This is a genomic window from Affinundibacterium flavidum (assembly GCF_014284175.1).
Taxonomy (GTDB): Bacteria; Pseudomonadota; Gammaproteobacteria; order Burkholderiales; family Burkholderiaceae_D; genus Undibacterium; species Undibacterium flavidum.
Genome location: NZ_JACOGA010000022.1, coordinates 1 through 57,671, shown reverse-complemented (window position 1 = coordinate 57,671; position 57,671 = coordinate 1). Strand labels below are relative to the sequence as shown.

General features: G+C 46.5%; 43 protein-coding genes and 2 tRNA genes (1 of these 45 running past the window's edge). 37 read left to right on the top strand and 8 right to left on the bottom strand.

Translation table 11 applies throughout. The features are described 5' to 3' along the window. The 6 genes from H8K55_RS19250 to H8K55_RS19225 all read left to right on the top strand — a co-directional run. Positions 1 to 211, top strand: the 3' portion of a protein-coding gene (locus H8K55_RS19250) for an HPr family phosphocarrier protein (RefSeq protein WP_186922380.1). 59 nt of this gene lie to the left of the window's left edge; the window shows 211 of its 270 coding nt (coding positions 60-270); its start codon lies beyond the left edge, outside the window; it ends in the stop codon at positions 209 to 211. Between the two features lie 54 nt (positions 212 to 265). Further along, positions 266 to 2,035, top strand: coding sequence for a phosphoenolpyruvate--protein phosphotransferase (ptsP, locus tag H8K55_RS19245; protein ID WP_186943692.1), 1,770 nt, complete (start codon positions 266 to 268; stop codon positions 2,033 to 2,035). A 336-nt stretch (positions 2,036 to 2,371) separates the two neighbouring features. Continuing rightward, a complete protein-coding gene (locus H8K55_RS19240) occupies positions 2,372 to 4,111 on the top strand; it encodes a methyl-accepting chemotaxis protein (protein WP_230408723.1) in 1,740 nt (579 codons plus the stop codon). Between the two features lie 124 nt (positions 4,112 to 4,235). After that, entirely contained in the window at positions 4,236 to 4,559 is a 324-nt protein-coding gene (locus H8K55_RS19235; RefSeq protein WP_186943707.1) for an energy transducer TonB, read from the top strand. 64 nt (positions 4,560 to 4,623) lie between these two features. Continuing rightward, the gene (locus H8K55_RS19230; RefSeq protein WP_186943691.1) at positions 4,624 to 4,968 is read left to right on the top strand and encodes an energy transducer TonB; all 345 of its coding nucleotides are present in this window, start codon (positions 4,624 to 4,626) and stop codon (positions 4,966 to 4,968) included. Positions 4,969 to 5,098: 130 nt separating this feature from the next. Beyond that, entirely contained in the window at positions 5,099 to 5,929 is an 831-nt protein-coding gene (locus tag H8K55_RS19225) for a branched-chain amino acid aminotransferase (RefSeq protein ID WP_186943690.1), read from the top strand. A 118-nt stretch (positions 5,930 to 6,047) separates the two neighbouring features. Here the strand turns inward: H8K55_RS19225 and H8K55_RS19220 are convergent, their stop codons facing one another. Further along, positions 6,048 to 7,703, bottom strand: coding sequence for an MFS transporter (locus H8K55_RS19220; RefSeq protein WP_230408722.1), 1,656 nt, complete (start codon positions 7,701 to 7,703; stop codon positions 6,048 to 6,050). 305 nt (positions 7,704 to 8,008) lie between these two features. Between H8K55_RS19220 and glpD the strand changes: the two genes are divergently transcribed. The 5 genes from glpD to H8K55_RS19195 all read left to right on the top strand — a co-directional run bounded on the left by glpD (position 8,009) and on the right by H8K55_RS19195 (position 12,681). Beyond that, positions 8,009 to 9,592 carry a glycerol-3-phosphate dehydrogenase gene (glpD, locus tag H8K55_RS19215; protein WP_186943689.1) on the top strand — a complete coding sequence of 528 codons (1,584 nt, stop codon included), beginning with the start codon at positions 8,009 to 8,011 and terminating at the stop codon, positions 9,590 to 9,592. A 159-nt stretch (positions 9,593 to 9,751) separates the two neighbouring features. Next, entirely contained in the window at positions 9,752 to 10,537 is a 786-nt protein-coding gene (locus H8K55_RS19210; protein WP_186943688.1) for a DUF1700 domain-containing protein, read from the top strand. A gap of 73 nt (positions 10,538 to 10,610) precedes the next feature. Continuing rightward, entirely contained in the window at positions 10,611 to 10,826 is a 216-nt protein-coding gene (locus tag H8K55_RS19205) for a hypothetical protein (RefSeq protein ID WP_186943687.1), read from the top strand. A gap of 321 nt (positions 10,827 to 11,147) precedes the next feature. Then, on the top strand, positions 11,148 to 12,254 hold the full coding sequence (locus tag H8K55_RS19200) for a substrate-binding domain-containing protein (protein WP_186943686.1): 1,107 nt from the start codon (positions 11,148 to 11,150) through the stop codon (positions 12,252 to 12,254). A 61-nt stretch (positions 12,255 to 12,315) separates the two neighbouring features. Beyond that, positions 12,316 to 12,681 (top strand): hypothetical protein, encoded by a 366-nt coding sequence (locus tag H8K55_RS19195; RefSeq protein WP_186943685.1) that lies wholly within the window; start codon positions 12,316 to 12,318, stop codon positions 12,679 to 12,681. 49 nt (positions 12,682 to 12,730) lie between these two features. Here the strand turns inward: H8K55_RS19195 and H8K55_RS19190 are convergent, their stop codons facing one another. After that, positions 12,731 to 13,645 carry a 1-aminocyclopropane-1-carboxylate deaminase/D-cysteine desulfhydrase gene (locus H8K55_RS19190; RefSeq protein WP_186943684.1) on the bottom strand — a complete coding sequence of 305 codons (915 nt, stop codon included), beginning with the start codon at positions 13,643 to 13,645 and terminating at the stop codon, positions 12,731 to 12,733. A 123-nt stretch (positions 13,646 to 13,768) separates the two neighbouring features. Between H8K55_RS19190 and H8K55_RS19185 the strand changes: the two genes are divergently transcribed. The 8 genes from H8K55_RS19185 to H8K55_RS19150 all read left to right on the top strand — a co-directional run bounded on the left by H8K55_RS19185 (position 13,769) and on the right by H8K55_RS19150 (position 22,713). Next, positions 13,769 to 14,422 carry a GGDEF domain-containing protein gene (locus H8K55_RS19185; protein ID WP_186943683.1) on the top strand — a complete coding sequence of 218 codons (654 nt, stop codon included), beginning with the start codon at positions 13,769 to 13,771 and terminating at the stop codon, positions 14,420 to 14,422. A gap of 166 nt (positions 14,423 to 14,588) precedes the next feature. Further along, positions 14,589 to 16,559 carry a CocE/NonD family hydrolase gene (locus H8K55_RS19180; protein WP_186943682.1) on the top strand — a complete coding sequence of 657 codons (1,971 nt, stop codon included), beginning with the start codon at positions 14,589 to 14,591 and terminating at the stop codon, positions 16,557 to 16,559. Positions 16,560 to 16,716: 157 nt separating this feature from the next. After that, entirely contained in the window at positions 16,717 to 18,441 is a 1,725-nt protein-coding gene (locus tag H8K55_RS22220) for an HD-GYP domain-containing protein (protein ID WP_186943681.1), read from the top strand. A gap of 49 nt (positions 18,442 to 18,490) precedes the next feature. Next, positions 18,491 to 19,786: a bifunctional diguanylate cyclase/phosphodiesterase gene (locus H8K55_RS19170; protein ID WP_186943680.1), complete on the top strand. Its 1,296-nt coding sequence runs from the start codon at positions 18,491 to 18,493 to the stop codon at positions 19,784 to 19,786. 36 nt (positions 19,787 to 19,822) lie between these two features. Then, positions 19,823 to 20,740: a methylglyoxal synthase gene (locus H8K55_RS19165; RefSeq protein WP_186943679.1), complete on the top strand. Its 918-nt coding sequence runs from the start codon at positions 19,823 to 19,825 to the stop codon at positions 20,738 to 20,740. A 264-nt stretch (positions 20,741 to 21,004) separates the two neighbouring features. After that, positions 21,005 to 21,469 carry a phage regulatory CII family protein gene (locus tag H8K55_RS19160; RefSeq protein WP_230408721.1) on the top strand — a complete coding sequence of 155 codons (465 nt, stop codon included), beginning with the start codon at positions 21,005 to 21,007 and terminating at the stop codon, positions 21,467 to 21,469. Positions 21,470 to 21,538: 69 nt separating this feature from the next. Next, positions 21,539 to 22,132, top strand: a complete 594-nt coding sequence (locus H8K55_RS19155) for a chromate transporter (protein ID WP_230408720.1) — start codon at positions 21,539 to 21,541, stop codon at positions 22,130 to 22,132. Next, positions 22,132 to 22,713: a chromate transporter gene (locus tag H8K55_RS19150; protein WP_186943676.1), complete on the top strand. Its 582-nt coding sequence runs from the start codon at positions 22,132 to 22,134 to the stop codon at positions 22,711 to 22,713. The genes H8K55_RS19155 and H8K55_RS19150 overlap by 1 nt, the downstream gene beginning before the upstream one ends. 1 nt (position 22,714) lies before the next feature. On the opposite strand, the gene H8K55_RS19145 is transcribed toward H8K55_RS19150, so the two are convergent. Both H8K55_RS19145 and H8K55_RS19140 read right to left on the bottom strand, forming a co-directional pair. Next, positions 22,715 to 24,067 (bottom strand): ATP-binding protein, encoded by a 1,353-nt coding sequence (locus H8K55_RS19145; protein ID WP_186943675.1) that lies wholly within the window; start codon positions 24,065 to 24,067, stop codon positions 22,715 to 22,717. Positions 24,068 to 24,070: 3 nt separating this feature from the next. Next, on the bottom strand, positions 24,071 to 24,793 hold the full coding sequence (locus H8K55_RS19140; RefSeq protein WP_186943674.1) for a response regulator: 723 nt from the start codon (positions 24,791 to 24,793) through the stop codon (positions 24,071 to 24,073). A 323-nt stretch (positions 24,794 to 25,116) separates the two neighbouring features. Here H8K55_RS19140 and H8K55_RS19135 point away from each other — a divergent pair, with 323 nt between their 5' ends. Together H8K55_RS19135 and H8K55_RS19130 are read left to right on the top strand one after the other, a co-directional pair. Continuing rightward, on the top strand, positions 25,117 to 25,743 hold the full coding sequence (locus tag H8K55_RS19135; RefSeq protein WP_186943673.1) for a Spy/CpxP family protein refolding chaperone: 627 nt from the start codon (positions 25,117 to 25,119) through the stop codon (positions 25,741 to 25,743). 147 nt (positions 25,744 to 25,890) lie between these two features. Then, positions 25,891 to 26,967 carry a M29 family metallopeptidase gene (locus H8K55_RS19130; protein WP_222612545.1) on the top strand — a complete coding sequence of 359 codons (1,077 nt, stop codon included), beginning with the start codon at positions 25,891 to 25,893 and terminating at the stop codon, positions 26,965 to 26,967. A gap of 22 nt (positions 26,968 to 26,989) precedes the next feature. Here the strand turns inward: H8K55_RS19130 and H8K55_RS19125 are convergent, their stop codons facing one another. Next, positions 26,990 to 27,202 carry a SlyX family protein gene (locus tag H8K55_RS19125; RefSeq protein ID WP_186943672.1) on the bottom strand — a complete coding sequence of 71 codons (213 nt, stop codon included), beginning with the start codon at positions 27,200 to 27,202 and terminating at the stop codon, positions 26,990 to 26,992. A 157-nt stretch (positions 27,203 to 27,359) separates the two neighbouring features. Here H8K55_RS19125 and H8K55_RS19120 point away from each other — a divergent pair, with 157 nt between their 5' ends. The 5 genes from H8K55_RS19120 to H8K55_RS19100 all read left to right on the top strand — a co-directional run bounded on the left by H8K55_RS19120 (position 27,360) and on the right by H8K55_RS19100 (position 31,356). Next, positions 27,360 to 27,764, top strand: a complete 405-nt coding sequence (locus H8K55_RS19120; RefSeq protein WP_186943671.1) for a GtrA family protein — start codon at positions 27,360 to 27,362, stop codon at positions 27,762 to 27,764. A 289-nt stretch (positions 27,765 to 28,053) separates the two neighbouring features. Then, positions 28,054 to 28,827, top strand: coding sequence for a hypothetical protein (locus tag H8K55_RS19115; RefSeq protein WP_186943670.1), 774 nt, complete (start codon positions 28,054 to 28,056; stop codon positions 28,825 to 28,827). Between the two features lie 142 nt (positions 28,828 to 28,969). Then, positions 28,970 to 31,021, top strand: a complete 2,052-nt coding sequence (locus H8K55_RS19110) for a tetratricopeptide repeat-containing diguanylate cyclase (RefSeq protein ID WP_186943669.1) — start codon at positions 28,970 to 28,972, stop codon at positions 31,019 to 31,021. A 146-nt stretch (positions 31,022 to 31,167) separates the two neighbouring features. Then, positions 31,168 to 31,243, top strand: a tRNA-Val gene (locus H8K55_RS19105). Between the two features lie 36 nt (positions 31,244 to 31,279). After that, positions 31,280 to 31,356: transfer RNA gene (locus H8K55_RS19100), tRNA-Asp, on the top strand. 220 nt (positions 31,357 to 31,576) lie between these two features. Here the strand turns inward: H8K55_RS19100 and H8K55_RS19095 are convergent. Next, complete coding sequence (locus tag H8K55_RS19095) at positions 31,577 to 32,485, bottom strand: recombination-associated protein RdgC (protein WP_186943668.1); 909 nt, start codon at positions 32,483 to 32,485, stop codon at positions 31,577 to 31,579. Between the two features lie 277 nt (positions 32,486 to 32,762). Here H8K55_RS19095 and argS point away from each other — a divergent pair, with 277 nt between their 5' ends. The 5 genes from argS to H8K55_RS19070 all read left to right on the top strand — a co-directional run bounded on the left by argS (position 32,763) and on the right by H8K55_RS19070 (position 37,815). Then, positions 32,763 to 34,475 carry an arginine--tRNA ligase gene (argS, locus tag H8K55_RS19090; RefSeq protein ID WP_186943667.1) on the top strand — a complete coding sequence of 571 codons (1,713 nt, stop codon included), beginning with the start codon at positions 32,763 to 32,765 and terminating at the stop codon, positions 34,473 to 34,475. A 59-nt stretch (positions 34,476 to 34,534) separates the two neighbouring features. Continuing rightward, positions 34,535 to 35,167: an SPOR domain-containing protein gene (locus H8K55_RS19085; protein WP_186943666.1), complete on the top strand. Its 633-nt coding sequence runs from the start codon at positions 34,535 to 34,537 to the stop codon at positions 35,165 to 35,167. An 80-nt stretch (positions 35,168 to 35,247) separates the two neighbouring features. Next, positions 35,248 to 35,964, top strand: a complete 717-nt coding sequence (locus H8K55_RS19080) for a thiol:disulfide interchange protein DsbA/DsbL (protein ID WP_186943665.1) — start codon at positions 35,248 to 35,250, stop codon at positions 35,962 to 35,964. A gap of 193 nt (positions 35,965 to 36,157) precedes the next feature. Continuing rightward, the gene (locus H8K55_RS19075; RefSeq protein ID WP_186943664.1) at positions 36,158 to 36,985 is read left to right on the top strand and encodes an SDR family oxidoreductase; all 828 of its coding nucleotides are present in this window, start codon (positions 36,158 to 36,160) and stop codon (positions 36,983 to 36,985) included. Positions 36,986 to 36,987: 2 nt separating this feature from the next. Then, positions 36,988 to 37,815 carry a helical backbone metal receptor gene (locus H8K55_RS19070; RefSeq protein ID WP_186943704.1) on the top strand — a complete coding sequence of 276 codons (828 nt, stop codon included), beginning with the start codon at positions 36,988 to 36,990 and terminating at the stop codon, positions 37,813 to 37,815. Between the two features lie 116 nt (positions 37,816 to 37,931). On the opposite strand, the gene H8K55_RS19065 is transcribed toward H8K55_RS19070, so the two are convergent. Further along, positions 37,932 to 40,493: a TonB-dependent receptor plug domain-containing protein gene (locus H8K55_RS19065; protein ID WP_186943703.1), complete on the bottom strand. Its 2,562-nt coding sequence runs from the start codon at positions 40,491 to 40,493 to the stop codon at positions 37,932 to 37,934. Between the two features lie 405 nt (positions 40,494 to 40,898). Between H8K55_RS19065 and H8K55_RS19060 the strand changes: the two genes are divergently transcribed. Further along, positions 40,899 to 46,010, top strand: a complete 5,112-nt coding sequence (locus H8K55_RS19060) for an alpha-2-macroglobulin family protein (RefSeq protein ID WP_186943663.1) — start codon at positions 40,899 to 40,901, stop codon at positions 46,008 to 46,010. 90 nt (positions 46,011 to 46,100) lie between these two features. On the opposite strand, the gene H8K55_RS19055 is transcribed toward H8K55_RS19060, so the two are convergent. Continuing rightward, on the bottom strand, positions 46,101 to 47,288 hold the full coding sequence (locus tag H8K55_RS19055) for a DJ-1/PfpI family protein (RefSeq protein ID WP_186943662.1): 1,188 nt from the start codon (positions 47,286 to 47,288) through the stop codon (positions 46,101 to 46,103). 534 nt (positions 47,289 to 47,822) lie between these two features. Between H8K55_RS19055 and H8K55_RS19050 the strand changes: the two genes are divergently transcribed. From H8K55_RS19050 to H8K55_RS19030, 5 genes are all read left to right on the top strand, one after another. Continuing rightward, positions 47,823 to 49,124 carry an efflux RND transporter periplasmic adaptor subunit gene (locus tag H8K55_RS19050; RefSeq protein ID WP_230408718.1) on the top strand — a complete coding sequence of 434 codons (1,302 nt, stop codon included), beginning with the start codon at positions 47,823 to 47,825 and terminating at the stop codon, positions 49,122 to 49,124. Positions 49,125 to 49,157: 33 nt separating this feature from the next. Next, positions 49,158 to 49,838, top strand: a complete 681-nt coding sequence (locus H8K55_RS19045) for an ABC transporter ATP-binding protein (protein ID WP_186943661.1) — start codon at positions 49,158 to 49,160, stop codon at positions 49,836 to 49,838. Between the two features lie 238 nt (positions 49,839 to 50,076). Beyond that, positions 50,077 to 52,464 (top strand): FtsX-like permease family protein, encoded by a 2,388-nt coding sequence (locus H8K55_RS19040; protein ID WP_186943660.1) that lies wholly within the window; start codon positions 50,077 to 50,079, stop codon positions 52,462 to 52,464. A gap of 98 nt (positions 52,465 to 52,562) precedes the next feature. Further along, complete coding sequence (locus tag H8K55_RS19035) at positions 52,563 to 54,938, top strand: ABC transporter permease (RefSeq protein ID WP_186943659.1); 2,376 nt, start codon at positions 52,563 to 52,565, stop codon at positions 54,936 to 54,938. 99 nt (positions 54,939 to 55,037) lie between these two features. Next, on the top strand, positions 55,038 to 57,416 hold the full coding sequence (locus H8K55_RS19030; RefSeq protein WP_186943658.1) for an ABC transporter permease: 2,379 nt from the start codon (positions 55,038 to 55,040) through the stop codon (positions 57,414 to 57,416). The last annotated feature ends 255 nt before the right edge of the window (positions 57,417 to 57,671 follow it).

Sequence of the window (57,671 nt, the reverse complement as noted above, 5' to 3'; positions counted from 1 at the left end):
AAAGCTGACACAGTTAGGTGGTAAATTTAAATGTGAAGTTTGGTTGACGCGAAATAACCGTCGGGTTAACGGAAAATCTATCATGGGCGTGATGATGCTGGCGGCCGGAAAAGGCACTAAAGTCTTGCTGGAAACGAACGGTGAAGATGAGCAAGCCTGTTTTGACGCGATTGCGGCCTTGATCAACGACCGTTTCGGCGAAGGCGAATAATTCTGATTTTGTCGCGCGTTTTTTCTCTTACCTACTAACACTTAGCGAGGCCACGTGGCGTCCTTTACTCTGCAAGGTATTCCTGTTTCACGCGGTATTACGATAGGCCGTGCTCATCTGTTGCGACCCGCAGCAATGGACGTTAAGCATTATCTGATCGCACAAGAACAGGTGGAAGCTGAAGTTGAACGCCTGCGACAAGCGATTGCTCGCGTGCAGTTAGATTTGCAATCTATTTGGGCAGAGCTGCCAACCGACGCGCCCACTGAGTTAGGCGCTTTTCTCGATGTACATGCTTTAATTTTGTCCGACCCTATGGTGTCGGAAATGCCGCTGGATATTATCCGCACCCGTCATTACAACGCGGAATGGGCTTTGGTCACGCAAGTTGATGCATTATCGGCGCAGTTTGATGAGATTGAAGACGAATACCTGCGTGAGCGCAAAGCCGATATTCAACAAGTCGCCGAACGTGTATTGAAGATTTTGACCGGTAGTGCGCATCAGATTCCACGCGCCTTAGGCGTGGATGAACGCAACGCGAATATGATAGTCGTTGCTAAAGATATTTCGCCTGCTGACATGATGCAATTTCGCGATGTCGCCTTCACCGGTTTCGTGACGGACGAAGGTGGTACCAATTCGCATACGGCGATTGTGTCGCGTAGTCTTGGTATTCCTGCTGTCGTGGGTTTGGGTAATGCATCGCATTTGATCATGCAAGATGACTGGCTCATCATCGACAGTGATGCCGGCGTGGTGATCGTTGCACCATCTCCTTTGTTGATTGCCCAGTACCGTAACCAACAGGCGGTGTTACTCAAAGCCAGAAAAAAACTCGGCAAATTAAAGAAAACTCCTGCTATTACTTTAGATGGCATTGAAGTCACTTTGCTGGCGAACATTGAACTTCCTGAGGATGCGCATGCCGCCTTGGAAGCTGGCGCCAGCGGTGTTGGTTTATTCCGTTCTGAATTTTTGTTCATGGGACGGACTGGTGCCGAACATCAATTGCCAAGTGAAGAAGAACAATTCCTCGCCTATCAACGCGCAGTGCAAAGCATGAAAGGCAAGCCCGTTACGATTCGTACTCTGGATGTGGGGGCGGACAAGCCCATGGATCATAGCGAGCATAATATTTTGAATCCGGCATTGGGTTTGCGGGCTATCCGTTATTGCTTGAAAGAGCCTCAGATATTTTTGACACAGCTGCGAGCGATCTTGCGCGCATCAGCGTTCGGCACCGTACATATATTGATTCCGATGATCGCGCATGCGTTCGAAATCGATCAGTCCTTAGCGATGATAGAACAAGCAAAAGATGCGCTACGTGCTGAAGGAGTTGCATTCGATGAAGCGGTGCAAGTCGGTGCAATGATAGAAATACCTGCCGCTGCATTGAGCTTGCCGATGTTTGTTAAGAAACTCGATTTTTTATCAATAGGCACGAATGATTTAATCCAATATACGCTGGCGATCGATCGCGCTGATCACGAGGTTGCGCATCTTTACAATGATACGCATCCAGCTATTCTTCAGCTGTTGCACATGACTGTTAGTGCAGCAGAAAAAGCAGAAATCCCTGTGGCAATTTGTGGCGGTATGGCTGGTGATATCAAGTTAACCCGTCTGTTAATCGGCATGGGTTTTCGTGAACTTTCGATGCCAGCGGCTTTGCTTCCGGAAATCAAACAAGAGATTCTCGGTACAAATATCGCGGAATTGGAGACAAGTATTAAGAAGATTTTACGCACCTATGATCCGCACGTCATACAAGAACTTTTAGTAGGGGTTCGTGAGCAGGTTTTTACACCACAAAGCTGATGGATGTGTTTGATTTATAACGAAAAAATCTTTATTGAGAGAATCAGTACTTACGTGTAAAATTCCCTAGGAGAAATTTTTAATTGTCGTATTATTTATTCTCACAGGGTCGATTCTAGTGGTTTTTTGCCACCAGGTGACTTGCCAACAGGCAAAAATGGGGTATATTCTAACCAAGCAGTGGACTTGTCGCTCGCGCCAATCCCGCACGTCTCAGTAAGAATGATGTTTTATCCTTATTGTCTAAAAATATAAGACTCAAATTTGTTATTTTTAATATTAAAAATTAATGCAAATATTGAGAAATTTTGAACTTCCTTACTTGGTTGAATAGACATGAACTTAACTACAATGAAAGTGGGTAAGCGCCTCGGACTCGGCTTCGCACTTGTCCTGATATTGCTCATTGCCGTCACTAGCCTGGGCATTTCGAGAATGGCGTTGATTCAAGATCGACTTGAAGACATTGTGAATGTGAGTAATGTAAAAAGTCGCTTAATTATAGATATGCGAGCGATCGTCTATGACCGCCAAGTGTCATTGCGTAATCTTACTTTATTGACCGATATTGATGACATGGCGAAAGATCTGAAAAAGATCGACGAGCAGTCAAAAAATTATGGTGATAAAGAAAGCAAACTGGCTGACATGCTCAAAGGTGAGAGTGGATCTTCCGCTGAGCGCACCTTGATAACTAAGTTAAAAGAAAAAGAAAAAGCCGCGGCGTCCCTGCCGAATATGGCGCGCGACTTAGGCATTGCGAACAATCCTGAAGGCGCAACGATTGCCTTGATCAAAAAAATTCGCCCCGTGCAGGATGAGTGGTACAAAGTCTTAGATGAATTAGTCGCGCTCGAAGATAAGCAAAATGCCGTAGTGGCTGACGAAGCGAAATCAGCATTTGGCAATGCACGTAATGTGCTTTTGATGTTGGGTGGTCTGGCTTTGCTGTTAGGTATTATTGCTGCAGTCATTATTACTCGTAGCTTGTTGAAGCAATTGGGTGGCGAGCCTGACTATGCAGCTGATATCGCAAGTCAGATTGCGGCCGGCGATTTGTCGGGCATTATCGACACGAACAATGGCGATACAGAAAGCTTATTAGCAGAGATGAAGACCATGCGTGACAGTTTGGTCAATATCGTCGGACAGGTTAGGGTTGGTACCGATACGATCGCTACTGCGTCACGTGAAATTGCTACTGGTAATCTGGATTTGTCCTCACGTACTGAACAGCAAGCAAGTTCACTAGAAAAAACGACCGCGTCGATGAAAGAATTGACGACGACAGTTAAGCAAAATGCGGACAATGCACGTGAAGCGAATAAATTGGCAGCTTCTGCTTCTGATGTTGCGCGTCAAGGTGGTGTCGTTGTAGCCGAAGTAGTAGATACCATGAGCTCGATTAATGAGTCCGCGAAGAAAATCGTCGATATTATTAGTGTGATTGACGGTATCGCTTTCCAAACGAATATTTTGGCATTGAATGCAGCTGTTGAAGCGGCTCGTGCAGGTGAACAAGGCCGTGGTTTTGCCGTGGTTGCATCCGAAGTCCGTAGTTTGGCGCAACGTAGTGCAGCTGCTGCAAAAGAAATTAAGACCTTAATCGGCGATTCAGTTGAAAAAGTTGAAGTAGGTAGTAAACTGGTAGGACAAGCTGGTGCAACGATTGATGAAGTCGTCTCTAGCGTGCGTCATGTGACCGATATCATTGCCGAGATCAGTGCTGCTAGCCAAGAACAAAGTACTGGCATCGAAGCAGTCAATCTCGCCATTATTGAAATGGATGGCATGACACAGCAGAATGCAGCCTTGGTAGAAGAAGCGGCTGCCGCTGCACAGAGCTTGCAAGATCAGGCTGGTGAATTGGCTAAGGTGGTCAGTATTTTTAAATTGAGTCCAGGGGAAAATGCTTTTGCGAATCGTCCAGCAACGCCGCCAGCACGTCGGGTAGAGCCAGCGCCAGCAGCAGTTGCGAAGCCAAGAGCGGCGGTCAAATCTCTGCCTGCAGCAAAGCCAGCACCAAAGAGAGCGGCTCCTGCGAAAAGTGATGATAATGATTGGGAAGAGTTTTAAGCTGGAAGTTGATTGATGGAGTTGGTTGGGCTGTTTCGCTTGTTGTACTTATTAGCTTGTTTTACTTCTTAGGTAGTAGTCATGCTGAATTGATCAGAGGCCAAATATGCGATTCTATTTTTCGATGCTAAGTATTATTTTTGCTGTTTTTGTGAGTAACTTTGCCAACGCGGCGGTGGTTCAGCCCGTTATGGATACTAAGTCATGTGATTTGCCGAAGTATCCCAAGGCTTCCTTGATTAATGAAGAAACGGGTACAGTGTCGATGTCTTTATTGATTGGAGTTGACGGCAAGGTGATGGAATCAAAAGTCGATGCCTCAAGTGGCTCTAAGAGTTTAGATAAGGCTGCATTGAGTGCTTTTGCAGCGTGCAAATTTAAGCCTGGAACAAAAGATGGCAAGGCAGAACAAATGTGGGTCAAAATAGATTATGTTTGGAAATTTTAGTCTATAAAATTTCTAAACAATACGGATTTTGACTTTTAACTAATTAATTTGAATGAGTTTGTCTATGAATGCGAAATTATCCCTGATACTTACGGGTTTCCTGATTGCAGCTTCAAGCGTTGCATATGCCGCTGATGTTGCCCCCGTAATGGATAGTAAGTCATGTGAGTCACCTAAGTACCCTAAAGCAGCGTTGATGAATGAGGAAACTGGTACTGTGACTATGGGTTTTTTGGTCGGGACTGATGGTAAAGTTGTCGAGTCAAAAATAGAAAAATCCAGCGGATCTAAGAGTTTGGATAAAGCGGCGTTGTCCGCATTGAGTTTGTGCAAATTTAAACCAGGAACAAAAGACGGTAAGCCTGATCAATTATGGGCAAAAGTCGATTTCGTGTGGAAGCTTGAATAAAGCCTAGCTATATCAATATTTCCAACCCGCCTGATATTGGCGGGTTTTATTTTATCTAAAGCAGCTCTGGTTTGAGTCAAACTCAATAAGTTAATGATTCTGATCAAGTGAAAAAAACTAGGTGATGAGTATGTACTTAACATTTACAAATGGTGCATGGGTAGAAGGCAATGTACCTGTCATGGGCGCGATGGATCACAGTGTTTGGCTAGGCTCATCAGTCTTTGACGGTGCGCGGGCGATTCATGGACATTTGCCCGATTTACGTTTGCATCTGGCCAGAGCGATTCGTTCAGCGGAATATTTGGGATTAAGCTGCCCCTATAATCTGGATGAGTTGGAAGAGCTTTGTCGCGTTGGTGTGCAGAAGTTTCCTGCAGACGCAGAGATCTACATCCGGCCTTTAATTTTTGGTACGGAAGGTTTGTTAATTCCTAGTCAGTCGGGATTCGCACTGACTTTATTCGATGCTCCTTTGCCAGCTTTTGCAGGTTTTTCCGCTTGCTTGGTACAGCAACAGCGTCCGAGTCCGTCTATGGCACCAACTGATGCGAAGGCATCTTGCTTATATCCAAATACTACCCGTGCCTTACGTGATGCGAAAGACCGAGGTTTTGACAACGCAGTGGTTTGTGACGCAGAAGGGCATGTCGCGGAATTTGCCACAGCGAATTTGTTTTTTGTCGATGCTGATGGCAAGCTCGTTACGCCTGTTCCGAATGGAACTTTTTTGTCTGGTATTACACGCGCCAGAGTGATTGATTTACTCGATAAGCAAGGTGTACAAGTAGTGCAGCGCAGCGTTAAACCTGTTGAACTGTTACACGCACGAGAAATTTTCAATACGGGTAATTTTGGCAAAGTGATGCCATGTACGCGTTATGAAGATCATCAAATGCCAATTGGTGAATTGACGACTTTAGCACGCAAGCTATATATGGAATTTATGTCTGCTACCTAAGTGATATAGTCGCAATCGCACTTATTTCTTATGTCTGTAGTCAAATATAAAATTGCAGAATAAAAAACGCCCGATCAATGTTTGATCGGGCGTTTCTTTTTGAACTGCTGTTTAAGGACTAATCATTAGCATAGATATCAATATCTTTCGTTTCTTTGATAAATAGCATGCCGATGACGAAGGTCGCTGTAGCAACGATAATTGGGTACCACAGACCGTTGTACATATTGCCTGTCTGCGCGACGATCGCGACGCCAGTTGCTGGTAGTAAACCGCCGAACCAGCCGTTACCGATGTGATAAGGCAGGGACATAGAGGTGTAGCGAATGCGGGTTGGGAACATCTCTACCAACATTGCAGCAATCGGGCCATATACCATCGTTACGTACACCACCAAAATCGACAGAATCAAAATAATCATCGGCTTATTGAGGCCAGCGGGATCTGCTTTTGCTGGATAGCCGGCCGCACGCAAGGCATCAACTACAGATTTTTTGAATGCAGTATCTTTGGTTTTTGCGTCGGCTGGTGCCATACCATTCGACGTGTAAGATTCAATTACCGTCGTGCCAATCGCAATCGTTGCAGGACCTTTTCCTTCTACCGTCTCATAGCTGGCAGAGTTCGCGGCCAACACTTGTTTTGCAATGTCGCAAGAGCTGGTGAATTTCTTCGTACCCGTTGGATTAAATTGGAAAGAGCATTCCGCAGGATCTGCCGTAACTACAATTTTATTTGCTGCTTGCGCTGCGGCGAGTGCTGGATTTGCTGCTTCCGTCAACGCTTTAAACAATGGGAAGTAAGTCAACGCTGCAATCAGGCAGCCAGCCATAATAATCGGCTTACGACCGATCTTGTCCGATAATGCGCCGAAAATCACGAAGAATGGCGTACCGATGATCAGCGATGCAGCAATCATCAAGTTAGCCGTAGCATTGTCAACCTTGAGTGTGTTCGTTAAGAAGAACAACGCATAGAATTGACCAGTGTACCAAACTACTGCTTGACCAGCAGTTAATCCGACCAAAGCTAAAATAACGATCTTCAAATTACTCCATTTACCGAAAGATTCGGTTAAAGGTGCCTTTGATACTTTGCCCTCTGACTTCATTTTTGCAAATGCAGGTGATTCGTTCATGGACATACGAATCCATACTGAGATGATCAATAACAATGCTGATACCCAGAACGGAATACGCCACCCCCAATTGGCAAATTCTTCTTCACCAACTGCTGTACGTGCGCCAAGAATAACTAGCAAGGATAAGAACAATCCCAGCGTCGCCGTCGTTTGAATCCATGACGTGAAGAAGCCACGCTTGTTAGCTGGAGAATGTTCAGCAACATAGGTTGCTGCACCACCGTATTCGCCGCCCAAGGCCAAGCCTTGCAGCATACGTAAGGCGATTAAGAGGATTGGTGCGGCAATGCCGATCACCTCAAATCCGGGTAAGCAACCTACAATAAAAGTAGAGCCACCCATAATCACGATCGTCACCAAGAAAGTATATTTCCGACCAATCATGTCACCTAAACGACCAAACACCAAGGCACCGAATGGACGAACAATAAATCCTGCCGCAAACGCTAGCAGAGAGAAAATCATTTGAGAGTTTGGATCAAGTGCGGTAAAGAATTTCTTACCAATGATGGCTGCGAGCGTGCCGTATAGATAAAAGTCATACCATTCAAAAACTGTTCCTAGTGAAGAGGCGAAAATGACTTTTCGCTCTTCTTTCGTCATGCTTTGCGATGCAACATTCGGGTTACCCATATAGTGTCTCCTCTTGTGGTTGTTGTAATGCTACTCTGTAGTCGTGCTGCAATTCCTCATATATTGATTTAATCAACTAATAAACTATCAATTTTGGTTAAGAATGACAATCAGTATTTTCCCGTAACTGCAAAAAAACTCACAAAATTCGTACTCGTTGTACGACAACAAATTTAAATAACTTTCTGCATACAATCTTTGCTAAATGTCTTACAGTCTTTCGGATATCCTCCCACGAAACGGATTGTTAGAAATCCTGGTCGTCATCAATTTTGACTTATATCAAACAAAAGAGTGGACAAACTATGCAAGTGGGTACGCATCAATATCAATGCGATTTGTTGATTGTTGGAGGTGGAATTAATGGCGCAGGTATTGCCCGTGACGCGGCAGGGAGAGGGCTATCGGTTATTTTGTGTGAAAAAGATGACTTGGCCGCACATACTTCTTCCGCATCGTCCAAGTTAATACATGGAGGTTTGCGTTATCTGGAATATTACGAATTCTCTTTGGTGCGAAAAGCTTTGATTGAGCGCGAGGATTTACTGCGTATTGCACCACATTTGATTTCACCTTTGCGCTTTGTGATGCCGCGCACGCCTGGCTTGCGCCCGGGATGGCTGTTGCGCGCTGGCTTATTTATATACGACCATCTCGCCGAGCGACAACTACTGCCTGGGACGCAGAGCATCTCGTTTAACCAACATGTAAGTGGTGCTTGCCTACAGCCAAATCTGAAAAAAGGATTCTTGTATTCGGATGCCTGGGTTGATGATGCTCGCTTGGTTGTGTTAAATGCCTTGGACGCACAAGAGCGCGGGGCCAAGATTTTGACTCGAACTGAATGTACACATTTGACTCAAGATAATGGTCGTTGGAAGCTACAACTAAGGCGTAAGACAGCCCAAGGCACACAGCAAATAAATGTTGATGCCGCTTGCGTGGTGAATGCGACTGGGGCCTGGGCGGCACAGATACAACATCAGTCAGATCCGGCTATGCCGGCGAAAAAGCTACGATTAATTAAGGGCAGTCATATTGTGGTGCGTAAGCTGTTTGACCATGACCACGCTTATATCTTTCAACACGCAGATGGTCGCATTGTATTTGCGATTCCTTATGAATCTGAGTTCACCTTGATAGGCACAACGGACTTTGAGTACCAAGGGAATCTGGACAGTCTACAAATTTCGGAACAAGAAATCGCTTATTTGTGTGGCCTGAGCAATCAGTATTTTTTGCAACAGATTTCAGCTGCAGATGTATTGCATAGTTATTCAGGAGTACGTCCACTCGTCGATGACGGGCATGCGGATGCAAAATCAATCACGCGAGACTATCGTCTGGATTGGGTGCAAGAGGGGGCGCCAATTCTGCACGTGTTCGGTGGCAAGATCACCACGTACCGACGACTGGCGGAAGATGCTATGCAAAAAATAGCACCCTATTTCAACAAGGATACGAGCTCTTGGACTAAGACGGTTTGCTTACCCGGAGGCGATGTTTTTTCAGCGCATGTCGATAACCAAAATGTCGAGCATCTACCTCAGTTCGTGCAAAGATGTCAGCAACAATATGATTGGTTGTCGTCTGCCACCGTGCGTCGTATGGCTCATGCGTATGGAAGTCGACTACATAAACTCTTGGCAGATTGCACGAAGGAAGCGGACATGGGGGAACAGATTCTGAATGGCCTGTATGCGGTCGAAGTGCGCTATCTATTAGATGTGGAATTTGCGGCTTCGGCGCACGATATTTTATGGCGCCGTTCAAAACTTGGATTGCATTTGCCCGCGTCTGCTGAGTCCATCCTAGACGAATGGATTGCACGTCACAGCACTCGATCGGCGCTGTCGGCAGATATAACGTTCGATATTCCAAATCACTGATCGTCTGCCACTCTTTGGTTTCATTCATCCCTGAAATCTGCCTTTTATCCCCATTGTTTAGCAATGTGTCGCTCTTTGATGTCCTTGCTCACAACTTGCATTTACAGTGACATCATTGATGAATTGAAGACATCTGAAATGTTAGATAGGGAGAGAAAAATGAATAGGACCGAATACATGAATACCTTGCAACAAGAATTGCAAGGCTTGCCTGAAGCAGTTGTGGCTGAGACGATGGCTTATTACGACAAACAATTTACCGATGGTGCGGCGGCTGGATTGACCGAAGTAGGCATCGCAGAAAAATTAGCAAATCCGCGTTTAGTCGCAGCGCAGAATCGAGCGAATGTGCGATTCCAGCACCTAAAAAATGACTTCAGCGCGGGCAATATTTTTACCCTGTTTGTCGCAATGATAGGTGTAGTGGTATTTAATTTCTTTATGTTGATTCCAGCGTTTATTTATGGCGCATTCTTATTCGCAGCCTATCTCGGATCGTTGATCGTATATGGTGCTGGTATAGTGGTCTTTGCAGCGAGTGTTTCCGGCGTGCCGCAAATGGAATTCAAGTTGCCACACCAGCATCAGCGTTTGCACGGCAATCATATTTACTCCCAAATGCAGCATCGTGAAGGCGCGGTTACTGTGAATTTGAGTGAGAGCGGAGTCGAGGTAGATAAGGGCGGACACAGAGTTGGCAACAATGGCGTAAGCGACGTTGATAAATTCAGTGTACAGGAGCGCCATGCAAATACCTTGAGTATTAAAAATAACATGCAACGCAAACATATTTTTTATGGTTTAGGTTTGTTAATAGGTGGTACAGCCTTGCTGTTGTTGTGTATCTGGATGACACGGTTGACCGTTGTTGGTTTCGGCAAGTATTTCATGTGGAATCTGAGTCTGATTCGCGCCACCGTTCGCAGCTCGCCAGCGCAGGCTTAGTTACTAAATTAGCTGCGCAATCAGTCGCTACAGCGTGCCACACCCTTATTGATGAATATAGTTGGAGATAGAAATGAAATCTTTATTAAAATTTGGTGCAGTCTTACTTAGCTTTGGCCTCGTCTTGAGTATGGTCGGTGTTGTGATTGTCCGGGCGCATGCGGTGCCCGAACCGGCATCAGAAGCCGTGTCTAAGACACCGACGACAGTGCCTGCGCCTGCGACAAGTACCACCAATCCTACCAATCCCACCAACCCAGCCGTGGTCAGTTCTGTTCCTAAGTCTTGAGCTGACATTTTGTGGATTAAAAATAGCCCGTACCTTCTTGAGGTGACCCCGACGGGCTATTTTTCTGTGTTAAAACTGTCCCAATTTCTCAACCCCAATCAGTGCAGATCGGGCGATGTTTTCTCAGCGTATGATCTCCAGCGGCACTCTAGTGCCTTAAAAACACACTTTTGCCACATAAGCGTGTTGACTTTTGTTGACACAATTGCGCTTGTGGTCGTTCTGCGATAATCTTTGAGCGTTTGCGAAATTTCATGTAAGCAATTTAAAATTGAAACTGAAATTATGCGATTTATCGTTCACCCTGATTGATCTGGATTTATGACTACTTTCCACAGTAAAAGCTTACTTGTCATGTTGTTTGTGTCTTGCGTATTCTCCGGAGCACAAGCTCAACAAAATTCCATGCAGTTTACGAGTGCGGCTAATGCCAAAGTGGCGAAAGCCTCAGCACTCAAATCAAAATGGGACGGCCCTACTTCAGGGCCACAAATTCTAAAAGATAAAAAGATCATATTTATCGCGCACGATATGAGTGATGCGGGTACTTATGGTGTCTTTAATGGCATGAAAGAAGCAGCGGTCGGAACAGGCTGGCAGGTTCTTCCTTTGGACTGCCGCGGACAATGTAATCAAGGCGCGGGTGTCGTCAAGCAAGCTTTGGATATGAAGCCGCAAGGTATCGTATTAGCTGGTGTCGATGCAGCAAGTCAAGCCAAAGGTTTAACTGCAGCGGCTGACGCAAAAGTACCAGTCGTTGGTTGGCATGCGAGCTTTAAAGCTGGTGCAGTGCCGGGCTTGTTCACTAATATCACGACCGATCCAAAAGATGCAGCGCAAATTGCAGCCCTGTTCGGAGCTGCTGAAGCCAGCAATAAAGCGGGCATCGTCGTTTTTACCGATACATCAACACCGTATATGGCAACCAAGTCTGGTGCGATTGTGGAAGTATTACGTCAATGTGAAGCTTGCCGTATTTTGAGTACAGAAGATTTGCCATTGGTCGATGCGCGTAAGAAATTCCCTAGCGTCATTGAGGGTTTGGTTAAGCGCCATGGTTCTAAATGGACCCATATCATTGCAGTCAACGATGTCTATTTTGATATGTTGGATAAACCAGAGATTGAGCAACTGATCGCGGGCAACAAATTGCGTGGAATTTCTGCTGGTGATGGTTCTCCTACTGCCTTCAAGCGAATTCGTAAAAGTGATATACAAATTGGTACTGTGCCTGAACCTTTGCTCTTACACGGCTGGCAATTGGTAGACGAGTTGAATCGTGCTATGTCCAAAGTTGCACCTAGCGGTTATCATACACCCTTGCACTTGGTCACTTTGCAGAACATCACTTACGATGGTGGACCAAAAGATGTGTTTGATCCATCCAGTGATTTCCGTGCAAAATATCTTTCCTATTGGGGAAAATAAACTGACCATGTCATAGCAAAAAGGGCGAATGATTCGCCCTTTTTTATTTGGGAAACGAGTTATGAATAAAGCTGAAGCTATACAAATCGCGAATGAATCCTTACGAGCCAATGCACTTAACGAAGGCAATACGCAATTTTCTCAATTGGTGCGCTATGTCAGCGATGAGGGATGGTGGTTAAATATTCCCTTGGCAAATTTTCGTAAGGAAAATCATTTTCTGCTGTGCAGCGAAAAAGCTAAAATAATCCGGCATATCATGCTAAAACCCAATTGCATTTTGAGCCCAGCCACAAAATTTCGAGTGAAAGATGGCGTTGCGGATGTCTTTATTTCGGCCGCGAATCCGCGCAAATTAGTGGATATCTTACAAGGTGGGAGTAAGTATAGTTTTAATAAACATTTGGTCGATGAACATCGTTTTTAGGTTCTGCTAAGACTAGCCAAAATCCACCTTTAATTGCATCGATTCTGAATTAAGACTGAAGGAATCCGCGGTTTCCTTGTAAACCGCCTGTGTGTACGGCTACCACACGCTCCCCAGCGGAAAATTTTCCAGCATGGCATAGCTGATGCAATGCATAAAACATTTTTCCAGTATAAATCGGTTCAACTGGAATATGTGTATCTGCAAAAAATCTATCGCAAAACGCCAGCAGTTGGGGAGAGGTTTTGGCGAAGCCACCGTGCGTGAACTCATGCAAAATATCGAAATTGTCGTAGGCGGGATGTTCGGCACGTACCAATAATTCTTGAATCTGCGCCCGTAAATATTGGCTATTTTGTACTGCAGCGATCCCAATCACGCGACCTCGGTCTTGCATTCCCGCGACAATGCCAGCTAAACTTGTGCCAGTACCGCAGGCCACGATCATGTTGCTGGGGTGCTCGCCAAGTTCATGCCTGACTTCATCGACCAATTCCGCCATACCTCGCACCGCTTCAACACTGCTACCGCCTTCTGGCAGCCACAAATAGTTGTTGCTTTCTGGTGGCACCCATAGACGCCAATGATCTATCTGATCGCGCAATTCACGATAATCGGCGCGCGAGACAAAATGCAATTCCATTCCTAACTGGCGACAGTCTTCCAGTGTCGCGGTCAGTGCTTGTGCCTCTCCAGGGATGCCTCGTACCAGACCGATGGTGCGAAAACCCAAGATGTGACCCGCATGTGCCAATGCATGTAAGTGATTTGACCAAGCGCCGCCCATAGATACCAATGTCGTTAGCCTAGGGTCTGCCGCTAACAGTGTATGTTTGAGTTTGCGAAACTTATTTCCAGAAACCTGCGGTTGCAACAAGTCGTCGCGTTTGACCCAGAGGTCTATGCCTGGAAACAAGGGGCTTTGGATATTTTGTAAGGGCGAGGAATGCGACAGAAAATTCATACAGGCTTGCTGAACAGCTCTAAAGTAGCTATTGTAAGCTTATTGCAAGCCCTATTGCCATGCTGAAATATGGTGGTATTTTTACCTTGATGGCTGATTCACTCTTTATTGAACACTCTACCCATGCCAAGAAATACTAAGCAGACCATCCCCTTTGCTCAGCAACAATTGCTGGAGGCAATAGCACACATCAAAGAAGGCAATAATCGCGATGATGTCGTGCCAAAGTTAGAAGCCGTCATGGCACAGTTGCAAACTTTAGTCACACATGATCACCTTACAGGTGCCTTGACCCGACATACCTTGATTGAGCGTTTAGACGGAGAGTTACAGCGCTCACAGCGTACTGGGCACACTTTTACTGTGGCGTTGATTGGCGTCGATGATTTGCCAGAAATCATGGAGCGCCATGGGCAAGATGTAACCAAGCGCATTTTGCAAGTATTAACCGCAGAGTCCTCGCAGGTATTACGTAGCTTGGATTCATTTGGGCGATATGCCGCGACCGAATTTGCGATTGTGATGCCAACTACCTGGCTAGACCAGAGTCTTATTGCGATCAATCGTTTGAAAGCATGTTTGGATGCTTATGCGTGGAACGATATCGCAGACGATTTACTAGTCAATTTTTGCACTGGATTAACAACCAATGCCGCTGGTGATAACACGGAAAAAGTGTTGGAACGTGCGAACCAAGCTTTGCAACAGGCGCGACAACAGGGACGCAACTCCGTCGTACAGATTGAAGCCGACTTGCCAGACTTTAAATTGGAATAGCTGCCGCGACTTGAGATTAGCCACTGTTCACGGTTGTCACGAAAAGTCTGGACTGATAGCCTGAACTAAATTGACTAATGTATGGTCAGACTAGGATCAGCTCGTTCAGTTGCTTTACTACGTGTCAAACTTTTTGCTGTACATTTTCCAATGAAAGATTTGTTATATGAAATGTCGTATCGCTAGCAATTTATTCGCCGCCTTATTGTGCGGTTTTCTGGGTCTTAGCAGCCTCAGCTTGTCTGCAAGCGCAGCGACAGCCGCTGCAACAAATGCCAATGCCACTTTGGATGAAAAAGAAAGTGCGGCGGAGCGAGCTGAGTACATACGCAAGCATTACACGAAATTCGAATATCGTATTCCCGCTCGTGACGGAAAATTACTATTTACTTCGGTGTACGTTCCAAATGATGCCAGCGCAAATAAGCGTTATCCGATATTGCTAGTGCGAACCCCATACACGGTCGCCCCTTACAGTACCGATAAATACAAGACCCGCCTCGGCCCTACTTCGGAATATGAAAAAGAAGGCTTCATTTTCGCGTTTCAAGATGTGCGTGGCAAGAATATGTCCGAAGGTGAGTTTGTGAACATGCGCCCGCACATCAGCAAAAAGATGAGCAAGAGCGATGTGGATGAAAGCAGTGATACTTACGACAGTATCGATTGGATGATCAAGAACCTCCCTGCGAACAATGGCAAAGTAGGGCAGTGGGGAATCTCCTATCCCGGCTTTTATACTTCCGCTGGTGCGATTGACTCGCATCCGGCATTAAAAGCAGTATCGCCACAAGCGCCAATTGCGGATTGGTTCCGTGGTGACGACATGCATAGAAATGGTGCATTCAATGTACAACTGGCGTTTAGTTTTTTTAGTGGATTCGGAAAACCACGACCAGTTCCCACCGATGTCAATAACGACAGAGGATTCGATTGGGGCGTACCCGATGCCTATCAATTTTTCTTGGAATTGGGATCGTTGGCGAATGCGAACGCCAAGCACTTCAAAGGCGATATCCCATTCTGGAATGAATTGATGGAGCATCCAAATTACGATAGCTATTGGCAGGCAAAAAATTTATTGCCGCATTTGAAAAATATTAAAGCGGCGGTGATGACAGTGGGTGGTTGGTATGACACTGAAGATCTTTATGGCCCATTGCAAACTTATAAAGCTATAGAAAAAAATAACCCGGGTATCAGCAATACGCTGGTGATTGGACCTTGGGTACATGGTGGTTGGACGAATACCACAGGTGAAAAAATTGGTGATACCAATTTTGGCTTCAAGACCGCTTATACCTATCAACCAATCGAGTTTGCATTCTTTAAACACCACTTAAAAGCTGGCGACAAACCTGCTTTGCCAGAGGCTTGGGTTTTTGAAACGGGTGCCAATCGTTGGCGCGGTTTTGATAGCTGGCCACCAGCCAATACGCAAACGAAGTCTTTGTATTTTCAAGCGGATAGTAAGTTAAGTTTTGATGTGCCTAAGGATAGCGCGCTAAGCTTTGATGAATATGTCAGCGATCCAGCCAAGCCTGTGCCTTACACGACTGAAATTGGCAATCGCTGGAGTAATCAATATGTCGCGATGGATCAGCGATTTGCTGGCAGCCGCCCCGATGTATTGACGTATCAAACCGAGGTGTTGGAACGTGACGTGACATTCGCCGGACCGCTAGAAGCATTGCTGTTTGTCAGTACAACCGGTAGTGATGCCGATTTTGTGGTGAAGTTGATTGACGTGAATCCGAATAAAATGGATAACGCTGTCGGTGAACCGAATCGTGGTGCGCAGCAAACCTTAGTCCGCGGTGAGCCATTCCGCGCCCGTTTCCGCGATAGTTTTGAGCACCCAAAGGCGATGGTACCGAATCAAGTGCATCAAGTGAAATTTGCAATCAATGATGTCATGCATACCTTCCAGCGTGGTCATCGCATCATGATTCAAGTGCAATCATCCTGGTTCCCTTTCATTGATCGCAATCCGCAAAAGTATGTCGATAATATCTATAACGCAAAGGATAGTGATTTCATAAAAGCCAATCATCGTTTGTATCGTGGCGCTGACAAGTTGAGTCGATTACAAGTTCAGGTCTTGCCAGCTTTGGATGAAAAAGCGGAATCAAAATAAATTAAGTATTTATGTAGGAAAAAACCCGCAATTTGCGGGTTTTTTTTTATCTATCGTTCGCCTGAATACATAAAGTCGTTATGATTAGGGCTATACGCAAAAACCATAGCATTTGCTGTTGCGTCGGATTTATTTAATTTTAAAAAGTGATTAGCTCGTGGCCTATAAGACGCATCAATTATGTGAAGCACTCCGCATCCGAATTGATGATTTGCGTTTAGGAATGTTCATTACTGATTTGGATAGGCCTTGGGCGCAAACGCCGTTTATGCTTCAGGGTTTTTTGCTTAGCGAAGCTCTTGATTTACAAACATTGCAAGGCTTGGTGAAAGAACTTGTGATTGACCCGCGCCGCAGTAACGAACATGCCTTAGTTCATTTACCTTTTGATAGCCTGTATGAGCTCAAGCAAGTCGGTGCGACCAATCCCCGCAATGCCTTAGCGCATAGAGTCGAAATCGATGAGCAGCAAAGTCAAGTCGATAGAGTTGTTGGTTGGTTGCATAGAAAATTCACTAAGTCAGACTATGCAACGACGCATCGCTTGCGCCATCACCCACATCACGTCCAACATCAACATCCCAAAAAGGCTTTGCATCACCATAAAAATAAAGCAACGCCGCACGCGCCGCCCGAATTCGCTCGCTTTGAACAAGCTGCGCTGCATAAAGAGGACGAGACTGTTGCCCATAGCTTGAGTCGCACACACACAGGTGCGAACCGACAATTCGCTGCGATGATGCAAGGCATGGAGCCGCGCGACGCGAATAATGCTGGTTTGAATTGGTGGGAGCGCTGGTTACGGTGGAGCGAGCAGGGGCGACACTTACATCGCTCACTCTGGAATCGTCCAAAACACGCGAAGAATAAATTACGGCGACCAGAATACATCCCTGAAGAAATTCATCTGGTGACTTATCGTGATCAGGTGGCAATGACCGAAGAGCTAGTCCGTGCGCGTGATGTTGCCGAAAAAGCCGATGCTTTGATCGATAAATTGCATCAAGATTTGCGCAATATGCAGTCCTTGGAATTGAAAGAGGTTCTGCCAACCGTGCAGTTATTGGCCGATAGTGTGATCTCGAATCCGTCGGCGATGATGTGGCTGCTACGCATGCGTTCAGAGAATATGAAAGTGGTGTCGCACGCCTTGAAGGTGTCGGTGTATATGTTGAGTTTAGGCAGACATATTGGTTTTTCTAAACAGCAGTTAATTGAACTTGGATTTATTGGTTTATTACTTGATATCGGCAAATTAGAAATGCCTGAATCCTTGTTGGAAAAACCTAGCAAATTATCGCCAGCCGAGGCGGAAATCATTCAGACACATGTGAATGCCAGCATCAACTTATTGGAAGCGCAAGCGCCTTTAAGCGTGAACGTGAAATTGGGAATCGACCAGCACCATGAAAGGATGGACGGCAGCGGATATCCACGTGGTTTAGTGGGCGCTGAAATTAGTATTTTCGGAAGAATGGCGGCAATTGCAGATAGTTTTGCGGCCATGACTTCTGCGCGTTCTTATGGGGAAACACGCTCTTCGTTTGATGCGATGAAAGAATTATTTCGCATGGCAGATGGGCAATTACATGCCCCACTGGTAGAAGAGTTTGTGCAGGCGATCGGTATCTTTCCAGTCGGAAGCTTGATTCAATTAACCACAGGTGAAGTGGCAATCGTATTAGAGCACAATAAAGTGCGCAGGTTAGATCCTAAAGTCTTGGTCTTAACAAAGGCAGATAAGAGTCTGTTAGAAAAACCCATGATGTTTGATTTGATGCGGCAAGATTTGGTCGACGACACCGAACGCATTAGTATTTTGCGTGGCCTTCCGGACGGCGCCTATGGTTTGGTTTGCCATGATTTTTATAAAGCATCGTAAGCACAAAAGTATCCAGTAGTATCCAGTAGTATCTAGGAGAAGGAATCGCATGACGAATCGACAAACACAAGCATTGCTGCCATCGCTAGATGCGTTTATGACGATGCTCGATACGGAAATTCAGGCCGCGAATGAGCAACAAATGGTCGCCGTGCTAGTCTTGTCGCTGCAACGTAGCGATCGCCTGCAAGCGCTCCTGAATTCTCAGTATGCGCACATCGTACAGACGCACTTCTGTGAAAATTTGCATCCTAGTTTGCGTGCAAAAGATCGATTTGTGTTTGCGACCGATAATGAATGTTGGTTTATTTTGCCGCAGTTGTCGTCTGAAGCCTTGGCAGTTCTGGCGGGGCATCGTTTATTGAATGCCTTAAGTGCTCCTTTGAAAATCGAAGCACACACGATTTTCTTTCATCCGAGTATCGGCATCGCGTGCGCTCCGCTGCACGCCAGCAAGGCTGCAGATCTATTGCGCATCGCTGATCAGGCGCAGAAGAATGCGCAGTTAAACAATTTGCGATTTGAACTGGCGAGTGTGCAGCGCGATCAAAGAAGTAGCCCAGATGATTTACCAAAAGCAATCAAGATGGTGCTGGACGACAATGCGCTGGAAATGCGCTATCAACCGAAAGTCGATCTGCGCTCAAAAAGCATTAAGTCTGTCGAAGCTTTGGTACGTTGGCCAGCAGATCATGCGCAAAGCGTCGCAACGAATTTACTGATCGATACGGCAGAACAATATGGCTTGATTGAGCAGTTGACGATACAAGTCTTTAATAAAGTTTTGCAAGAAGCCGCCAGTTGGGAAAGCATGGGTTTGCATGTCGTGGTCTGGATCAATTTATCCGCACGCTTGCTGGCTCTTGAACAGTTACCCAAAATATTGGAACGTTTGCTCAATGTCTGGAATATTCCCGCTTCTGCGATTGGCCTAGAGGTGACCGAGAGCGCTTTTATTCATGATATCGAACACACGACGGCCTTACTATTTGAGTTGAAGAATTTAGGCTTTCGTTTATCGATCGATGACTTCGGAACTGGGTATTCTTCACTCGCCTATTTGCGCCGCTTCCCTATCGATGAATTGAAGATTGATAGAGTGTTTGTACAGGGCATGATCAGCTCCAAGCAGGATAAGCAAATTGTGCAAAGTATTATCGGCCTGGCGCATAATTTTGGCTTGTCCGTCGTGGCAGAAGGTGTTGAACAAGAATCGACTTTGAATACCTTGCGTCTGATGGGCTGCGACGAAATTCAGGGATTTTATTTTGCGAAACCTATGCCAGGGCAAGACTTGCTGAATTGGTGTGAAGAATTCAATCGACATATAGTTGAACGCTTATAGAACGTTTGTAGTATTTTTTTTCGTGAAAAATTATTGATGAATAAGGCTCTGACAACTCCCACGCAAAGACGTTTGCGCATAGGTTTAATTGCGAATCGCGCCCATCAGGATGCGCATGATTCTGCCTTGGTACAATTATTTCAAAGGGCCACGAAGTCAATACAAGCTTTGAATATAGAGTGGATCGTGGTCGGGCGCACTTTAGATGCGATTCATACTCATGGCGTAGCCGATTTGTGCCAGCCGCATGTGCGCTTTCCTTATGGTCGCGATGGTGGTTTAATGAAACTGGTCGCGCATGTGGTGAACAGTGATCCGCAGAATTCGGTGGACGCCGTAATTTACTTGATTGACCCTGTCGATCACTCCTCGATTTTTCCCGAAGCGCTGGCGCTCAAGCGTCAATGCGTGATTCATCGCAAGCCATTCTTGTCGACCTTAGCAGCTGCTTGTGAGTGGTTGGAGTTAGAAGCTCTGGCGCAAGGCTCTGTGACGCATTTTAGTGCGCAATTGGGGATCAATTTGGGGCAGGAAAGTATTGCATTAATTGCGCATGACGCCTTGAAGCAAAACATGTTGCAGATCGCCGAGCAGCATTTCTCATTGCTCGATCAATTCGCGCATCGTTATGCGACTGGTACCACTGGGTCACTCTTGAATCAGTTGGCACAAAAAATCAAAGGGGAACAGGCTGGTCGCAATTGGGTGCAGCCATTTTTGTCTGGACCTATGGGCGGTGATGCGCAGATTGCGGAATTAGTCTTAGAGAAAAAAATCCGTCGCATCGTATTTTTGGAAGATCCGCACGTAGCCCGCCAACACGAGGCTGATATTCAATTATTAGAGCGTGCAGCACGTACGGTGACGGATTTTGCCTTAGTGCTGAGCGATGGCGCGGGAAGTGAGCGTTGGTTGCGTTTGCTTGGTGAACGATTGCGCCACTCACCCAATTAGGAACACTTAGGCACACTTCGGCACATCTAGGAAGTCAGCGCTCGGGCTTATGATCGATATTGTAGTTATTTCGACATTGATTCGGTACAATGCTAGATCTTGTTTTGCTTGTTTCCTCGTATTTTTCTTGGGCACTTTGCCTGAGCCGCTGGTGAGTATTTCCAGCGAGAATTTTTAGTAATCGTAATCCGCGATTGTCTGTCTCACGTCAATCGCTCTAAGCCATTCCGAAAGATCTAAATTATGACACGCCGCTATTCTGATATGAATCAACATGATGCTCTGTACAAAGTTGCGCGGGCCTACCCCGGCGGCTTAGACGCATTAGCTGCGCGCATGCAAATGTCTGTGAATGTCTTGCGCAATAAACTGGCACCGGGCATAGAAACGCATTACCCGTCGTTTGAAGAAACCTCGGTGATCATCAGTCTGTGTGATGAGGCTGGCGTGAAAGATGCGCTGTTGCCATTGCACGCGATGTTGGCGCGGCACGGCATGGCAGGTTTTGTTGTACCTGAGCCGCAAGAATTTACGGATGACGATTTATCGCAAACGGTTTGTCGCGTAATGAGCCAAGTTGGCAATGCGGCAGAGGCGGTTTCTGAAGCGATGATGGATCGTGTTATTACCACGCTGGAAGCAGATTTAATTGAGCGTGAATTCCAGGCGGCATTAGCTGCGATAGGCGAATGGCGCGCACGTATTCGACAACACCACAAAGGCGTGTAGATTTTTCGCCTGAGCGCCTGTACTTACGATTTCATTCCTTGCTTGGCCGTGGACAATTTGAAGATGACTATGCCTGAAATAGATCCGCTTGCTGCCAAGCCTCAACCGCGCTCTGTAGCCGATTTATTTTGGTCATTTACAATTTTGGCCATGCAAGGTTTTGGTGGCGTCGTCGCCATCGTGCAACGCGAATTGGTCGATAAAAAACAATGGATGACGCGTGCGGAATTCGTCGAGGAGTGGGCGGTAGCGCAAGTCATGCCTGGTCCGAATGTCGTGAATCTGGCGATGATCATCGGTAATCGTTTTTTTGGTTTGGCTGGCGCACTAAGTGCCTTGGCTGGCATGTTGTGTTTTCCCTTGATCGTACTGTTGCTCGCGGTGATCTTGTATGCGCAAGTCGCGCACCATCCTGGTGTGGCGGGTGCACTACGCGGTATGAGTGCGGTGGCGGCGGGCATGATTATCGCCAGTGGTTTACGTCTATTGCCGGTGTTGCGCACACATCCTTTGGGTTTGCCTGGGGCTGCGGTTATTACACTGCTCACCTTGGTGGCAATTGCGGTATTGAGGATTCCACTTGTGTATGTCTTGCTGCTGCTCGGTAGTGTGTCGATGGCGCTAGTGTATCGGCAACTGAAACGTGTCGCTGAGCGTACTTAATGCCAACGCCTATCCTGATATTAAGCTGGCTCGATTGGCTACAATTCTTTCTGCATTTCATGTTGTTATCTCTCTTGTCCGTGGGCGGCGCAGTGTCGACCTTGCCAGATATGCACCGCTATTTGGTGAACCAGCAACATTGGATGAGTGATGCACAATTCAATGCTTCAGTCGCGATAGCGCAGGCCGCTCCCGGCCCGAATGTGTTGTTTGTGGCCTTGATGGGCTGGCATGTAGGAGCAAACACTGGAAGTTGGTGGGCGGGTCTGATGGGCGTAGTTATTGCCATGTTGGGAATCATTTTGCCGAGCGCGACCTTGACCTTCAGTTTTGCCAACTGGAGTCATAAAAATCGCGAGTTGATTTTAGTGCGTAGCTTTAAATTAGGCATGGCACCTATCGTGATTGGTTTGCTGATTGCGACAGGTTGGATTATGGCAAGTGGTCCATCGAACACGCTCAGACCTTGGGCGATTTATTTGGTCACTGCGCTCTCGGCAATTGTGGTGTGGCGTACGCAATTGCATTTGCTCTGGCTGTTAGTGGCGGGTGCATTAATAGGCTGGTTTGGCTTCATCTAATTTAGTTTTTTACCGGCAAGCTCAGGCGCACTTCCAAGCCGCCTTCTGGCAAATTCGTCAGACTTAATTTTCCGTTATGTTGGCGTGCAATATTCATAGCGATGGTTAAACCTAAACCCGTTCCACCCGTTTCGCGTGAGCGTGAACTTTCTATTCGGTAGAAGGGTTCAAATACGCGTTCTTGCTGGTCTGGTGGAATGCCGCTCCCACCGTCGCGCACACAAATATGCAGCCATTTTTGCTTGGCTTCAGTGCTTTGAACCAAATGTATGCGAGCCCGTTGTCCGTATTTAATGGCGTTGTCCACGAGATTGTTCAGGCAACGGCGCAAAGCTTGCGGACGTGCCATTACCGTGATTTTAGATTTGTCGACCAGCGCAACATCATGTCCTGCATCACTTGCGTCCACACAAATACTGTCGAGTAGAGAATCAATATCGAGAGCTTGCAGGCTTTCGTTGCTATCCATACTGCGCGCCAGATCCAAGCCTTCTTTCACCATCAACTGCATATTCGATAAGTCACCAACTAGCTTGTCGTGCAGCTCGGGTTCGCGCACTTTTTCCAGCCGCAAACGCAGGCGTGTCAGTGGTGTTTGCAAGTCGTGTGTGATGGCTGCCAGCATTTGTGTTCTTTGCTGAATATGATCACGTATCCGCAACTGCATAAAATTGAATGCCGAGACCGCCTGACGGATTTCTTTCGGGCCGCTTTCTGCTAAAGCAGGGCGATTGATGTCGTGCCCTAAATCGGCTGCCGCTTGTGCTAATTGCTGTAGTGGACGTATCGTCATGCGCGATACAAATAGCGCGAGTCCAGCGATGCAGGCAAGAAAGAGGGCGAGGTAATAGTAGGTTTCGGTTTGAACCGGGTTGGTCGGTGGTCGTGCGGGAAAGATAGTTTGATGCAAGCCAGAGCCATCGCTTAAAACAAAGATGAGCGCTTCACAAGCTTCAACGGCGCCGCGATCATCGGGGCGCATCAGGCAGTTTTCTGGCGCAGGCGGTAATGGAATGATTTTGAAAGACTTGCTTAGACGTTCACTCAATGCAATGCCGTAAGGTGTGCTTGCTTGGTAATTGGGGACATTGCTTGGTACGGCCACCACTTTTAAGCCAAAGCGATGAATGGCTTTGAGTAAGCCTTCGCGATTCGCCGCAGGCAAAGCATCGATGGCATGAATCAATTGTTCTGCATGTTTGGCGCGATCAGCACGATAAGAACTGCGCTCATTACTGATACTGTGCTGGCGTTCGCCAAACGCGAGCCAGCCTGTGAGCGCGGCAGAACTCAAAATGCCGAACAAAAGCACAGAAAAAATGCGTGCAGAAATGGTGTCGAAGCGTTTAAACATGATTTAATTTTCAGGATTGACGTTGACCGTCAGTACATAACCACCATTGCGCACAGTTTTGATGATTTGTGGCGAGCGCGCATCCTCGCCAAGTTTTTGGCGCAGGCGGCTGATCTGAATATCGATAGAGCGATCAAAGGGATCGGCATCGCGCCCTTGCGTCATGTTGAGCAACTGGTCGCGGTTGAGTACGGTGTTTGGTTGATCCAGAAAAATATTCAGTAATCTGTATTCAGAGCCTGAAAGAGCGATCACTCGATTGTCTGGGCTAATTAAATGGCGCGCTACCAGATCCAGAGTCCAGTCACCAAATTTGAGTTTTTGCGGCTTATGTCCGTCATGCACTTCGCCATTTGCTTGTGTGCGACGCAATACACTCCGTATTCTGGCGAGTAATTCGCGCGGTTCAAATGGTTTCGGTAAGTAATCATCCGCACCCATTTCTAAACCGAGTATGCGATCTAAGGGTTCACTGCGAGCCGTTAACATAATCACTGGCATGGATGATTTAGCACGCAAATTGCGACATAAACTGAGACCATCTTCCCCCGGTAAATTGAGATCCAATACGATTAAGTCTATGGCGCTTTTCTCAAGATGTGCCCACATGCCAGCACCATCTCCGGCAGTTAAGGTGGTGTAGCCGTGGGTTTCCAGATAGTCCGCGAGCAAGCCGCGGATGTCACGGTCATCGTCAACAATTAAAAGTGTGTTTTGCGTATCCATGGGTATATTATCGATCAAGCGTTAAAGCAAAGCACGGGTTTAAGGAGAGATATTTGTATCGACTTGTTATCAAGCGACGCAATTGAAACAAACTGAAACATGCGCGCCGACTTTATCTACTACAGTTACATGGAGATACATAGTCTGTACAGATTGACACTTGTGGATCACAAGTTGAGTGCAATATGTAGTTCATGTGCGCAATACTGAGTGCCTGGCACATAGCAAATTTATCCAATCTTCAAATATTGAGTTAGAAAATTGAGTTAGTTAGCCGGTTTAATGTATTAACGATATCTCCCCAAGAAAAAGGAAACGCTATCATGAAATCTTTAAAAAATAAGTTCTTCGTTGGTTTGGCCGCAAGCTGTCTGCTTACCAGTGCTGGTGTGTATGCGCAGACAAGCAAATCAGCTCCTAGCGCGACAACTGCGACAGCTGCCGTAGCCGCTTCTACTGCACCAATGGAACATGGCAAAAACATGGAAAAAATGCACGAACGAATGCAAGCCGGTATGGAAAAACATCGCGCTCAATTGCATGACAAATTGAAATTAACCGCACAACAAGAGCCAGCATGGAAAACATTTACTGAGGCAACTCAGCCGCACCATGCCGCAATGCCAGATAGACAAGCCGAACATAAGGCCATGATGACAATGTCAACGCCAGTCAGAATGGAAAAAATGTTAGAGCGCGCGAAAGACCGTTTAGCACGCATGCAACAACACCTCGATGCCTTGAAAACTTTCTACGCTGTTTTAACACCCGAGCAGCAAAAGATTTTTGATGAAAGTCATGCACGTATGCATGGCGCAATGAAAATGCGTATGCAACATCGTTTGCAAGAGCGTGACCAAGAGCGTCTGCGAGATGATAGACAAGAACGCATGCGTAGCCGTATTCCTGAGGGTGGATTGACACCACCACCTGGCGCGAAAAAATCCTGATCGCATGATATTTTGCCGTTGAGGCAGCGCGATCCTATAAAATGGAGGCTTGGGCGACCCAGCCTCCATTTTTTTAATCTACTTATTAGTCTGCCTACTAATCGACTTAGTAATCTGTCTAGTAACAGATTTCGCTCTTAACTCATGATGAATCCCGCCAACACCTTAGACTTAGCGACGTCACCTGCGCCACCAACGCCAATACGCGCCTTACCAGACAGTGCTATCGCCACTGCAGCCCAACATCTGAGCGGCGTGGTGAAAAATTGCTTTTCGCACAGCGCAGAACATAAGGCGGTGGTGGTGTATGACTTGCGGTGTGACTTATCAATGGCGCTTACCGATGCGTATCGTCAATGTTTGCCGGATGCAGAAATGATCGATTTCGATCTGCAAGCGCCGGAGCAAATTATGGCTTGTTTGAATGCTTTGCAAGCAGGTGATCTGGTCGTGTTGGTGCAGACAACCAATTTCCGTATGGACGCTTATCGGGTGCGGGTAGAATTATTTAAGCGCGATCTCAAAGTTATCGAGCATCCGCATTTAGGTCGTATGCCAGGCGAGCAGGCATTGATTTATATTGATTCTCTGGCCTACGATGAAAATTATTATCGCGGTGTTGGTCGTGGTTTGAAGCGTTTGATAGACCAGGCACCGTACGGCGTAGTGGATAGTGGTGGTGCTGAATTGGTATTTGCCAGCCCATTTGAAGATGCAAAATTGAATATTGGCGATTACAGCGAGATGAAAAATTGGGGTGGCCAATTCCCCATTGGCGAAGTGTTTACCGAGGCTAAAGATCTGGAAGCGGTGAATGGCAAAGTGCGGATTTTTGTTTTTGGCGACACTTCTTTTTCGGTGAATAAACCAGCGCAACCGATTACTTTGATCATAGAGCGCGGGCAAGTCGTCGATGTGGTGGATTCGACGCCAGAATTTGATGAAGTGATCGCTAAGATCAAAGCTGATGAACAAGTGGTATGGGTACGCGAACTGGGTTTTGGCCTTAACCGCAGTTTTAATCGTGAACGCACGGTTAGCGATATCGGCACCTACGAACGCATGTGCGGCATCCATTTATCATTGGGCGCAAAACATGGTATTTACGGCAAACCGAATTTTAAACGTGGCGATGGTAAATACCATGTGGATGTTTTTGCCGTCACTGAATCAGTGCGCTTGGGTGAGCAAATTGTGTATGAAGACGGGGCCTGGATAGTTTGATCCTGATATGCGCAATCTGAGATCAATAATGCGGCGGACGCTCATCGACAGGTGTCTGCCTTTGATTGACGCTGACCGCCACCTCACGTAAACGATTCGCCAGCGCCAGACAAAGCTTCTCTAGCTCGTCAATTTTCTTCTGTTGTCGGTATACTTGGGTGTTTAAGGTGTCGACTAAGTCATCTTGTCGGCTCAAGCGAATTTCTAAATCTACTAATCGTTCTTCTACGCTCATGGTCGTTCCTGATTGATGTTTGCCACTGTGGCGAACTGCCGCATTTTACCGTATGGTGATGCTGCATAATACAGATCTTTGCATCTTCCGCTGACCTGTCATATCTCGCCTACCTCGCAGGTATAATGCAATCTGCCAACTTTATTAAGTCATTTTGATGAATAAAATCGCATTAGGTCAATTCTTACGGTTCGCCGCAGTTGGTTTATCTGGAACCGCAGTGCAATATCTCAGCATACAAGTCGCGGTCATGTTGCAAGCCTCGGTTCTGCAACAATCACCGGCTGTGACTGGTTCTGCCATCGGTTATCTATTGGGCTCCGTGGTCAACTATATACTCAATTACTTCTTCACCTTTGGCAGTGGCAAATCGCATGTAGAGGCGGCAAGTAAATACTTTAGTGTGTTGGCCATTGGCTGGGGAATTAATTTGGGCTTGATGAAGCTCTTAGTCGATCAATGGGGTATCTGGCATTGGTATGCACAAGTATTTACCACAGGATTGGTGCTGTGCTGGAACTTTGCGGGAAGTAAATTGTGGGCTTTTAAAGAAACCGCTTAAGCAGGTTTTTGACTTCATCCCTGAAAAGCTTGGTGCAGTCAGGTTGTCGAGTAGATCCGTGGACATCAGTGCACATTGGTGCACAAAAATGCAACGGAAATAGACCGCTAAATTTGAGCTGGTACTCATATCAGGTAAAATCAAGCCTGCAAATAGAGCGCAGACTTTCATGCGAATTGCATGTGATTTTTAGTGGACATCGTCGCTAAAATAATTCTGGAAATACCCGCGACCTTGCGCCAAATAAAATCAAAGTATCTGACCTGAGTCTACGTTAGCGGGAGCACTGGTGTTCAATAAATTGTTGAGTAAGATTTTTCCCAGCACCGCTTCGCCCGCCAAGCATGCCCTGAGCACGCTGCCCATCGCACCAATTTCAGCTTCGCCTGAGAATGGAGATGCTTCTTCGGATCCATTGTTGCCAGTGAAGAGAGCTGGTAAAGAAATCGCTTCCAAATTGTTTTTGGCAATGTCGACCGAGAAAGGCATACATTTAGAATCTCTATTGAGCGCGCTCGGCGCATTAGCTGGTTACGCTTGTCAGATCAGTGTGAGGGAAGCTTATGTTGTGCAATTAAAGCGCCCCGAAAAAGAAGTTTTTATCGTCGTGCACAGTAAACAAAATGACACGACATACTATTTCGGTGACTTGCTCAATCGCCCCTTGGCAGAAAGTCGCTATTCAATCTGGTCATTGGCCTCCGGGGCAACACAAAAACTCGGCTTACAGCAACTGATAGACCTGCACGAAATTTTCAAACATGTGACAGATACTTTGGGCGGTACAAATTTTGGTGTGCCTAGAATCGATAGTGCGCATCAAGCGAAAGAAACGCCCTTAAATTATGTGATTTTTTTGTGGCCACGATTATTTCCTTTGGCGCAAAGTTTTTGTAAGAATCCAAGCGATTGGCCGATTGCATTTGGTGTAGCAATTCAAGAAATTTTATATGCTAGTAAAGACTTGATTGCACCTGATTTGGCATTGCGTATCGTGATGGAAAGCGCAGTCCCCATGTCAAAAATTTATTTGCCAGCACAAGCTGTACAAGTATCAAACTAGTGTTGTATTAACTGAGGGCTTTAATTCTTTCTTTGCCCAAAAACAATGTTAAGATAAAGAAACTTTCATGTGGTTTTATGCGCCGTACCTTCATCTAGTAACTGAATAAATTCCTACCTATTCATTGATTTAAGGCATACCTATGGCATTCCCGCGTAATCATTTATTACCCTCGCTTGTTCTTGCTTGCTCAATAGGAATTTCATGTGCTGCGTATGCCGATGTTAAGGCGGATATGGCGCGCCTGGAGTCAATACAATTACTTTCAGAAAAAGACAACCAAGCCGCGCTAGTACAACTAAAGCAGTTTTACTCGCAATTTAATGCCGAAACGGACTATCAGGTAAAGATCGATACGCTAAGAGAGCTTTCGGCTGCGTATTTTGACTCAGGTGATATTCCTGCGAGTGAAAAAAGCCGTGCTGAAATAGTGAAATTGGCGAAGGCTAACGATGACCGGGAAACCGTTGTTCTGTCACAAGTCGATCAAGCGTATAAGTTACTTGAAGTCGGTAAATTTGACGCAGCCATTGCAAAGCTGGATGAAATTGCTTCAGTGCTCAAAGGTTCAAGCCGACCTGAAAATTTGATGCGACTTGAAATTGCCTATGGCGTGGTGTATCACGCTGCGAGCAAATTCGAGCAAGCTCTGAGCCATCATTTAGAAGCCTTACGTCTGACAGATCAGTTAACACAGCGGAAGTCTTTGTTAAAAATTCGACGGTTGGCAACGCTTGCCAGCCTGTATTTGACTATGCAAAACCCAGAGCAAACTCTAATCGTCACAAATGACGCTTTGGCTTTGGTTGCAGAAGTTGATTCGCCGCGCATCATCGCCACTTTGCGCCAGAATCAAGCAATGGCGCTCGGTGATCTCAAGCGTTATCCAGAGGCGCTGGTGTCCTATGAGCGAGCACTGAAAGCCGCACAAGAAGCGAATTTGCCGAAAATGGAAGCGCTCATTTTGAGCAATATCGCCGATCTGCACTTGCGTACGCACAATTTTGTGCGCGCCGAAAATGTCGCGCGTCAAGCTTTGAAAAAAGCCGAATTTATTCAAGATGACCCGTCTATTTATAATGCCAAAGCGAACATAGGATTTGCACTCGGTGGGCAAGGAAAAATTGCGCAGGCGATGGAGTATTTGATCCCTGTGCTCGAGCATTCACGTGAACAGGGCGACAAGGCCGACGTGGAGGCAACAGTTGGTGAGATCAGTCGCATGTATGAGCATGCAAAGATGTACAAAGAAGCCTTGGAATACACCCGAGAGCAACAAAAGATCAGCAACGAATTATTTCGTGCAGATCGCTCAAAAACTGTCGCTGCTTTACAGGAGCAATTTGATGCGGATCAGCGCAAGAAGCAAATTGAATTGCTGGCGCGTGAAAATCAAATCAAAGATGCCGACATTAAGAATAGTCGCCTGCAACAAATCATTACGCTGTTGGGCGCGATCTTAACGATCATGGGCGGTATCTTTATTTATATGTTGTACCGCAAAGTGAAGCAAACGAACGAGCGTTTGGAAGAAGTTAATCAGCAACTAGAATTTCATTCCGTGCGCGACCCTCTGACAGGTTTGCATAACCGACGTTCATTCTTGGAATTGATGAAAGTCCGAGCGGAAGATGTGGAACCTGAGCGGCGTGAGTCCGATGGCGATAGTCCCGATTGTTTGATGATTATGGATATCGATCATTTCAAGCATATCAACGACACTTGGGGGCATTCAGCCGGAGATGCGGTCTTGATAGAAGTGGCAAAACGTTTGCGCAGTGCCGTTCGTGATACTGATATGACCTTACGTTGGGGCGGTGAAGAATTTTTGATTTTTGCACCGAAGACACAGCCATCTTTGTTAATGCCATTGGTCGATCGCGTTTTAAAAGCGATAGGCTCGACGCCTGTTATCGTAGGAAATAATGTGATTCCGGTAACTGTGAGCGCGGGTTATATCTCCCTGCCATTCTCAGGCATACCGGAATCCGCGTGTAATTGGGAAAAGGCGATGCAGTTGGCAGATATGGCTTTGTATATGGGTAAAGTTAATGGTCGCAATCGCGCCTACGGCTTATTGAGTTTATTGGTTCCGTATGAGCAGGCATTGCCCGAGCTCGAAAGAGACTTCTCCGCAGCGATTAAACAAGGCATGGTCGAAATTGCTATTGTTCAGGGACCACAGGCGTCTTAGATAGCATCTCAATCAGCACCTTCAGCAGGTTTTTGAGAAAAATGTGAAGACCCCCTAGACAGATTTCAGAAATGTGCCTATAATCTTGTTTCTGTCGTTGCTGATGACACAGCAAAGCGGTTATTTGAACTAAGCAAGTAGTATATGGGTGCTTAGCTCAGTTGGTAGAGCGGCGCCCTTACAAGGCGTAGGTCGGGAGTTCGAGCCTCTCAGCACCCACCATCAAATAGCTGCAAGGTACAGATACCTTTCTAAAACGGAGTGGTAGTTCAGTTGGTTAGAATACCGGCCTGTCACGCCGGGGGTCGCGGGTTCGAGCCCCGTCCGCTCCGCCAAGTTGTAAGAAAAAACGCGCTAAGGCGCGTTTTTTTTCGTCTAATTAAAAGTCAGTGCTGGTGTTGCCCCAGTAAAAAGCTCATGGCATGGTTCGTGTGCTAGCAAAAGATAAATCTGCTTCCGCTAAATTTGTACAAGATAAAAAAATGCCAGCATCTGCTGGCATTTTTTTTATTGCATATTATTTATTGCTTGTTGATATTTCAAACAAGTCTCGTTTTATGCAGCCAAAGGATCGGCCAATTGACCACCTAGTGAATACACAATATCGTCTAACATCTTCGCCAATTCAGAAGCCATCAACAAGAAATCAGCGTCGAAGCGTTCATTCTCGTCTGCAGTGCGCTGATCCTTATCTTCATTCAAAATATCCAAAGGCTTGATGCGCTTGATCGCCAGATTTTCAGAAAGTACGAAAGAAATTTTGTCATCCCAAGTCATCGCCAATTTCGTACATTGTTTGCCTGCGGCGATGTGGCGCTGCACGTCGTCGGGGTCAATTGAATGGCGCACATAGCGCACAGTTGCTTTGTCTTCGGTGTGCGCGCGGAGTTCAGTGTCTTGATCTATGGTGAAGCCCTTAGGCGCTTCATTACCCGCTAACCAATCTGTCATAGCTGTTTGCGGCGAGACCTTGGTGCGTAAGCTTTCCATAGGAATTTTGTCGCACTTCAACAGCAATTTGATAACTTCATCAGCCTTGCTTGGACTGGAACTGTCGATTACTAACCAGCCATTTACTGGGTCAATCCAGACCCAAGTTTGACGTGTGATAGAAAATGCGCGGGGTAACAATTCATCCGTGACTCGTTCTTTTAAGTCCTTCATCGCTTTGCGACCCGGTGCGAAACCTTGCTGTTCTTCCAGTTCCTTGGCGCGCGCTTTCGTGACCTGATTTACGACTGAGGACGGCAATAATTTTTTTTCGGTTTGTAATAGCAATAATAATTGCTGATTGACGCTATGTACCAAGCGCTCATCATTGCGAGGCGGAGCCCAGCCTTCGCTTTGCATATCGCCGGAACCAGTATTGGAAAATGATTGCGATGCCAATTGCATATTCAATTGTTCAACATCGACTTTCCAAGGTGCAGGAAGACGGAAAACTTGTAAATTCTTAAACCACATGTGCAATCCAAGTAAGAGGAAAAGCGCCTCATTCTACACGTTCACTCGCGCGCTGTAGACGCTTCTGCGCAGAAAATTACGATTGATTTGCACAAGAATGCTAGTTTGCCATCTAGCTCAGGATGCGGATACTTCCCATATCTCGAGCTTTTTATTCGGCCTGATTTGGTTTGCAGTAAATTAGGTCGTATACAAAGGTTATAATGAGTGTTAATTTTTCTCAAATATTTGTGTGTCTCGTGATCTTCACGCGCAGCAAAAATACTATTTAAATATCATGTTAGCTCAGCAAAAACTAGACATACTCGAAGCCATCAAGAGCGCAGTCGCGCCGATACTTGCAGGTACTGAACTTCATCCGACGATTGCGCTTGAGCGCCCACGCGATCCTTCGCACGGTGATATCGCTTGCAATATCGCGATGCAAATTGCTAAGCCTTTGAAAAAAAATCCACGCGAATTGGCACAGGCCATCGTGGATGCTTTGTTGGCGCAGAATAATCCTTTGATCGCCAGCGCAGAATTAGCAGGGCCAGGCTTTATTAATTTGCGTGTTACTGCCGCTGCGAAACAAGCTGTTGTGAAAACCATCCTGCAGCAACAAAATGAATTTGGTAAAGGCACTAAGGGCACGGGTAAGAAAGTGATCGTTGAATTTGTGTCTGCAAATCCAACCGGCCCTTTGCATGTAGGCCATGGCCGTCAAGGCGCACTTGGTGATGCCCTGTCTGCGCTGTTGGAAGCGCAAAGTTTCCAGGTGACGCGCGAATTTTATTACAACGATGCGGGTGTGCAGATTGGTAATCTGGCGTTGTCAGTACAAGCACGTGCTAAAGGTTTTAAGCCTGGTGATGCAGAGTGGCCAGAATCCGCTTATAACGGCGAATACATCGCTGAGATCGCGCAAGATTTCTTAGCCAAGAAAACGGTTGCCGCGAGCAACGGTGCTCCAGTGACCGCTAGTGGCGATGTCAATGACGTCGATTCCATCCGTCAATTTAGTGTCACTTATCTGCGTAATGAACAAGATATCGACTTGCTAGCTTTCGGCGTGAAGTTTGATAATTATTATCTTGAATCTTCGCTGTACTCCGACGGTAAAGTTGAAGCAGCGGTGGCGGCTTTGATCGAAGCTGGTAAGACGTATGAGCAAGATGGTGCTTTGTGGTTGCGCACGACTGAATATGGCGATGACAAAGATCGCGTGATGAAAAAGTCGGATGGCACCTACACCTATTTTGTACCTGACGTTGCGTATCACATCGTCAAATGGCAACGTGGTTATAGCCAGGCAATTAATGTACAAGGTAGCGACCATCACGGCACAATTGCTCGCGTGCGTGCCGGTCTGCAAGCGGTTAATCAAGGCATACCGCAAGGCTATCCTGATTACGTTTTGCATAAAATGGTCACCGTGATGAAAGACGGTGAAGAGGTAAAGATTTCGAAACGTGCGGGTTCGTATGTAACGGTACGCGATTTGATTGAATGGTCAGGCGGCGGCGATGTGCAAAAAGGTCGTGATGCGGTGCGTTTTTTCCTGATCTCACGTAAAGCAGATACCGAATTTGTGTTTGACGTTGACGTGGCTTTGGCCAAATCCGATGAAAATCCTGTGTACTACGTGCACTACGCACATGCGCGTATCTGCCGCATGTTGGCGCAATACAGTGAATCTGAAGCTGATTTAGCAGGATTGAAAGAAGTCGATTTGTCGCCTTTGACTGCTCCTCGTGAAGCGTCCTTATTGCAAAAGCTCGCCGAATATCCAGAAATGTTGGAAAAAGCTTTAGAGGAGCTCGGTCCACATCAAGTCGCGTTTTATTTGCGCGATTTGGCAGGTGAATTGCATAGCTATTACAATGCTGAACGCGTGTTAGTCGACGACGAGCCAACCAAATTGGCGCGCTTAGCGTTAATATTGGCAACCCGTCAGGTACTGCGTAATGGCTTGAGTTTGATCGGTGTTTCTGCACCGAATCAGATGTAAGAGCCCATCTGCATCATCAAGGCCGTATCATCATGACATCCTGAGAACTTAGGGAAAATATGCGTTTTAGTACTGAGAAAAATACAAGTAAATTTGGACGTCAGTCAGGCAATACTTTAACTGGCATTATCATTGGATTAGTAATTGGCTTGAGTATCGCGGTGGTCGTAGCCTTGGTGATCAATAAAGCTTCGACGCCTTTTACTAATAAGAACGGTAAGAGCGACAAAGCTGACGTACCGGTCACGCAAATGCAGGATCCTAACAAGCCTTTATATGGGAATAAAGATGCTGTAAGTCAGGCTGCGAAAGAAGTTGCGGCAACCAAGGCTGCAGAAAGTGCTAAACCAGCAGATGCTTTGAGTGCCGCAGTTAATGCTGCTGCACCCGCGGCAGTTGCTGCAACGCCAGCCACCCCGGTGAGTGCAGCATCTAAACCGGACGTTGCCGACGATAAGTACATTTATTTCTTGCAAATCGGTGCGTTTAAAGAAGTGGCTGATGCCGAAAGCGCTCGTGCGAAATTGGCGATGATAGGTATAGAAGCGAATGTCAGTGATAAGGCCAGCGATAGTGGTGTTTTGCACAGAGTGCGGGTCGGTCCATTTGATAGCTTTGATGGAATGAACAAAATGCGTGCAAAGTTGTCTGAGAATAGTGTCGAGACCGCGGTGGTACGATCGGCTAAGTAAGTGCCGCTAATTCGCCACTAAATCCGTTACTGAATTCGTCACTCGTGAATTAATTTGAATTGTAAACTTAAGAGGAAACCATGCATTTATTTCGTCGCTTATTTCATCGCGTAGTATTAGCCGGTGTCGCTGCTATCTCTCTGACTTTGTCGCTGTCTGCAGTGGCGCAAGAACCGCGTTTGGGTCAGGAATACACAGTGCTGGATCGTGCTCAGCCTACGGATTCTGGTAAGAAAGTAGAGATCACAGAGTTCTTTGGTTTCTTCTGTCCGGCATGTAATGCTTTTGAGCCTTATTTTGAAGCTTGGATTAAGAAACAAGGTGATCGTATTGTGGTCAAACGCGTACATGTGAATTTTCACGAATTGGTCACGCAACAAAAGCTGTATTTCACTTTAGAAGCCATGGGTAAAGTGGATGACTACCAGTTAAAAACTTTTAATGCTTACCATATTGACCGCAACCGCCTATCGACCGATGCAGAAGTTTTTAAGTATGTAGAAAAAGTAGGTTTGGATAAGAAAAAATTTACTGACATCTACGGTTCATTTTCGATTCAATCCAAAGTTAATCGTGCTGCGCAATTGATGAACGATTACAAAATTAATGGCGTTCCTACGGTTGCAATCGACGGCCGCTTTATGGTTTCTCCAGCCGACTTGTTTGCCAAAGCAAAAGTGCGCGATGGATCGCATGCTGGCCTGGTGGTGATGGATTGGTTGGTCGATAAAGTGTATAAAGAAAAAAATGGCGCTGCACCTGCGATCGTACCTGCCGCACCGGTGAAAAAGAAGTAAGCTGAGTCGCTGACTTAGCCAAAAAAATCCGTCAGACTGGCGGATTTTTTTTCGCCTGACTTCAAGCTGAACAAGCGGAAATAGGCAGAAACAAGCGGAAACAAGCGTGAACGAATAGAATCACGTTTTCTGATCGGGCGTATTGCGTTGACGTATTGCATTGACGTTTTGCATTGAATGATAAGGAAAATAAATGGCGACTCCAGAGCAATTCAAACATACGGTGTTTATCACTGGCGCTTCGTCTGGCTTGGGCGAAGCGATGGCGCGAGAATATGCGGCACAAGGCGCATTGTTGGGCTTAGTCGGCCGACGGATCGAGGTCTTGGAAAGCTTGCGTGCCAGTTTGCCAAATGCCGCCGCGCATCAGATTTATGCGCTAGACGTCAATGATCACGAGGCATTGCAACAGGCAGCGCAGCATTTTATCGACACGGTTGGTGTGGTTGATACCGTAATCGCCAGTGCGGGAATCTCGGTCGGTACGCTGACAGAATTGTCGGAAGATTTGGCTGTATTCCGGCGCGTGATGGATACGAATGTGTTAGCGACAGTCGCTACTTTCGCACCTTTTATTGAACAGATGAAACCGCATGCAGGACGACGTTCTTGTCGTCTAGTTGGGATTGCCAGTGTCGCTGGGATTCGTGGTTTGCCCGGCGCTAGCGCCTATAGCGCCTCAAAGGCGGCGGTCATCAGTTATTGTGAGTCCTTACGGGTTGAATTGCGTGCAAGCGGGATTAAGGTGGTGACCATCGCACCAGGTTATATTGATACCCCGATGACGCAAATTAACACGTATGCGATGCCTTTTTTGTTGCCTGCAACGGAGTTTGCCAAGCGCGCAATTCGTAGCATACAGGCCGGTGTTAGCTATCGTGTGATTCCATGGCAAATGGGCGTCGTCGCAAAAGTCCTGCGCGCTTTACCGAATTTTGTCTATGATCTGGCATTCGCGAACGCGCCACGTAAATCGCGACTATCCGATCATGCCAACAATATCGATGCGGATAAATCATGACTATGCAAAAGCAATTGACTCCTTTGCAGCAAAACTTATCGCAGCAGTTGCTATTGCGTGATGCGATTGGCACTGAACATCAAATCGTGCCAAAAAATGAGAGCGCACGCATCGTTAGCTTGGTTCCCTCGATCACCGAGTTATTGTGTGATTTGGGTTTGCAAGATCAATTAGTAGGGCGTACAGGTTTTTGTATACATCCGCGTGAGATAGTAAAAGCCATTCCGAAAATTGGTGGCACCAAGGATGTGAATATCGAAAAAATTCGTCGTTTGGCACCGACACACCTGATCGTCAATATCGATGAAAATGAAAAGCCGACGGTGGAGCAACTTGCGCAATTCGTTCCTCATGTGATCGTCACTCATCCCTTACAAGCGAGTGATAATTTTGATTTGTTTCGACTATTGGGTGGCGTGTTCAATGTTGCGGCGCGCGCTGAAGAACTCTGCCAGGCTTTGCAGCAGCAATTTGATTTGTTGCCAGCACCGGAGCAAACCAAAAAGGTTTTGTATTGTATTTGGAAAGATCCATGGATGACAGTCAGCCAGGATACCTATATAGCGAACTTATTGAAGCTGCGAGGCTGGCAGCAATGGCAAGCGGATTCTGCTTTGCGCTATCCGAGTTTTGATTGGAGTGACGCTAGTTTGCAAGACGTAGAACTCGTGCTGTTGTCGACGGAACCTTATAGTTTTACACAAGCACATGCAGAAGCTTTGCAGCAACAAATTCACAAGCCAGTATTGCTGGTTGACGGCGAAATGTTGTCTTGGTACGGCAGTCGTTCAATACAAGGTTTGTCGTATTTAGCTAACTTGTCGGTGTAATTCTTGTCTGCGTGCAGTTGCTAGTAATTCCGATTCAGAAATGAAAAAGACCGCGAAAATTCTGCGGTCTTTTTTTGACTGACATAGAAAATCTATGTCAGTGATCTGACTAACTCTTAGAAACGGTAGCTCAAAGACAAATTGTACATACGGCCTAATTGGCTGAAGTGTGAACCGTCATAGGTGACCATGGAGTAGCGTCCGTCAAACGTGAGCCCTTGCCAATTGGCACGAGCTTTTGCTGGGTCATTGAGAATCGCATTCCCTGCGGCAACGTTGTTAATTGCCTCTACACGCCAAGATGGTGTGACGTTAAACATGTTGTTAACATTAAATGCTAAGGTCAGGTTTTTGCTCAATTGATAGCTAATCGCAAAGTCTGTCACAGTTTTTGTTTTGAACACCACTTCGAGATTTTCTGGGTCGAGCAGGTCAGCGTTTCTAAAGCGTGTTGTTCCAAATACGGTGTTGTTCAGAGAGATGTTGAAATCTCTAATGTCCGCATCAATTCCCAAAATCGTTTTGAATTTTGGTCTGGAAGTAAACATCAACGCATCTTGTGTCACGTCAAACACAGATTTTCCTGCGCTTACAACAGAAGCTGGATTATTGATGTTGCCATCACGTTCATTTTGAAGTGTGTAGTTACCCGATAAATTGAAAGTCAACTTAGCATCGCCTAACTTCACATTGCGTTGACTAAAGACATAGTCCAGACCCGAAGTCTTGCTATCCATAGCATTCGCGAAGAAGCTTAAACCAACCCATTCACGTCTTGCCAGAACTTTGTCGATAGGCGAACTGGCATTGCCAGTTGCTTTTAAGGTCGCGCCAAGAATAATGCGGTCTTTTAATGAAATGTTATAGTAGTCCAAAGTCATGCTGGTATCTGACGTTGGCTTGTATCCTAGACCCAGTGTGATGTTGGTAGATTTTTCTGCTTTGAGTTTTTTTACACCTAAGAGTGCAGCATCGTCGGAAATGTTATTGAGGATACCTGTTACTTCGATCTGTCCGTTAGAGAATGAATATTGATTTTTCTCTGTGTAGATTTGCATCAGGGATGGTGCTCTGAAACCGGAAGATACGGAGGCACGTAAAGTCAGTTGATCGTTTACATTGTATTTACCACTTAATTTTCCAATGAAAGCATTGCCGAAGTCACTATATTTCTCATAGCGACCAGTTGCATCAATGACAAAATCTTTGGAAACATCTATGATGGCACCGCCATAAATACCATAGTTGGAACGATCCCAATCACCTGCCTGGCCTTTCTTATGTACGCCATCTTGAACGTAGTCTGCAGGAGCATTGCCCGCGTAAGAATCAGCACCAGAATAGAGATAGGAACCTGGATCACCTGCGATCAGAGAATATTTTTCTTGGCGAATTTCAGTACCAAAGTACGCATTTAATCCTTTACTGAGTTCTTTGGAGAAGTCAGCATTAAATACTGTATGGGTAAATTGTGATCCGCCTGCATCAAAGCGAGTTTGACCGTGCTGTGGCAAAGTGATGCCGTTTTTGAATTTGTCTTCAATAGCCCGATTGAGCGAATTAGTAACGGTGTACTTCTGCTCATTGCCACCGAAAGTCAAACTGAGGTCGGCATCCCATCCTGCAGCCTCAAATTTTGTACCAACCGTCGCGTTGTAGTCTTTTAAAGCGCCTAGGAAACCCGGTACATAGCCTTCGTACGGTGTGCCAGCTGCATGCAGCAAGCCGAAGTCAGTTGGACGCCAATACGGAGCGCGATAGTTCGCATAACTATCGATTTTTTTGTCGACGTAAGCGGCATTGGCGTAGATACTCGTGCCTCCTGATACGTCATAGCGGGAGTTAATCAAGAATTTGTTTGCACGAGTATCAGGCGAACCGTTGATATTACCGCCATCAGGACGCTTAGCTAGGAATGAACGAACCAAGGCTGGATCGGCTCCCCAATAATCAACTTCATTCGCTACGGTAAGAATACCAGGACGGTTCGCTAGTGCGTTATGGGAAGTATCCAAAGTGAAGTTGACGAAGCCACGATCACCTAAGGCAAAGCCTTGATTCCAGCTAAATGCTTCGGACTTGCCGTCGCCTTTATCGGTGACGCCGAGTCGGCCATTGACTGAGCCACCTTCGGGATTATCTTTCAAAATGATATTGACGACACCAGCAATCGCGTCGGAGCCATATTGTGCCGATGCACCATCACGTAAGACTTCAATTCGTTTAATTGCATCTTGTGGGATCGCGGAAATATCGGCACCACTTTCGCCACGTCCAGGAGAAGTTTGGGTATACACCAATGAGCTGGAGTTTTTGCGCTTGCCGTTGATCAAAACCAATGAACGGCTTGGACCCATATTCCGAATTTCGTAAGGATCGAGCAAAGAGGTTGCATCATTGACTGGAGTTTGCACCGTGTTAAATGATGGCACACGATATTGCAAAGCCTTATCGAGAGATGTTTGTGCAGTTTTGGTCAGATCGGACGCAGCGAGCATGTCTACTGGTACTGGCGTATCAATCACCGTACGGTTAGAACCACGAGTACCCGTGGAAGTCACCACGACTTGTTGTACTTCTTGTGCCTTTTCACCTGCTTTGGCTGGCGTTGCTTCTTGCGCGTTGACGATACCGCCAGAGGCTAATAACACGATGGCTAATTGAACTGCGCTTTTCACAAAAATTTCTTTGTTCGACGAACTGCCGAGCTTTGTAGATTTATTTTTCAATTCTTGCTCCCATTATGATTTATATATGTATTGACGACAGGGGGATGTCAATCAATGTTTAGTTGCTACTGGTATGCCCTGCTTCCCTGCAAAAAATAGGCCGATTCATACTACCTGAGGCAATTGGTACGTGCAATATGATCAAAGGTCTTGTTGTTTTTCGGGTGATTATGTTGAAAATTAAAATTGCACTTTTACTCTTATTGTTGTATTTGCAAGCTATTTTAGGAATCTAATTTATATAAGAAAAGCATACTGGTGACGCAAAAAATACGTGAATCAGCGAGTACTTTTGCATATTTTTTTCTTGTTTGAAATGCTATATTGGCTCCACTTCAAACTCGGGAATTCAATATGGCAAATCTTTCTAAGAAAACCTTGGGCATCGTTTTATTGACTGCCGCGGTGGCGGTAGCAGGTACCGGATATTGGTGGACAAAAAAAGCGAAAACCAAAGTGCCAGTGACGGGCGATGCATTGGTGGTGAACCCCGATGCGCCATTTGCCATGGGTTCTTGTTCGGCGCGCCTGCATGACGATAAACCTGCCTTGGCGGTCATGTTTTCGCAAAGTGTCGATGCCGAACAAGCTTTAGACAAGCTGATTGAAGTTTCTGATTTGGGAAGCACCAAGCCTGACACGACGAAACCAGTGTCAAAAGATGCGAGTGCCAATGCCGCGTCCAAACCAAGCGAGTTGGTCAAAGGCGGTTGGATAGTTTCCGACAATCCGCATGTTTTATTATTCCCTTTCGTTAAGGCAGGGCATAAATATCAGATTAATTTGAGTGGCATGTTGCTTGCCAGCGGTGGCAAGAAGTTGGACAAAGGTCAGACCTGTGAAGTGATCAGTGATGAAATGGCACCGTCTTACTTTTTTGCCAGCAAAGGCACGGTCTTACCTGCGGGCCTAAATGGTGGTTTGCCGGTTGTGACCGTGAATATTCCTGAAGTGGATGTGGAATTTTTACGGGTGTCTCCTGAAAAACTACCAAAATTTATCGACATGGTGGTTGGCAAAAATCGTCATAACCAAAGTGCTGACAGTGAAAGTGAGGGAGACGGCGAATCGGACGATGAAGGCTATTACGATTACTACAGCAGCAGAAATAAATTAAAAGGTTTGACTTCAGGTTGGCAATTAAATGCTTTACAAGGCATCGCAGACAGCGTTTATCAAAATCGGTTTGTCACCAATGAAGTCGCCAATAGTCGTAAAGTCAGTTTTTTACCGGTTGAAAAAATCCCTGAACTCAAAGAGCCCGGCATCTATGTCGCAGTGATGCGCCGACCGGGTTTCTATGACTACGATTATCAAGTCACGTATTTCTATGTCAGTGACATAGGCTTGCATGTGCGCCGCCAATTGAAACAAACCGATGTGTTTACCACTTCACTAAAAGACGGCAAAGCGCAGGGTAGTGTGGATATTGAAGTGCTAGGTGAGCAAGGTAAAGTCTTATTGCGCGGAAAAACCGATAGTGATGGTCACGGAATTTTGCCGGGTTTGCCAAATGGCGCTAAGTTATTACTAGCCAAACGCGATAAAGAAACGTCGATTATCGCTTTGCAAGAACCGGGTTTGGATTTGGCTGAATTTGATATCGGCGGACATTTGCCGCGTGATGCGAAATTGTTTGCCTGGTCTGGACGTGATCTCTATCGCCCGGGCGAAAAGTTCACTGCCTCTTTGATGGTGCGTTCAGCGGAAGGTGTCGCTTTGCCTGCTGCACCGATTAAAGTTGATCTCAAAAAACCTAGTGGCGATGTGGTGAGTTCCAGCATTTGGCAACCGAATCCTAAGACGCCAGGTTATCTGCAACATCTGATCGATCTGCCACCCGATGCTGCTACTGGCCGCTGGAGCTTGGAGTTCCGTGCCGATCCAACGGCGAAACGGCCTGATTCTATCTATACATTTCAAGTCGAAGAATTTCTGCCTGAGCGCATGAAGTTAAATTTGAAAACGGAAACAACACCGTTGACGGATGCAGCCAGCTTTGATGTTGATGTACAGGGCGACTATTTATACGGCGCACCAGCGGCGGGAAATCGTTTGCTTGGCAGCGTGGCGCAAGAGCGTTTTAAGAATCCTGTGGCTAAAGAATGGCCAGGTTTTATCTTCGGTGATTTTGCCGATGACAAAGAACGTAGCCGTGCAGAATTAGCAGAAACGAGTCTTGACGATAGCGGCAAAGCAGAAGTGAACGTGCCATTTACCGCTACCGCAAAGTCGCCTGTGAAAGTGCGCGCTGCATTTAGTTTGCTGGAGTCGGGCGGGCGTCCCGTGGTGCGTTCGATTGAACGTGTCTGGTGGCCAGCTGCGAGCATGATAGGGATACGTCCCTTATTTGAAAAAGACGTGGCCCGCGAAGGCAGCATGGCTGAATTCGAAATTATCCGCGTCAATACAGCAGGGAAATTTTCGACGTTGAAACAAGCGCCGTTTAAATTGGTGCGTGAAGATCGAGAATACTATTGGCGTTATGAAGCGGGTCGTGGCTGGCATTCTGGCTACACGGAAGGGGAAGAAACTATCCATGCAGGCGCCTTGGAATTAAAGAATCGCGCTAAGCTCACCGTGCCAGTGAAGTGGGGACGCTACCGTTTAGAAATCACCGACCCTGAGACAGATTTGGTCGCACGTTATTTCTTCTACGCTGGTTGGAATGCGCAAGATAGTGAAAGCGTCGGTAATCGCCCAGATCGTGTCCGTCTGCAATTAGAAGGCGCGCCGGCCAAACCTGGGAATGACGTCAAACTCAAAATTATTCCACCGCATGATGGCGAAGCCTTGGTCCTGGTCGAAGCCGATAAGGTTTTGTGGAGTAAGCGGGTGGCAGTCAGTACCGAGGGCACGACGGTCAGTATTCCTATTGATAAAAATTGGAATCGTTCGGATATGTATGTTTCTACCGTGGTTTTCCGCCCTGGTAATCAAGGCGATAAGGTCACGCCAGCACGTGCAGTCGGTCTGACATGGTTGCCTTTGGCGCGCGAGCCACGCAAGTTGAAAGTGAGTGTTGCTACACCAGCGCAAGTCGAACCAGAAAAACGCATGATTGCCAAAGTTAAAGTGGAGAATGCTGCGGGTAAAAAAGCCATGGTCACGGTGTCTGCGGTGGACGTGGGCATATTAAATATCACCAGTTTCAAAACTCCTGATCCCTTCGATTTCTTCTTCGGCAAACATCGTTTCAGTGCAGAGTTGACCGATATTTATGGCAAGCTAATTGAGCGCATGGACGGTACGCCGGGCAAGATTAAATGGGGTGGTGACGCAGGCAAACGCGATACTAAGAGCATGCCGAAAAAAGTGAAGCTGGTCGATATTTTCTCGGGTCCAGTGCAGCTCAATGACAAGGGCGAAGCGGATGTAGCATTGAATATTCCTGATTTCAACGGCACGTTGCGCGTAATGGTTGTTGCCTCTACGGATGACGCTTACGGTAGCACTGATAAAGAAGTGCTTGTCAGCGCCCCTATCGTTGCCGAGCTGGCGACGCCACGCTTTATCGGCCCTGGCGATACGTCGACACTGGCGCTCGATGTGACGAATATGATGCAAGGCGAACAGAGTATCAATATCAAACTCTCTGCCGATAAATTATTGAAAGTAAGCGAAGGTGAACGCACGATCAAGCTGGCACCAAAACAGCGTAATATTCTGCGCTTCAATATAGAACCGACTGAGCCGTATGGCCTATCGCGTATCAGTCTCGATGTCAAAACAGCAGGCGAAAAACCAGTCGTGATTCATAGGGAATTCGCATTGCAAATTCAACCGCCAGTGCCGCGTGAACAAGATGCAAGGCGGATACGTATCGATGCAGGCGCAACGCAAAAAATTGATGTGAATATGATAGAGCGCTTCTATCGTGGCTCATCGACATTAAGTGTCACGATGTGGAATCGTCCGCCTTTGAACGTCCGCAGTATCGTCAAAGGCTTACTTGATTATCCGTATGGCTGTCTGGAACAAACCACCAGTGCAGCTTACCCGCATGTGTTTATTGATGAAGAAAGCGCAAAGGCGGTCGGCCTGGCACCACGTACTCGTGAAGAGCGTGCGAAATTCATTGAAGGTGCGATCAGTCGTATCGCCGGTATGCAAGGTGCAGAAGGTGGTTTCCGTCTATGGAATGGGAATAACGGCGCTTACGAAAATTATCTGACACCGTATGTCACCAGCTTCCTGGCGGATGCACGTGACGCTGGTTTTAATGTGCCAGAAGAAATGAATAAGCGCGCACAAAAATGGATGGTGGAAAAACTGAACGGCGCTGCCAATCTGTTCCCTTCATTGCCGGCAAGTCTGAAACCAGATGCGAACGGTGCCTACGAATGGCGCGATTACGATTTGCTGCGTGACAGTCATCAGCGTTTTGCCGAGTTGGCGCACATAGGCTATATGCTGGCACGCGATCAAAAAGCCTCATTGGCGTCTTTGCGCTTGCTACATGATAGTTATCGTGATCGTGCAAAATCATCGTTGCCGCTGGTGCATTTGGGCTTGGCATTGAGCCTGATGGGTGATCAAAAACGTGCGGATGTTGCGATCAATGAAGCGATGAGTAAACCGTATGGCATACGCGCCGGATGGGATTGGGATTGGTTAGGCGATTACGGTACTGCGGTGCGTGATCAGGCAATGGCGTATGCCTTATTGTCACGTCATAAAATTAATCATCCACAACGCGAGAATTTGCTGATTAGTCTGGCGGATCGTCTCGGCAAGGCACGTGGGTATTACTCGACTCAAGAGCGTATCGCCTTGTTCTTAGCAGCGCGTGCTGCCGGTGGGACGGTGACCGATCCGTGGAGCGTGGTTCTTAAAACTGCCGATGGCAGCACGCCTTTGAGTTCTAAAGACAGTGCCAGCCGCCACTTCGATCCTGCACTCGCCTTAAAAGGTATCACTATCGAAAACAAAGGCAGTAATTCTTTATGGCTAGAAATTGAGGCTAGTGGTTTCCCTTTGAAATTGCCACTACCAAGTACAGAGAAAATTAATCTGGAACGCAAATGGTTCACCGTCGATGGCAAACCGTGGAAAGGTGGCAATTTAAAAGTCGGCGATATGCTGATTGCCCGTGTCACTGCCAGCGCCAAACAAATCATCGAAGATGCGATGGTCGTTGATCATATTCCGGCTGGCTTAGAAGTCGAGAATCTGAATCTCTCACAAGGCCCGCAAGCCGGTGAATTCAGTATTGAAGGTGTGAATTTAGCGGCGGCAATGGCTGATGAGCGCATCAAGCATAAAGAATACCGCGACGACCGTTTCGTTGCCGCGGTGCGCTTGGGTGATAGCAAGATCAATCTGTTCTACATGCTACGCGTAGTTACTCCTGGACGCTTCCATGTGCCAGGCACTTATGCCGAAGATATGTACAGACCAGAAATTCGCGCTTACGGCCCATCGCCTGAATCGGTGAATGTGGTTGATCCACGTGGTGGGAAGTAGTTAGTGAGATGCCCTGTGCTCAAGGATACGCAAGTGATTGCTATCCTTGAGTCAGCTAAGCTCGTCTGAGTCATTTCGTCATCAGAGCGCTTATTTTTTTGCGCGATACGGATATTCCAATTGTAATGCGACGAAACTAGCGGAGCGCTCACCATATCGTTGTGCAATTTGTTGCAATGCCCAATCCAGAGTTTGTCCCGGCGGGAGATCAGTTGGCAAATCTGGTAGTACATCTTCTGAGTTAGCTTGGGTCATATCTGGCAGGATCTGCAATCCGCGTAAGCTGTTGACAGATTCATTGGCATAAGTCCACACGCTAGAGCGGTAGGTGCGAGAAAATGCATCTGCCGTCAACGCCAGCCTGAGTTCATCGACAGCCGTAGTGAGTGGCGTCATGAATTTGTCCTTACCCCAAAACGATAACCAATTCCAAGACGCGGTCCATAAATGTTGGCCAGATAATTTAAAGTCTGCACTGCGGTGTGCGGTCGTCCAATCTGTGATGCCGAGTTCGGCCGCCACTGCGTTAGCCTTCGCTTTGCCTGCGATCGCTTCAACCAGCGCCATAGAGACTGGAAGTGAAGCACTGACGCCCGTACTGGTAATGATCTTGCCGTCCGCCAGAAAACGTTTATTCTTGATGAATTGCGTGCGTGGAAATTGTTTAGTAAGGTCGTCAAAAGAATACCAATGTCCCACTGCCTGTTTGTTTTCAAGTAAGCCTGCGTGGGCTAACACCCACACGCCATCACAAATTCCGACGATAGTTGCGCCTTTTTTTGCCTGCTCTCGTACCCAAGCTAATAAGGCAGGATTATCACTGTAATGCACGGCAGGTACGATGACATAATCCGCTCCCGTTGGATGCAAGGTATCAAATTGCAGGGCGCTCAATTGTGCTCTCAAACGTAAAGCGGGGAACATTTGTATGACACCCTCTTGCATTCCTAATGCGAAGACATCAGCAATGTTTGCCTGCTTAAGGACGGAGTAAGGGACGACATAATCGGTCAGTTCAGTAAAGCGATTTTCAGCGATCACAGCGATGATGGGTTTAACGCGACCCGCACGTGCTTGAAATGCAGGGATCGCAGTGAAATTTTCCCCATTGTCGTTGGTGTTTTGTGCATAGCAAGTTGAAGCCAAAAAGCCATTAAGAACAGTACTAAGAACAGCACTGAAGACGAAGAGCTTGAGTACAAATCGCCGCAATGGATGTAGGACGCTGAGTTTGTACTTCGCTTGATTTTGTTCGTGATGATTTGATCTGTATCGCATTTCTTGCTCCATAAGATGAAGTCACTTTAGGCTAGCGAAAAGTGACTTCGATTTGACGGAGCTCTACTCTAAAATCGCTCACATAAAATACAAATAGGATTACGATCAACGGTAGAAATCATGGTTTGTAGGTGAGTTTTTTAGTGACGAATGGGGGCGAATTTTATCCAACCAGTCCGAGTATGCGGTCGTTTGCAATGACCATATTTTGATACGGATTTTAGTGGTGCTTATACATAAATGCCGTATGAAGTACTGGCTCAAATGACTAAGTGGCCAAGTAGCGAAATGACCTGGATAGACATCGGCTTGTTCTGACGAACTTTGTAATGCGAAACAAAAAATGTGAATGAACCGAGCCCCATCCATTTTGCTTGGTAGCATATCAGCGTTCGATTTCAGACATTGTGTAGGCGGAACTGTCCGGAATCGGACAGTTTTTATTTGAAATCGGTTGATTTCAGCATGTCAAAGACATGGCACACAATTTGCAATTATGGAATTCATCAAACACGAAAAAATGAATTCACCTGAATGAAACCCCTATCTCAAATTCAAATAAATAGTGCATCGGCTACCTCCAGTGGTGCTGCAATGGATCAAGTTGTCCCGAAAAATAATAGGCGACGTGTGCTGAAGCTCACTCTGGGACTTTCAGCTTTGACCGCTGTGCTAGTTCTGGGATGGCTGTCAATTCCTAAAGGTCTGCAAGTTACCAAAGCCGATATTCGCATTCAAGCCGCTGAACAAGGGATTTTTTTGGACGACATTATCGTGCGTGCAACGGCTCAGCCTTTGAATTCCGTGATACTTGATTCGGTTGAATATGGAAGGGTGGAAGAAATTAATGTGCAAGACGGTATGATGGTCAAGCAAGGACAACTCTTGTTCCGACTTTCTAATTCTCAGCGCAACTTGGAGCTCCTGCAGCGCAAAGGCGAGCATACCCAACAAGTGGCGAATATGGCGAACATGCAGGTCTTGTTTCAGTCCGCGAATTCTGAAGCTAAAAGACAGTTGGCACAACTCGCTTTCGATAAGGAACAGGCCAAGAAAAAACATGAACGCAATAAGCGTCTGGCGCAAGAAGGATTTATTTCGCAGGTTGCGCTTGAAGAATCCAAGGACCAATATGAGCGTGCAAGCTATGTGTACAGTGAAGAAGAAAAACATCAAGCACAAAACGCGACAGTAAGGCAAACGGCATTAGCGCAAATGGAGGCGGGCATCAATGGCTTGCAATCCGGTTTAAAGTTAGTGACACAGGCAGTGGATGGTTTGGCAGTCAGAGCGCCGATTGCCGGCAAACTTACGGATTTTCATTTGCAAGTCGGCGAGTCTGTTGTGACTGGTAAACGCCTCGGTCGAGTGGATGATCCGAGTAGCTTTAAACTTCAAGCCCAAGTCGATGAGTATTATCTCAATCGTGTCACCTTGGGGCAGCGAGGTAAGGCGCGCATGATAGATCAAAGTTACGACATCGCAGTGATGGCTATCTATCCGCAAATCAAAGAAGGGCGTTTTTTAGTCGAGCTGAAATTCACAGGAGAAAATCCTAAGCAACTCAATCCCGGACAAAGTTTGGACGTCAACATTAGCCTGGGGGCACCGAAGTCCGCAGTCATTTTACCGATGGGAACCTATATTAACGATAGCGGAGGAAGATGGGTATTTGTCGTCGATAAAAGTGGGCAGCGCGCAGAAAAACGCACGATCAAAATTGGACAGCGCAGCAATCGACAAGTAGAAATTCTCGACGGTATCAAAGTCGGCGAAAGCGTCGTGATTTCAAGTTATGAACAGTATCAAACCGTAAAAAATCTGAATATAAAATAGCACAAACATTCGTTAATAATTTAGGAAACCACCATGCTCAATCTAAAACAAGTCAGCAAAATTCACCTCACCGGTGACATTCAAACCACTGCTTTGGATAACATACATCTGGACATCAATGCGGGTGAATATCTCGCGATCACCGGCCCATCTGGCTGCGGTAAATCGACGTTACTGGGACTGATCGGTTTGCTCGACGTACCCACTTCAGGGGACTACTTTTTCGAAGGTGAAAACGTCGCTGGTTACAGCGAAGCGAAGTTGAATCAGTTACGGCGCGGGCGGATCGGATTTATTTTTCAAAGCTTTAATTTGATCGAAGAACTCTCTGTGTTTGAAAACGTAGAGTTGGCATTGGAATACACCGGCATGCCCAGCAAAGAGCGTCGTGAAAAAGTCGCAGCGATGCTTGAAAAATTGAGCATTACACACCGAGCCAAACATCGACCATCTCAACTCTCTGGCGGGCAACAACAACGTGTTGCCATTGCCCGTGCCTTAGTCGCTAATCCTGCTCTTTTGCTGGCCGATGAACCGACCGGCAATCTCGATACCGCGCACGGCGACGAAGTGATGCGCTTACTCAGAAAAATCAATGAAGAAGGTACCACAGTCGTGATGGTCACTCATTCCCCCGCCCATGCTGCACAAGCCTCACGCACCATCAATCTACTTGATGGACGCATTGTGGTCGATGCATTGCAGGCGGCGTAAATCATCATAGGAAAAAACTTCAGCGAAATAGAAAGCTAGTGAAGCTCGCCTCTGTTAAATAGTGAAACAGTGAAACAGTGCGTGATCGTGAAAACAATCGCCGAATGTTTTTTATGCGAAAAATGATTTCTCTATTTCTCTATTTCTCTATTACGTGATCACGCACTTGATCACGGACATGACCACAAACCTGATCACGAGTATGAATTATTACCAATGGTCGAAAGCTTAAACAGACATGAATATTAAAGACCTTAAAATTGGCTGGCGTTTACTTCTTAAAGAACCTAGTTATTCTGCGATTGTGATTTTCGGATTATCCCTAGGTATCGCCGCTTGTTTTCTTTTACTGGGATTAGTCAGGCATCAAATGAGTTTTGACGCCCATGTTCCCGACCATGAGAAAATATTTTTACTCAAAGAACATTGGGACAGCGAAGGATTTTACGGTTGGCGTGGGTCAAGCAGTTATCAGTCTCATCGCGCCATTGCGGATAGTGGATTGCCTGTTATAAGTACCGCAATCGGGCATGAAACGGTGGACATGAGAGCGGGCGAAACCGTACATCAAATCAGTGTCGCCCTAGTCGCTGGAGAATTCGCTAAGGTTTTTTCTATCACTGGCGTTAAAGGCGATTTAAATGCTGCCTTGGTTCGTCCTGATGCCTTGGCGTTGACCGAACAGACGGCGCAAAAACTATTTGGACATCAAGATGCTTTGGGAAAAACGGTGTTGGTGATGGGGAAGGCTTATTCCGTGCAAGCCATCTTACCTACGCCAAGAGTCACCAGCTCAATTGAATATCAGGCGCTTACTGGTATGCAAACAAGATTGTTGGATGAGGATAGGCGTCAGAATCGTTTGGAAAATTGGGGCGCGGTCGGCTTCAACGTCTATGTCAAAACGATGGGGCTAGTCGCGCCAGAACAAATCATCGCCAGAGTTGATAGCGAGTTAGAAAAATCGAAACTCTTCCGAGAGTTTCTTCAACCCATGATGCAGCAGAGCGGTAAGAAAAAAATAATCACTCACCAAATGTTGCCACTGCGCGAGCAAAATCTCGACCCTGATTTAGCGGCTGGAATGACACAAGACAGTCGGATACTCAGTGGGCTAGCGATCGTGGCGCTACTCATACTTGCGCTGGCCGCAAGCAACTATGTCAATTTAGCGCAAGTACGTGCCATACGCCGTCAGCGTGAAATCGCTTTGCAAAAAATATTGGGTGCGAGTGCTATACGGGTAACGATGCAATTTCTATGTGAGTCTGCTTTGGTCACTCTCGTCGCAGCAGTTATAGGGCTGGGTTTAGCGTGGCTAGTGCTCCCGCTATTCTCTGAATTTTTGGGAATCGATCTCGCAGCATCCTTTTCCTTGGCGAGTGTGGGTGTCAGCCTTTTACTTGCACTGATACTGGGGCTTATTGCTGGCTTAGTGCCTGCCTACTCAGCCTATAAAGTGATGCCGAGTGTCGCCTTAGGAGGAAGGGGCGATCAAGAAAGCATCAGTGGACAAAAAGTACTGCGGGTACTGACCGTGCTGCAAATGAGCGCCGCTTTAGCGTTTTCTGCCAGTGCATTGGCGGTCTCATGGCAGAGCTATTTTCTTTCTACCCAGAGTATAGGATTTGACCCTAAGCCCTTGATCAGTCTAAGTCTTCCTGCTGGCACTACGCGAGAACAATTCAATGCATTCCATGCCGAATTGAAACAAGTACCGAATATCGCTCTAGTTGGTGTCTCTACGACGCAAGCTCGCTCTCTGGAAAATGCCGATGCGATAGACCGCAAAGGCTTCCCTTCCATTCATATGAAATACCAAAAAGTGACAACCGAATTTTTCTCCGCCCTAGGTATTTTGCCCAAAGCAGGACGTGGTTTCGACGCTAACCTCGATAACCGTGATGCCAGGCATGACGTGGTTTTGAACGAAAACGGAGTCAAAAAATTAGGGTTCACCAGCAATGAGGATGCGATAGGGCAATTTGTGCAACGTGGAGAGCAAGAGCTTCAAATCATTGGTGTCGTGTCTAATTTTAGAAATACAGATCCCAAAAAAAATGACGAAGCAGTGATTTACTTTCTTAATCAAGCAGGTAGCAAATTCATTGTGCGCACGCTCGGCGACGTCAGCAAAGTGCAAGCCGCCATCGAGCAGCTCTGGACGCGACACTTTCCGGACGGTTTATTGCGCATGCAAACAGTCAACGCAGAAATTGAAGAAGAAAATCGCGCAGAAAAGAACATGGCATGGCTACTAACGCTGGCCAGCATACTGAGCCTAGCAATCGCCGCATTTGGTATCTACGTATTAGCCGCCTACAGCGTACAAAGACGCAGTAAGGAAATCGTGTTGCGCAAACTCTATGGCGCGAACAACGGACATATCCTACGTTTCGTAGGACGAGAGTTTGCGATATTGATGGGACTGGCATGCCTCATCGCGCTGCCGTTAGCTTATCGCTATATACAAGTCTATTTAGCCGATTATGTTGTGCATGCGCCTATCGGCGTATGGACTTTGGTGGCGTCGAGTGTGATAGGTATCTTGGTTGCGGTGTTGGCGACTTTGGGTAACACCTTGAGAGCCGTATCGATGTCACCGTTGCAGATACTGCGAGGGTGAGGCTGGTTAGCGTTGTAGAGCGGGTGCGACCCGCGCTGCCAAACAATCGTGCACCTGAGCAAAGCTAATTTTACTCACGCTTTGAGATGAAAATAAAAATGAAAATCAGAGACTTAAAAATCGCCTGGCGAATTTTGTTAAAACAGCCTGCTCATTCACTCATCGTTTTTTTGGGATTGAGCGTGAGTTTTTGTGTGTGCTTTTTGTTGTTGGGCTATGCCAAATATTCGTTTGAATATGACACGCATGTGCCTGATGCCAAACGGATTTTTTTGGTGAAACATAAGTTGAATGTGATTGGTAATCCAGCTTGGGTGGATTTTAGTGTTGTGCCACTCAAAGAATCGTTAGGGCAAAGTGGAATTCCCCATCAGCTCACATTTATAGATCTGAAATCTCGAAATGTCACAACCGGTGCAGACATAAAGCACGAGGTTTTGATCGCCAGTGTTGATGCGAATTTTCCCGATATGTTTGCAGTCAAAGCATTGCAAGGCGATTTGAAATTGACACTCACGAAGCCCGACGCGATGGCGATTAGTGTCAAAACAGCTGCCACATTGTTTGGTACCAAGAATGCTATTGGTAGTCGCCTGCAAATGGATGGGAAAACTTATTACGTCGGCGCCGTCATACAAGATGTGCCGAGTAATTCTACAGTTGGATTTGATGCGCTCAAAGGATCGGACGCGGGATTGGGCCGTGCCTATGTTCAGGTGCCAAGCAATATCGACATACGGATAGTGGAGAAATACATTCAGGAAAGAGCAGATAAATCTCCTTTTTTTGAGAATGTCGTAAAAAGGATATTTCCAACATACGCTCAAAGTTTAGGAAACAAACGTGCCGTAGAAATTCGTTTGACCAGTCTCGCCGACGCTTACTTTGATCAAGACTTGGGTGTATTGAAATATGTGGTTCGAGGTGATCGACGTATCGTGCTTGCTTTCAGTGCAGTTTCGTTGTTGATCGTATTTTTGGCGACAACCAGTTTTATTAATTTGAGTGTGGCACGCACTTTGCGCAGACAAAGAGAGATTGGCGTCTATAAAATGTTGGGAGTGAGTCGAGCTCGTGTCATCGCGCAATTTGTGACTGAGTCTCTGACTTTGAGCCTCGTAGCGACCAGTTTGGGTTTGTTCTTGGCATGGCTGATCTTACCGCTATTTTCTGAGCTGATGAATCGTCAATTAGGAGACTTATTTTGTCTATCTAATTTGGGGTTGAGTTTAGTTTTCAGCTTACTAGTCGGACTTCTGATGAGTATTTACCCCACCTGGCTCGCGTTGGGAGTGAATGCACAACAAGCGCTGGCGGGGCGCGGCAATAGTGAAAGTGTTGGAGGCGCGCGGCTACGTCGAAGTTTGACCATACTTCAGTTCGCCACTGCCATGGCCTTTGGAGCGGTGTCGCTGGCGATTGCATGGCAGACCGACTATTCAACCAAAACGAACTTGGGATTTGAGCCTGACAATCTATTGGTTTTGAAGCTGAGGAAGTCGATCCGCGAGCCTGAGAGCAGTAGCTTTCGCGATGCGCTTTTACGACTTCCTCAGGTTAGGGATGTAGCGGTTTCGCTTCGCCCCGTTGGACGAGATGATGTGGGTAGTTTTGGGGCTTTTCGCGGGCCCAAAGGTAACTATGTTCTGCCAACGTATGAAGGGGTTTCACCTAATTTTTTCTCCGTGCATGGCGTGAGAGTCCTGGCCGGACGAGGGTTTGATCCAAAACTGGATACCCCAGAAAAATCGAAGAAAATTATTTTCAATCTTGCCGCAATTAAGGCGTTTGAATTTGCTTCATCACAAGCCGCGATTGGGCAGTTTGTAGTCGATATGAATGATGACCCAGAGCCATTACAAATTGTTGGTGTTGTGTCCGATCTACGATATCGAAGTGCGCATGATAGCGAGGTGCCGCGCAGCTTTATTCCTTCATTGTGGCCGTATACCCTAGCCATTCAGACTGATGGACATTTGCCTGAGGCGATGGTCAATATCGCAAACCTATGGCGGCAGCATTTCCCTAATGAGACTTTTGACATCAAAACCAGCACCAGCCTCATCGCCCAAAACTACGAAGAAGATTTACGTATGAGCAAACTCTTGATCATTGCTGCGATCTTGTCCTTAGCGATTGCTGCTTTTGGTATTTATGTGCTGTCTGCGTACAGCGTACAAAGACGCGTGCAAGAAATCGCGATACGCAAAATTTACGGAGCGAAGACGAAGTCGATTGCGCTACTACTTGGCAAAGAATTCGGTTTCATTATGTTGGGAAGTGCTTTGATAGGCCTGCCACTGGGAGCGCTGGCGATTTCACATTACCTCGCGAGCTTTGTTGAACAAGCGCCCATTGGCGGCTGGACTTTGCTATTCGCTTTAAGCGTCGCGCTCTTGATTGCTTTGGCATCGAGTTTGCGTCATGCCTTATTAGCGATGAGGATTTCGCCTGTGGTGGCGCTCAGAGATTAAGTGCTAGTTTGATCTGGTAGGACGGGTGCAACCCGCGCCGCCAAGCTGCCGAGCTCCTAAGCAATGCGAATTATGCCCAAACCTTGAGATTGAATAGAAATGAAAATCAGAGACTTAAAAATCGCCTGGCGAATTTTGTTAAAACAGCCGGCTCATTCACTCATCGTATTTTTGGGCTTGAGCGTGAGTTTTGGTGTGTGCTTTTTGTTGTTGGGTTATGCCAAATATTCGTTTGAATATGATGGACATGTGCCAGATGCTAAGCGGATTTTTTTGGTCAAGCATAGATTGAACGTGATTGCGTATCCAGCTTGGATTGATTTTAATGTTTGGCCGCTCAAGCAATCACTCGGACAAAGCGGGATACCACATACTCTTACATTTGTTGATATTGACACTTTGAGCGTCTCTACGGCCTCTGGTTCTACCAGTAAAATTTTAGTGGCTACAGCGGATAGCAATTTTCCGAATATGTTTGCTGTAAAAGCATTGCAAGGCGACTTATTGGCTACGCTCGCACGACCTGACGCCGTTGCTTTGACGGCAGAAATTGCTTCAAGACTTTTCGGCTCTAAATCGCCCTTAGGAAATCGGGTAGATATAGAGGGAAAACCATATTATGTCGGTGCATTGATCAAAGATTTACCCAATAATTCCACGGTGACATTTGCGGTACTCAAGGGAGGCGCAAGGGAGGACTATAGTCGTGCCTATATTCAATTGCCGACGAATGTGGATGTGAAAATGGTAGAGGATCGATTACAAGATGTGGCTGATAAATCACCATTTTCGAAGGCGCTTCTAAAACATGTTGCCACTACAGTGGAAAACGTAGCTCGAAAAAGAGCTATAGAGATTCGTTTGACAAGTCTCGCAGACGCGTATTTTGATCGCGATCTGGTGGGACGAAAAAATCTCGTTCGTGGCGATGAACGAACAGTGTTTGCATTAATCGGAGCTGCTTTTTTACTTGTATTTTTGGCCGCAACTAGTTTTATCAATTTGAGTGTGGCGCGCACTTTGCGTAGGCAAAAAGAAGTCGGCATCTACAAAATTTTAGGTGCCAGTCGAGCGCGTATTGTTGCGCAATTTGTGACGGAATCTTTGTGCTTGAGTTTTGCCGCCACCAGCCTCGGCTTATTGTTAGCATGGTTGATTTTGCCTCTATTTTCTGATCTGATGAATCGTCAGCTAGACGATTTGTTCTCCTTTTCAAATATCGTGGTTAGCTTACTCTTTAGTGTGCTGATTGGTTTCGTGATGAGTATCTATCCGACTTGGCTAGCCTTATGTGTCAATGCGCATCAGGCCATGGTTGGTCGTGGAAATAGCGAAACATTAAATGGTGCACGATTGCGTCGTGTTTTGACGATACTCCAATTTGCTTGTGCTATGAGCTTTGGTGCGATATCTCTCGCGATTGCATGGCAAACTTACTATTCGACGAAAACGAATTTGGGGTTTGAACCGAATCATTTATTGGTGCTGACGTTAGCACAATCGATAGAAGATTCAGAGGCAAATGCATTTCGTGATGCGCTCTTACGACTTCCTCGGGTTGAGGATGTTGCAGTTTCGTTTTGGTCTGTAGGAAAAGATGTGACTGGCGTCGATTTTGTCCCGCTACGTGCATCAAATGGTCAGTACGTAATGCCAAATCTGGAAGGTATTTCACTTAATTTTTTTTCTGTGCATGGCATAAAATCACTAGCAGGACGGGTTTTTGATCCTACACTTGATGCACCCAAGTATGCGGACAAGATAGTGTTGAATCTCGCTGCAGTAAGTGCTTTGGGTTTTTCTACTCCACAATCAGCAATAGGACAATTTGTTGTGGACAATAGGGATAAGCCAAGATCCGTGCAAATCATCGGTGTCGTCCCCAACGTGCGCTACCGAAGTGCACATAACCCTGAGGTTCCACGTATTTTTATTCCCGCGTTTTGGCCGCACACTTTTACCATTCGGACCGACGGCAATTTGTCCGAAGCGACGATGCAAATCACAAATTTATGGCGACAGTACTTCCCTAGTCAAGTTGTTGATATCAAAACTAGTACCAGCCTCATCGCACAAAACTACGAAGAAGATTTACGTATGAGCAAACTCCTGATTATTGCGGCGATCTTGTCCTTGGCGATTGCTGCTTTTGGTATTTATGTGTTGTCTGCTTATAGCGTACAAAGACGGTTTCAGGAAATTGCGATACGTAAGATTTACGGGGCTAAGACGAAGTCGATTGCGCTACTACTCGGTAAAGAGTTTGGTTTCATTATGTTGGCAAGTGCGTTGATTGGTTTGCCATTGGGAGCGCTGGCGATTTCATATTACCTTGCCAGCTTTGTCGAACGTGCTCCGATTGGTGGCTGGACACTGCTATTTGCGTTGAGTGTCGCGCTCTTGATTGCTCTGGCATCGAGTTTGCGTCATGCCTTGTTGGCGATGCGGATTTCACCGGTGGTGGCGCTTAGGGACTGAGTTTAAAGTTTGCTTTGTAGGGGGGGTGCATCCCACGCCGCTTGTCCATCAAGCGTCTGAGCAGCGCGGGTTTCACCCCAAAGGCGCAAACCAAAATCAAGATATAGTGCGAAGCTGCAGGCAGAGTAGGTTTTCTCCTTCCCCCTATCAATTGTATGGGGAAGGTCGGGATGGGGATGGGTTTTAGTCGGATAATTGACGACATTTCTTGCTCAAATCAAACCCATCCCCACCCTAACCCGCCCCTTGAAGGGG

Coding starts and splice junctions, on each gene's coding strand:
- H8K55_RS19180 (WP_186943682.1), top strand. CDS start 14,589: ATGAAATGTCGTATCGCTAGCAATTTATTCGCCGCCTTATTGTGCGGT.
- H8K55_RS19210 (WP_186943688.1), top strand. CDS start 9,752: ATGAATAGGACCGAATACATGAATACCTTGCAACAAGAATTGCAAGGC.
- H8K55_RS19075 (WP_186943664.1), top strand. CDS start 36,158: ATGGCGACTCCAGAGCAATTCAAACATACGGTGTTTATCACTGGCGCT.
- H8K55_RS19125 (WP_186943672.1), bottom strand. CDS start 27,202: ATGAGCGTAGAAGAACGATTAGTAGATTTAGAAATTCGCTTGAGCCGA.
- H8K55_RS19040 (WP_186943660.1), top strand. CDS start 50,077: ATGAATATTAAAGACCTTAAAATTGGCTGGCGTTTACTTCTTAAAGAA.
- H8K55_RS19185 (WP_186943683.1), top strand. CDS start 13,769: ATGCCAAGAAATACTAAGCAGACCATCCCCTTTGCTCAGCAACAATTG.
- H8K55_RS19085 (WP_186943666.1), top strand. CDS start 34,535: ATGCGTTTTAGTACTGAGAAAAATACAAGTAAATTTGGACGTCAGTCA.
- H8K55_RS19095 (WP_186943668.1), bottom strand. CDS start 32,485: ATGTGGTTTAAGAATTTACAAGTTTTCCGTCTTCCTGCACCTTGGAAA.
- H8K55_RS19160 (WP_230408721.1), top strand. CDS start 21,005: ATGAATCAACATGATGCTCTGTACAAAGTTGCGCGGGCCTACCCCGGC.
- H8K55_RS19050 (WP_230408718.1), top strand. CDS start 47,823: ATGAAACCCCTATCTCAAATTCAAATAAATAGTGCATCGGCTACCTCC.
- H8K55_RS19195 (WP_186943685.1), top strand. CDS start 12,316: ATGAATAAAGCTGAAGCTATACAAATCGCGAATGAATCCTTACGAGCC.
- H8K55_RS19140 (WP_186943674.1), bottom strand. CDS start 24,793: ATGGATACGCAAAACACACTTTTAATTGTTGACGATGACCGTGACATC.
- argS (WP_186943667.1), top strand. CDS start 32,763: ATGTTAGCTCAGCAAAAACTAGACATACTCGAAGCCATCAAGAGCGCA.
- H8K55_RS19230 (WP_186943691.1), top strand. CDS start 4,624: ATGAATGCGAAATTATCCCTGATACTTACGGGTTTCCTGATTGCAGCT.
- H8K55_RS19055 (WP_186943662.1), bottom strand. CDS start 47,288: ATGCGATACAGATCAAATCATCACGAACAAAATCAAGCGAAGTACAAA.
- H8K55_RS19110 (WP_186943669.1), top strand. CDS start 28,970: ATGGCATTCCCGCGTAATCATTTATTACCCTCGCTTGTTCTTGCTTGC.
- H8K55_RS19130 (WP_222612545.1), top strand. CDS start 25,891: ATGAATCCCGCCAACACCTTAGACTTAGCGACGTCACCTGCGCCACCA.
- H8K55_RS19070 (WP_186943704.1), top strand. CDS start 36,988: ATGCAAAAGCAATTGACTCCTTTGCAGCAAAACTTATCGCAGCAGTTG.
- H8K55_RS19220 (WP_230408722.1), bottom strand. CDS start 7,703: ATGGGTAACCCGAATGTTGCATCGCAAAGCATGACGAAAGAAGAGCGA.
- H8K55_RS19035 (WP_186943659.1), top strand. CDS start 52,563: ATGAAAATCAGAGACTTAAAAATCGCCTGGCGAATTTTGTTAAAACAG.
- H8K55_RS19080 (WP_186943665.1), top strand. CDS start 35,248: ATGCATTTATTTCGTCGCTTATTTCATCGCGTAGTATTAGCCGGTGTC.
- H8K55_RS19205 (WP_186943687.1), top strand. CDS start 10,611: ATGAAATCTTTATTAAAATTTGGTGCAGTCTTACTTAGCTTTGGCCTC.
- H8K55_RS19030 (WP_186943658.1), top strand. CDS start 55,038: ATGAAAATCAGAGACTTAAAAATCGCCTGGCGAATTTTGTTAAAACAG.
- H8K55_RS19225 (WP_186943690.1), top strand. CDS start 5,099: ATGTACTTAACATTTACAAATGGTGCATGGGTAGAAGGCAATGTACCT.
- H8K55_RS19145 (WP_186943675.1), bottom strand. CDS start 24,067: ATGTTTAAACGCTTCGACACCATTTCTGCACGCATTTTTTCTGTGCTT.
- H8K55_RS19150 (WP_186943676.1), top strand. CDS start 22,132: ATGCCAACGCCTATCCTGATATTAAGCTGGCTCGATTGGCTACAATTC.
- H8K55_RS19060 (WP_186943663.1), top strand. CDS start 40,899: ATGGCAAATCTTTCTAAGAAAACCTTGGGCATCGTTTTATTGACTGCC.
- H8K55_RS19165 (WP_186943679.1), top strand. CDS start 19,823: ATGAATAAGGCTCTGACAACTCCCACGCAAAGACGTTTGCGCATAGGT.
- H8K55_RS19190 (WP_186943684.1), bottom strand. CDS start 13,645: ATGAATTTTCTGTCGCATTCCTCGCCCTTACAAAATATCCAAAGCCCC.
- H8K55_RS19235 (WP_186943707.1), top strand. CDS start 4,236: ATGCTAAGTATTATTTTTGCTGTTTTTGTGAGTAACTTTGCCAACGCG.
- H8K55_RS19120 (WP_186943671.1), top strand. CDS start 27,360: ATGAATAAAATCGCATTAGGTCAATTCTTACGGTTCGCCGCAGTTGGT.
- glpD (WP_186943689.1), top strand. CDS start 8,009: ATGCAAGTGGGTACGCATCAATATCAATGCGATTTGTTGATTGTTGGA.
- H8K55_RS19200 (WP_186943686.1), top strand. CDS start 11,148: ATGACTACTTTCCACAGTAAAAGCTTACTTGTCATGTTGTTTGTGTCT.
- H8K55_RS19155 (WP_230408720.1), top strand. CDS start 21,539: ATGCCTGAAATAGATCCGCTTGCTGCCAAGCCTCAACCGCGCTCTGTA.
- H8K55_RS19135 (WP_186943673.1), top strand. CDS start 25,117: ATGAAATCTTTAAAAAATAAGTTCTTCGTTGGTTTGGCCGCAAGCTGT.
- H8K55_RS19170 (WP_186943680.1), top strand. CDS start 18,491: ATGACGAATCGACAAACACAAGCATTGCTGCCATCGCTAGATGCGTTT.
- H8K55_RS19045 (WP_186943661.1), top strand. CDS start 49,158: ATGCTCAATCTAAAACAAGTCAGCAAAATTCACCTCACCGGTGACATT.
- H8K55_RS19240 (WP_230408723.1), top strand. CDS start 2,372: ATGAACTTAACTACAATGAAAGTGGGTAAGCGCCTCGGACTCGGCTTC.